This window comes from Vibrio sp. V38_P2S17PM301, from assembly GCF_009904845.1.
GTDB lineage: Bacteria > Pseudomonadota > Gammaproteobacteria > Enterobacterales > Vibrionaceae > Vibrio > Vibrio proteolyticus.
Genome location: NZ_WXWO01000108.1, coordinates 1 through 57671, shown reverse-complemented (window position 1 = coordinate 57671; position 57671 = coordinate 1). Strand labels below are relative to the sequence as shown.

Annotated in this window: 53 protein-coding genes and 1 pseudogene (1 of these 54 running past the window's edge); 26 read left to right on the top strand and 28 right to left on the bottom strand. The window is 51.6% G+C overall.

The genetic code is table 11. The features are described from left to right. Positions 1-769, bottom strand: a pseudogene (locus CAG64_RS22780) (DMT family transporter) (it extends 106 nt beyond the left edge of the window). A gap of 180 nt (positions 770-949) precedes the next feature. On the opposite strand from CAG64_RS22780, the gene CAG64_RS22775 reads away from it, so the two are divergent. After that, positions 950-1339, top strand: a complete 390-nt coding sequence (locus tag CAG64_RS22775) for a DUF3302 domain-containing protein (RefSeq protein ID WP_021706240.1) — start codon at positions 950-952, stop codon at positions 1337-1339. Beyond that, complete coding sequence (locus CAG64_RS22770) at positions 1339-2469, top strand: HlyD family secretion protein (protein ID WP_021706241.1); 1131 nt, start codon at positions 1339-1341, stop codon at positions 2467-2469. The genes CAG64_RS22775 and CAG64_RS22770 overlap by 1 nt, the downstream gene beginning before the upstream one ends. Positions 2470-2529: 60 nt before the next feature. Here CAG64_RS22770 and CAG64_RS22765 read toward each other — a convergent pair whose 3' ends face one another. Beyond that, positions 2530-3711, bottom strand: coding sequence for an MFS transporter (locus tag CAG64_RS22765; protein ID WP_161448095.1), 1182 nt, complete (start codon positions 3709-3711; stop codon positions 2530-2532). A gap of 102 nt (positions 3712-3813) precedes the next feature. Between CAG64_RS22765 and CAG64_RS22760 the strand changes: the two genes are divergently transcribed. Further along, positions 3814-4782, top strand: coding sequence for an endonuclease/exonuclease/phosphatase family protein (locus tag CAG64_RS22760; RefSeq protein WP_161448097.1), 969 nt, complete (start codon positions 3814-3816; stop codon positions 4780-4782). A gap of 63 nt (positions 4783-4845) precedes the next feature. Then, on the top strand, positions 4846-5337 hold the full coding sequence (locus CAG64_RS22755; protein WP_021706244.1) for a GNAT family N-acetyltransferase: 492 nt from the start codon (positions 4846-4848) through the stop codon (positions 5335-5337). A gap of 19 nt (positions 5338-5356) precedes the next feature. Here the strand turns inward: CAG64_RS22755 and CAG64_RS22750 are convergent, their stop codons facing one another. After that, a complete protein-coding gene (locus CAG64_RS22750) occupies positions 5357-6367 on the bottom strand; it encodes a phosphotransferase (RefSeq protein ID WP_161448099.1) in 1011 nt (336 codons plus the stop codon). Next, on the bottom strand, positions 6340-6621 hold the full coding sequence (locus tag CAG64_RS22745; protein WP_161448101.1) for a GNAT family N-acetyltransferase: 282 nt from the start codon (positions 6619-6621) through the stop codon (positions 6340-6342). The genes CAG64_RS22750 and CAG64_RS22745 overlap by 28 nt, the downstream gene beginning before the upstream one ends. 133 nt (positions 6622-6754) lie before the next feature. On the opposite strand from CAG64_RS22745, the gene CAG64_RS22740 reads away from it, so the two are divergent. Continuing rightward, positions 6755-7486 (top strand): flagellar brake protein, encoded by a 732-nt coding sequence (locus tag CAG64_RS22740; protein ID WP_161448102.1) that lies wholly within the window; start codon positions 6755-6757, stop codon positions 7484-7486. Positions 7487-7535: 49 nt separating this feature from the next. Here the strand turns inward: CAG64_RS22740 and gltS are convergent, their stop codons facing one another. Beyond that, positions 7536-8762 (bottom strand): sodium/glutamate symporter, encoded by a 1227-nt coding sequence (gltS, locus tag CAG64_RS22735; RefSeq protein ID WP_161448105.1) that lies wholly within the window; start codon positions 8760-8762, stop codon positions 7536-7538. A 692-nt stretch (positions 8763-9454) separates the two neighbouring features. On the opposite strand from gltS, the gene CAG64_RS22730 reads away from it, so the two are divergent. The 6 genes from CAG64_RS22730 (at position 9455) to sstT (ending at position 14809) form a co-directional block, all read left to right on the top strand. Further along, positions 9455-10375, top strand: a complete 921-nt coding sequence (locus CAG64_RS22730; RefSeq protein WP_021706249.1) for a DUF368 domain-containing protein — start codon at positions 9455-9457, stop codon at positions 10373-10375. 127 nt (positions 10376-10502) lie between these two features. Next, positions 10503-10931, top strand: a complete 429-nt coding sequence (locus CAG64_RS22725; protein ID WP_021706250.1) for a hypothetical protein — start codon at positions 10503-10505, stop codon at positions 10929-10931. Then, on the top strand, positions 10928-11542 hold the full coding sequence (locus tag CAG64_RS22720) for an SCO family protein (protein WP_021706251.1): 615 nt from the start codon (positions 10928-10930) through the stop codon (positions 11540-11542). The genes CAG64_RS22725 and CAG64_RS22720 overlap by 4 nt, the downstream gene beginning before the upstream one ends. Before the next feature lies 1 nt (position 11543). Further along, positions 11544-12002: a copper chaperone PCu(A)C gene (locus CAG64_RS22715; protein ID WP_021706252.1), complete on the top strand. Its 459-nt coding sequence runs from the start codon at positions 11544-11546 to the stop codon at positions 12000-12002. A 278-nt stretch (positions 12003-12280) separates the two neighbouring features. Further along, positions 12281-13324: a ribosome small subunit-dependent GTPase A gene (gene rsgA / locus CAG64_RS22710; protein ID WP_161448107.1), complete on the top strand. Its 1044-nt coding sequence runs from the start codon at positions 12281-12283 to the stop codon at positions 13322-13324. 249 nt (positions 13325-13573) lie between these two features. After that, a complete protein-coding gene (gene sstT / locus CAG64_RS22705) occupies positions 13574-14809 on the top strand; it encodes a serine/threonine transporter SstT (RefSeq protein WP_021706254.1) in 1236 nt (411 codons plus the stop codon). A 64-nt stretch (positions 14810-14873) separates the two neighbouring features. Here sstT and CAG64_RS22700 read toward each other — a convergent pair whose 3' ends face one another. From CAG64_RS22700 to CAG64_RS22690, 3 genes are all read right to left on the bottom strand, one after another. Further along, positions 14874-16043 (bottom strand): tetratricopeptide repeat protein, encoded by a 1170-nt coding sequence (locus CAG64_RS22700; RefSeq protein ID WP_021706255.1) that lies wholly within the window; start codon positions 16041-16043, stop codon positions 14874-14876. 331 nt (positions 16044-16374) lie between these two features. Beyond that, positions 16375-16683 carry a bactofilin family protein gene (locus CAG64_RS22695; protein ID WP_040902879.1) on the bottom strand — a complete coding sequence of 103 codons (309 nt, stop codon included), beginning with the start codon at positions 16681-16683 and terminating at the stop codon, positions 16375-16377. An 8-nt stretch (positions 16684-16691) separates the two neighbouring features. Beyond that, positions 16692-17639 (bottom strand): M23 family metallopeptidase, encoded by a 948-nt coding sequence (locus CAG64_RS22690; RefSeq protein WP_161448109.1) that lies wholly within the window; start codon positions 17637-17639, stop codon positions 16692-16694. 683 nt (positions 17640-18322) lie between these two features. Here CAG64_RS22690 and CAG64_RS22685 point away from each other — a divergent pair. From CAG64_RS22685 to CAG64_RS22675, 3 genes are all read left to right on the top strand, one after another. Continuing rightward, entirely contained in the window at positions 18323-20272 is a 1950-nt protein-coding gene (locus CAG64_RS22685; protein WP_161489071.1) for a PTS mannitol transporter subunit IICBA, read from the top strand. Between the two features lie 104 nt (positions 20273-20376). Then, positions 20377-21525 carry a mannitol-1-phosphate 5-dehydrogenase gene (locus CAG64_RS22680; RefSeq protein WP_021706259.1) on the top strand — a complete coding sequence of 383 codons (1149 nt, stop codon included), beginning with the start codon at positions 20377-20379 and terminating at the stop codon, positions 21523-21525. A gap of 48 nt (positions 21526-21573) precedes the next feature. After that, positions 21574-22104: an MltR family transcriptional regulator gene (locus tag CAG64_RS22675; protein ID WP_161489070.1), complete on the top strand. Its 531-nt coding sequence runs from the start codon at positions 21574-21576 to the stop codon at positions 22102-22104. A 6-nt stretch (positions 22105-22110) separates the two neighbouring features. Here the strand turns inward: CAG64_RS22675 and CAG64_RS24005 are convergent, their stop codons facing one another. Both CAG64_RS24005 and CAG64_RS22670 read right to left on the bottom strand, forming a co-directional pair. Continuing rightward, positions 22111-22236, bottom strand: coding sequence for a hypothetical protein (locus tag CAG64_RS24005; RefSeq protein WP_272924832.1), 126 nt, complete (start codon positions 22234-22236; stop codon positions 22111-22113). Between the two features lie 7 nt (positions 22237-22243). Then, positions 22244-22579: a hypothetical protein gene (locus tag CAG64_RS22670; RefSeq protein ID WP_161489069.1), complete on the bottom strand. Its 336-nt coding sequence runs from the start codon at positions 22577-22579 to the stop codon at positions 22244-22246. Positions 22580-22792: 213 nt separating this feature from the next. On the opposite strand from CAG64_RS22670, the gene speA reads away from it, so the two are divergent. Together speA and speB are read left to right on the top strand one after the other, a co-directional pair. After that, complete coding sequence (gene speA / locus CAG64_RS22665) at positions 22793-24703, top strand: arginine decarboxylase (protein WP_161489068.1); 1911 nt, start codon at positions 22793-22795, stop codon at positions 24701-24703. Beyond that, positions 24704-25639, top strand: a complete 936-nt coding sequence (speB, locus tag CAG64_RS22660; protein WP_161489067.1) for an agmatinase — start codon at positions 24704-24706, stop codon at positions 25637-25639. It begins immediately after the preceding gene. A 111-nt stretch (positions 25640-25750) separates the two neighbouring features. On the opposite strand, the gene CAG64_RS22655 is transcribed toward speB, so the two are convergent. Together CAG64_RS22655 and CAG64_RS22650 are read right to left on the bottom strand one after the other, a co-directional pair. After that, positions 25751-26587, bottom strand: coding sequence for a M15 family metallopeptidase (locus CAG64_RS22655; RefSeq protein WP_021706264.1), 837 nt, complete (start codon positions 26585-26587; stop codon positions 25751-25753). A gap of 193 nt (positions 26588-26780) precedes the next feature. Next, entirely contained in the window at positions 26781-27236 is a 456-nt protein-coding gene (locus tag CAG64_RS22650; RefSeq protein WP_021706265.1) for an Lrp/AsnC family transcriptional regulator, read from the bottom strand. A 149-nt stretch (positions 27237-27385) separates the two neighbouring features. Here CAG64_RS22650 and CAG64_RS22645 point away from each other — a divergent pair, with 149 nt between their 5' ends. Further along, on the top strand, positions 27386-28306 hold the full coding sequence (locus CAG64_RS22645) for a DMT family transporter (protein ID WP_161452278.1): 921 nt from the start codon (positions 27386-27388) through the stop codon (positions 28304-28306). Positions 28307-28419: 113 nt separating this feature from the next. Here the strand turns inward: CAG64_RS22645 and CAG64_RS22640 are convergent, their stop codons facing one another. Then, positions 28420-29397 carry an arginine deiminase-related protein gene (locus CAG64_RS22640; protein ID WP_161489066.1) on the bottom strand — a complete coding sequence of 326 codons (978 nt, stop codon included), beginning with the start codon at positions 29395-29397 and terminating at the stop codon, positions 28420-28422. A gap of 328 nt (positions 29398-29725) precedes the next feature. Here CAG64_RS22640 and CAG64_RS22635 point away from each other — a divergent pair, with 328 nt between their 5' ends. Beyond that, positions 29726-31579, top strand: coding sequence for an ABC transporter ATP-binding protein (locus tag CAG64_RS22635; protein ID WP_021706268.1), 1854 nt, complete (start codon positions 29726-29728; stop codon positions 31577-31579). Between the two features lie 40 nt (positions 31580-31619). Here CAG64_RS22635 and CAG64_RS22630 read toward each other — a convergent pair whose 3' ends face one another. Both CAG64_RS22630 and CAG64_RS22625 read right to left on the bottom strand, forming a co-directional pair. Continuing rightward, complete coding sequence (locus CAG64_RS22630; RefSeq protein ID WP_161489065.1) at positions 31620-32402, bottom strand: helix-turn-helix transcriptional regulator; 783 nt, start codon at positions 32400-32402, stop codon at positions 31620-31622. Positions 32403-32412: 10 nt separating this feature from the next. Then, a complete protein-coding gene (locus tag CAG64_RS22625) occupies positions 32413-32946 on the bottom strand; it encodes a YbhB/YbcL family Raf kinase inhibitor-like protein (protein WP_161489064.1) in 534 nt (177 codons plus the stop codon). A gap of 205 nt (positions 32947-33151) precedes the next feature. On the opposite strand from CAG64_RS22625, the gene CAG64_RS22620 reads away from it, so the two are divergent. Next, positions 33152-33856: a DUF445 domain-containing protein gene (locus CAG64_RS22620; protein WP_161452269.1), complete on the top strand. Its 705-nt coding sequence runs from the start codon at positions 33152-33154 to the stop codon at positions 33854-33856. A 54-nt stretch (positions 33857-33910) separates the two neighbouring features. Here the strand turns inward: CAG64_RS22620 and CAG64_RS24000 are convergent, their stop codons facing one another. From CAG64_RS24000 to CAG64_RS22600, 5 genes are all read right to left on the bottom strand, one after another. Next, positions 33911-34039: a hypothetical protein gene (locus CAG64_RS24000; RefSeq protein WP_040902863.1), complete on the bottom strand. Its 129-nt coding sequence runs from the start codon at positions 34037-34039 to the stop codon at positions 33911-33913. 24 nt (positions 34040-34063) lie between these two features. Further along, positions 34064-34999 carry a bile acid:sodium symporter family protein gene (locus CAG64_RS22615; protein WP_161489086.1) on the bottom strand — a complete coding sequence of 312 codons (936 nt, stop codon included), beginning with the start codon at positions 34997-34999 and terminating at the stop codon, positions 34064-34066. A 206-nt stretch (positions 35000-35205) separates the two neighbouring features. Then, entirely contained in the window at positions 35206-36105 is a 900-nt protein-coding gene (locus tag CAG64_RS22610) for a peroxiredoxin family protein (protein WP_161489036.1), read from the bottom strand. Continuing rightward, positions 36102-36617 (bottom strand): TlpA family protein disulfide reductase, encoded by a 516-nt coding sequence (locus CAG64_RS22605; RefSeq protein WP_161452262.1) that lies wholly within the window; start codon positions 36615-36617, stop codon positions 36102-36104. Before CAG64_RS22605 ends, CAG64_RS22610 begins: the two co-directional genes overlap by 4 nt. Positions 36618-36627: 10 nt before the next feature. After that, a complete protein-coding gene (locus tag CAG64_RS22600; RefSeq protein WP_161489035.1) occupies positions 36628-37320 on the bottom strand; it encodes a cytochrome c biogenesis protein CcdA in 693 nt (230 codons plus the stop codon). Between the two features lie 210 nt (positions 37321-37530). On the opposite strand from CAG64_RS22600, the gene CAG64_RS22595 reads away from it, so the two are divergent. Next, on the top strand, positions 37531-39855 hold the full coding sequence (locus CAG64_RS22595) for a winged helix-turn-helix domain-containing protein (RefSeq protein ID WP_161489034.1): 2325 nt from the start codon (positions 37531-37533) through the stop codon (positions 39853-39855). Positions 39856-39918: 63 nt separating this feature from the next. Here the strand turns inward: CAG64_RS22595 and CAG64_RS22590 are convergent, their stop codons facing one another. The 6 genes from CAG64_RS22590 to CAG64_RS22565 all read right to left on the bottom strand — a co-directional run bounded on the left by CAG64_RS22590 (position 39919) and on the right by CAG64_RS22565 (position 47495). Further along, the gene (locus CAG64_RS22590) at positions 39919-40395 is read right to left on the bottom strand and encodes an Lrp/AsnC family transcriptional regulator (RefSeq protein ID WP_021706277.1); all 477 of its coding nucleotides are present in this window, start codon (positions 40393-40395) and stop codon (positions 39919-39921) included. 124 nt (positions 40396-40519) lie between these two features. Further along, complete coding sequence (locus CAG64_RS22585) at positions 40520-40738, bottom strand: hypothetical protein (RefSeq protein WP_161452257.1); 219 nt, start codon at positions 40736-40738, stop codon at positions 40520-40522. 216 nt (positions 40739-40954) lie between these two features. Continuing rightward, positions 40955-42445, bottom strand: a complete 1491-nt coding sequence (gene putP, locus CAG64_RS22580) for a sodium/proline symporter PutP (protein WP_021706279.1) — start codon at positions 42443-42445, stop codon at positions 40955-40957. Positions 42446-42514: 69 nt separating this feature from the next. Further along, positions 42515-43213, bottom strand: coding sequence for a 1-pyrroline-5-carboxylate dehydrogenase (locus CAG64_RS22575; protein ID WP_161489033.1), 699 nt, complete (start codon positions 43211-43213; stop codon positions 42515-42517). 22 nt (positions 43214-43235) lie between these two features. Further along, positions 43236-46355, bottom strand: a complete 3120-nt coding sequence (putA, locus tag CAG64_RS22570) for a bifunctional proline dehydrogenase/L-glutamate gamma-semialdehyde dehydrogenase PutA (protein WP_021706281.1) — start codon at positions 46353-46355, stop codon at positions 43236-43238. A 309-nt stretch (positions 46356-46664) separates the two neighbouring features. Then, complete coding sequence (locus CAG64_RS22565; RefSeq protein WP_021706282.1) at positions 46665-47495, bottom strand: AraC family transcriptional regulator; 831 nt, start codon at positions 47493-47495, stop codon at positions 46665-46667. 431 nt (positions 47496-47926) lie between these two features. On the opposite strand from CAG64_RS22565, the gene CAG64_RS22560 reads away from it, so the two are divergent. Beyond that, on the top strand, positions 47927-49036 hold the full coding sequence (locus CAG64_RS22560; protein ID WP_161489032.1) for a PEGA domain-containing protein: 1110 nt from the start codon (positions 47927-47929) through the stop codon (positions 49034-49036). Between the two features lie 442 nt (positions 49037-49478). After that, positions 49479-50207, top strand: a complete 729-nt coding sequence (locus CAG64_RS22555) for a PAS domain-containing protein (protein ID WP_161489031.1) — start codon at positions 49479-49481, stop codon at positions 50205-50207. Positions 50208-50241: 34 nt separating this feature from the next. On the opposite strand, the gene pdxH is transcribed toward CAG64_RS22555, so the two are convergent. After that, positions 50242-50877: a pyridoxamine 5'-phosphate oxidase gene (pdxH, locus tag CAG64_RS22550; protein WP_021706285.1), complete on the bottom strand. Its 636-nt coding sequence runs from the start codon at positions 50875-50877 to the stop codon at positions 50242-50244. A 311-nt stretch (positions 50878-51188) separates the two neighbouring features. Between pdxH and CAG64_RS22545 the strand changes: the two genes are divergently transcribed. Genes CAG64_RS22545 through CAG64_RS22530 form a run of 4 tightly spaced genes read left to right on the top strand, consistent with a single transcriptional unit; the run spans position 51189 to position 57350 of the window. Next, positions 51189-52580 carry an HlyD family type I secretion periplasmic adaptor subunit gene (locus tag CAG64_RS22545; RefSeq protein ID WP_021706286.1) on the top strand — a complete coding sequence of 464 codons (1392 nt, stop codon included), beginning with the start codon at positions 51189-51191 and terminating at the stop codon, positions 52578-52580. A gap of 52 nt (positions 52581-52632) precedes the next feature. Beyond that, on the top strand, positions 52633-53298 hold the full coding sequence (locus CAG64_RS22540) for a transglutaminase-like cysteine peptidase (RefSeq protein ID WP_161489030.1): 666 nt from the start codon (positions 52633-52635) through the stop codon (positions 53296-53298). Between the two features lie 5 nt (positions 53299-53303). Beyond that, positions 53304-55214 carry a bifunctional diguanylate cyclase/phosphodiesterase gene (locus tag CAG64_RS22535; RefSeq protein ID WP_021706288.1) on the top strand — a complete coding sequence of 637 codons (1911 nt, stop codon included), beginning with the start codon at positions 53304-53306 and terminating at the stop codon, positions 55212-55214. An 18-nt stretch (positions 55215-55232) separates the two neighbouring features. Beyond that, positions 55233-57350, top strand: a complete 2118-nt coding sequence (locus CAG64_RS22530; RefSeq protein ID WP_021706289.1) for a type I secretion system permease/ATPase — start codon at positions 55233-55235, stop codon at positions 57348-57350. A gap of 123 nt (positions 57351-57473) precedes the next feature. On the opposite strand, the gene CAG64_RS22525 is transcribed toward CAG64_RS22530, so the two are convergent. Beyond that, positions 57474-57671: transposase (locus CAG64_RS22525; RefSeq protein ID WP_202602291.1), on the bottom strand; the 198-nt coding region annotated here is incomplete at its 5' end.

Sequence of the window (57671 nt, the reverse complement as noted above, 5' to 3'; positions counted from 1 at the left end):
AGTGGACTGGTGGCGATCAACGTCCGCGCGATGGCCGGATTGGCGTTTTTCAGTGCTATCTGCTGCAACCACAACGCGAGAAATATGCCGACAAAAATCGCCGCCAACAACCAGCCCAACGATGAACGGTTAAGCTGACTGAGATGACGCCGAATGGCACAAAATGGCTGAGATTCAAGTCGCCCAACCACCAGCATCACCGCCCCAACCCCGACACTGAGACGGATCAACGCTCCAATCAACGGTGGAATATTCCCTTCGACCAACGCGTAATGCGAGATCACTACGCCGGTCGCCTGACACACACTGGCAAGCACACCAAATGCAATTCCGCTGGACGACATGATCCGCCCGGTGTGCGGCTCGGCAATCACATACATCACTGCGGCGGTGGTCAGCAACACGCCAGACTCAGGCTGGCACCTAGCGCCAGCAAAGCCAATACGCCCGACAATGACGGAGCCAAAGACTCCAGTAAGAGCGTTTTATTAGCACCAATTCGCTTTAGCGCAGCGAAATAAGCGCTGTCACCGATCGCGATGCCAATCACACCGGACAGGCCCAGGATCCACAAATGAGACGCACTCAGTTGCCACTCTGGTTGTGGCATAAACGGCAACACCAGTAACATCATCGCCGCTGCAACCACACCTTTCACAATATTCAGTTGCAGTGCCGAAAACTGATGGCTGAACTGACTGTAAAGCCAAGTGGCGGCAGCCCAAACCGCAGCTGCAGAAATCGCTGCTGCTTCTCCATAGATTGACATTGTTGCTTTCCCTGTCTGATGGTCGCTAGATAAAAGGTTGCCATGAACCGAAAAACCACAACTCTGTTACACAATTGATATGTATAAATTGGCTTCGACACTATACTTTTTACAATCAATTACTTATTTTTATCAATAGTAGCAACTGCTATTTCTCAAAGACCGAACTAGGACACCAATATGCTTCTCGATTACATCGCGCTGGGCCTGTTGATATTTGTCGCTCTGGTGATTTTTTACGGCATCATTGTTATTCACGATATTCCGTATGAAATAGCCAAAGAGCGCGAACATCCGCACCAAGATGCCATTCATTATGCTGGCTGGGTCAGCTTATTCACACTGCATGCCCTGTGGCCATTTCTCTGGATCTGGGCCACGCTGTGGCGCAAAGAGCGTGGCTGGGGATTTCAAAAACTGGAAGCGGAGCAGCACGATCTGCATCACCGGGTCGAATCGTTGATTGATCAGGTCAGCCAATTACAACAAGAAGTCGCCACGCTGAAAGCTCAGCAATCGGCCGACGCGCCTAAGTCCTCTCAGGCTGACGATCACCAAGGAGCGCAGTAATGGATTTACTTTTAGTTCTGACCTACACCGCGCTGTGTATTGCCATTTTTAAAATCTTTAAAATCCCTCTCAATAAATGGACAGTACCCACCGCCGTACTCGGCGGCATTGCCTTGATCGGCACGTTAATTCTATTGATGAACTACAACCACCCATTCAGTCAGTTCGGCAACCAGGTTTACACCACCACACCGATAGTCTCCGGCGTCCGCGGGCGGGTGATCGAAGTGCCAGTGCAACCGAATGTACCGTTAGAACAGGGCGATGTGCTGTTTAAAATCGATCCAACACCTTTCCAGGCCGAGGTCGATAAACTCAAGGCTCAGGTGAAAGAAGCCAGCCAGGGTGCACTGAGCCTGCAATCTGACTTACTGGCCGCGGTCGCGGAAGAAGAACAAGCCATCGCTGAACGTGATAAAGCAGAACGTGAATTCATCCGTTATAGACGCGGTTATGCAAGAGGCGCGTTTACCGCGCAGGATCTCGACACTCGTCAGCAAGCCTACAAAGCCTCTGAAGCCAGCGTGAAGGCCGCCGCTCAGCGAGTGAAGCAAGCTCAGCTTGCTCTGGACTCCGAAATCGGAGGGGAAAACACCGCAGTCGCCAGTCTGCTCGCCCAACTGAGAAAAGCCGAGTTTAACCTGGAGCAAACCATCGTCCGGGCCCCTACGGGCGGTTTCGCGACTCAGGTCGCTCTGCGCCCCGGGTTAATGGCCGTCCCGCTGCCCCTTGCTCCAGCGATGACCTACGTCAACACAGAAGATCGCTATTACGCCGCTGCATTCCGGCAAAATTCTTTGCAACGAATCGAGCCCGGATTCAAAGCCGAGTTTTTGTTCCGTGCCATTCCTGGTCGGGTATTTCGGGGCGAAGTGATTGAAGTCATCCCGGCGATTGGTGAAGGCCAGATCCAGGCCCGTGGAGTATTGCTCGGCACTGAGGCGCTGCGCACCAACGGTCGTGTGATGGTCAAACTGAAAATGACGGATGACATCTCCGAATTCAATCTGCCGCTGGGGACCGCCTTCGAAGTAGCGGTGTATTCAGACCATTTTGAGCACGTGGCGATCATGCGTAAGGTGTTGATTCGAATGAAAAGCTGGCAGAACTATCTTTACTTAGACCACTGATACCCGCTCCCAAAACCACAAAGCAGCGCTAAGCGCTGCTTTGTTTGTTCAGGCCAAACGCTAGCTCCAGCGCAACACCCGCACTTCATTCCCTTCCTGTGGCTTACCGGGAATATTGAGCGATAACACCAGTGACACCAAAGCCATGCCCGCGCCAATATAGAACACAGCCGCCGGAGACACCAACCAGATCAAGCCAAAGGTTACCGGAATGACAACCGCCGCAATGTGGTTAATGGTGAACGATACGCCCGCGGTCGAGGCCATATCCGTCGGATCCGCAATTTTCTGGAAATAGGTTTTTATCGCCAGTGCCAACGCGAAGAACAGGTGATCGACCACGTACAATGCTGCCGCCCATTCCGCAGTGGTGACCATGGCATACCCCACAAACACCAGGATCAAACCTGTGTATTCAAACATCAGCGCTTTGCGCTCACCCACGACACCGATAAAACGGCCGATTCGCTTGGCAAACAAAAAGTTAAACAGGTAGTTAATCAAAAACAATAACGTGATGTCGGCCGCTGAGTAGCCGAACTTTTCCACCATCAGGAAACCGGCAAAAACGGTGAAGATTTGTCGTCTTGCCCCGCTCATGAAGGTCAGGGCGTAATACAACCAGTAACGCTTGCGCAGCACCAGTTTCTTGTTCTGCGGCGTTTCGGAGCGAAATTCCGGAAACGCCAGCGCTATCCAGAGAACCAGCGCCAGTCCAACCCCTCCGGAAATCATATACACCCAGGCAAAATCAAGCTGAACGACCTCCAGCATGATCCACAGTGCTCCGTAAGTCAGCAACGATGCAAGAGCACCAACCGAGATGAGTTTCCCCAACATCTCGGGCGCCTCATCTTTGTTCAACCACTGCAACGACAGCGATTGTTTAAGCGTTTCGAAGTAGTGGAACCCTGTCGACATTAACAAGGTCGTCATCAACAAACCAAACAGAGACGGAAACAACCCCGTGATGGCGGTGCCTATGGTCAACATCGCCAGTGCAAGCAGCATGAAACGCTGCTCTCGAATAAACAACAATACAAAGACAGCGGTGAAAGCAAGAAAGCCAGGAATTTCACGGACACTCTGCAATAAACCGATATCCGCGCCATCAAAATGCGCCTTTTCAACCACAAAGTTATTCAGTAGCGCCATCCAGCTAGAAAACGCGATCGGGACAATAATCGAGATAATTAACAAAAAGTTCTGGGGAGTTTTCCAACTGGCGGGAGCCTGATTCATAATAGTGTCTCTACACAACGTAAAATACGATCTTAAAGCGGAATTTAACCAAACCGCAATCATTTGCGTAAAAAATCTTAACATCACAATCCGGAACCCTGAATGTCAGAGCCTGTCACCACACTCACTTTTGCCACCATGAATTTGTTCAACTATGTTGAGCCGCCGAATGCGTTCTATGACTTTGGCAATATCTACACGCAGGTTCAGTGGCAGAAAAAGTGTGACTGGCTGGAGAGACAACTCAACCAGGTTAATGCAGATGTCGTCGGCTTTCAGGAGGTGTTCAGCCCCAAAGCCCTGCAAGCTCAATTGCGTCGCCTTGGTTATGCTTATTTTGCCACCGTTGACGGGCCACATATCGCCGACGACTACATTTACACGCACCCCGTCGTAGCAATCGCCTCTCGCTACCCAATTGAATCCGCAACCCGCATCCAACGTCTCCTGTCTCCCGACCGTTTTACGTTCAGCAGAGAGCCCTTGCACGCGGTCATTACGTTACCAGTGATTGGCCATACCGATGTGTACATCGTGCATTTTAAATCTCAACGGCCCATGGAAGGCGAGCTTTTATCGGACACGACATCTGAATGTGTGTGGCGGCAAGAGCTGGCTGGCCGCTGGCAGTCGAGTATCCAAAGAGGCTGGGAAGCGCACTGCCTGCATCAGTCTCTCGTCACTACAAAGCAACAATCGCAACGCCCGTGTCTGGTGATGGGGGATTTCAACGCCGATTACCACAGCGGCGAGTTTGCCGCTTTACGCTCGAACGGCCCGTACCGACAAGACCCACAACCTTACGCCCGCTACCATCTGCATGACGCTTGGCATTTGTTCAGCGATCAAGAGGTTACACGCCCTTTCACTCATTACGCTGGCCCTCAGGGCAGCGTACTCGATTACATCTTAGTCTCCGACGAATTTCGCTCCTCTTCGTCATTTTGTCTCGCCGATATCTTGCGCTATCAGGTAATAGACAAACATCTGGTTAACCCTGATTACGCGATCGATGGGGACAGCAGTGATCACGCTCTGGTTGCCCTGAGTGTGACGTGCCGCGCTGGATAAGAATCTGTTTGCATTTCATCTGGTTAACGTTACATTGGAGGTCAATAATAAAAGGAGCCTCTTATGGAAATACTCGTTCGTCCAACTCAGGTGAGTGACGCTGCTGCCCTATGCGAAATCTATTCACAGCCCAGCGCTCAGGCAGAAACCCTGCAACTGCCAAGCCCTTCGCTCGCGATGTGGACGAAACGACTCGAATCCATTCCTGAAGGCGTGTATTCCTTTGTTGCCGAGGTAGACGGTCAAGTCGTCGGAAATATCGGCTTTGAGCACAATCAACGACCACGACGTGCGCATTGCGCCAGCTTTGGCATTGGGGTGCATGATGAATTCCACGGGCTTGGCGTCGGCTCTAAACTGATCGAAACCGTGTTGGATCTGGCGGACAACTGGCTACAGGTAAAACGCGTCGAAATTGAAGTCAACAGCGATAATGAGAAAGCGATCGCCTGCTACAAAAAATTTGGTTTCGAAATTGAAGGGGAAGCCAAGGGCTCGGCGTTTCGACACGGCAGGTACATCAATACCTACTACATGGCGCGTTGCCGCTTTTGATTAAACGGCGCAAAGAGGCTTACCCACGGTGAGCCTCTACCACGTCTAATGCCCGTTCGGTCAACGCTTCAGTGTACGGGTTAATTTTCCAGTGTCCCGGACTCCACCCCTTAATAAAACGCTGAAAATCGGCCCATGCCAGCGCAAACAGTGGCCGCCAGGCACGTTCAACCTGATGTGCAGACAGTTCTGGACGACAATGTTGCAACGCCTGTGTGAGATAACGGAAATAACGGTCGAGCAAGGCACTTTCGAGTTCGGCACACTGCGCAGGTTCCACCGCACTGCTGATAAACAACGCCACGTCTTTCATCGCGCAACCACGGCCAACGTACTGAAAGTCAACCGCCGCCGCGCCTCTGTCGTCGGCCCGGAAGCAAAAGTTAGCCAGTTTGGCGTCGCCGTGAACCAGTGTCTGATACGGCGCTTCGCTTAAGAGGCGATCCAGTTTTACGGCTGCGCGCTTTAACCTACTGTCATCCAACGCAGCCAACTCATCTGGACGCGTCGCCAGATGCCAGTATGTGCCATTGTCCCACAATCCGTCCGCCGGAGACCCGATGTGACTGGCATGAAACCACGCCAGCCAACGCAACACAGACTGAATTTGCGTCGGCGTTGCCTGTTGACTGACCTTGGTGTACCCCAGAGTGCGCAGATCCTCTATGACCAGCAACATCTCCTGATCCTGCCATTCAATCTGCAGTGGACGCGGCACCGGCGTGTGTGACAGACATTGGCCGGCATAGTCCTGATACCAGCGGCACTCAACCTGATAGGAAGACAGCTTGCGTTGGTGGGCTCGATCAGTGTTCCAGCCTCGCGGATGGCATGTGGGTTTAGGCAAACGGATGTGTTTTACGATCACACTGGGCCCGTGCGCACCTCTGACCGATAGCCGCACCAGTTCGCCGTATCCGCCCCACAAAGTCTGCAGCACGCCGCACCGGGAAACCTGTTCGATACCCAGTGGTGCGAGTAAACTGGCATATTCGTCGAGTGTCACGGTTTCGCCACCAAGTGCGCCCATTGAGGATGGCGGTTGAGATAGTGCTCAACGTAACTGCAAACCGGACGTACGGTCAGGCCCATTTGTTCAATCTCAGGCAATACCGTTTCCATCATGACTTTACCGTATCCTTTCCCTTGCAGCTCATCCGGCACCCGGGTCGAAGTGATCGCCATGACATTCCCTTCCAACTGGTATCGAACCAGCGCCTCAAACCCCGGTTCCACACGGACCCGAAATTCGCCGCGCTCGGCATCATGAATTATTTCATTCATCGTATTCACCCTTCAATTTTTTGACAGAACGCTCAATTATTGACGGCTGACAAATTGAATATTCGCCGCGTCGGCAATAAAATCGTTAAACCAGCCTAACTATAACAAAAATGGCTGACGCAACGGAGGCTAGATGAACACACAGGCAGTGGCAAAAAACGAGATACAACGGGGAAACAAAACCGTTTCCACACTCAACAGCACAGACGCGCTGGCGATGTTGGAACATGGCAGTGAAATGACCATAGGCATCACCACACCTGTTGGCACAACCTTTCGCTGCAAAACCGCGTTTATCGGCACCCATTCCAGCAATCTGATCCTGATTGAGATCCCCAAGATCTCCGACGACGACATCAACTTTTTCTTTCAGGAAGGCTTCTGGCTGACCGTCCGGGCGATCTCTCCACGCGGGGAAGGGGCTCTGGTGCATTTTCGTAGCCAACTGACCCATTTCGTGCGTGAACCCGTCAGCATGGTGGCCATTTCCGTTCCCGGTACCATGCAAGTGACACAACTGCGCAAAGAGCCGCGCTACGAAGTAAACCTGCCGGGTAAAGTGATATTGGGAGATTATCGTTCGGAGTGTGAAATCCGCGATTTGTCAAAAAGCGGCTGCCGTTTTATCACCGCACCGTTAGGGCGTACTTTCCTGGTGGGGGATGAAATCGCGATTGAGTTGAACGCCAACAACAAAGAGCAAAACGTTTTTGCACCGCTGTACGGCAAAGTCTGCAATCTGCAACGCTCAAAGCACTACTCTCGCTATGGGTTGCAATTTGACGAGCAAGGCATGACCAATGCGCGCAACCTGCTCGCTCAGCTCAAGTTTGACGGCACGAAACTGACGCTTCGATCCAGTTAGTTCCACAAAAAAGCTCTGCACTGCAGAGCCTTTTTTGTGTCAGATTACGTTAACCAATAAACGAGATGTAACCCTGCAAAATGATCAGGTTGACGATATCGATAAAGAACGCGCCCACAATCGGTACCACCATAAAGGCCTGAGGCGACGGGCCAAATTTATTCACCAGCGACCCCATGTTCATTACCGCAGTGGGTGTAGCGCCCAAACCGAAGCCACAATGTCCTCCCGACATCACCGCCGCGTCATAGTTGCTGCCCATCACTTTAAACGTGACGAAATAGGCAAACAGGCCCAGCACCACCGACTGCACCGCGAGAATGATCAGAAACGGCACCGCCAAATCAAAAATATTCCACAGCTTGAGGCTCATCAGCGCCATCGCCAAAAACAGCGACAACGACACAGTGCCAAGAATATCGACCGTTTCTGCATTTATGGTGCGAACTTTGGACACTTCCAGAACGTTGGTGATGAACACCCCGATAAACAGAGCGTATACAAAATCTGGAATCATTAACCATTTGATGTCAAAGCTGCTGACCCATTGCTCCAGATACTTCGCCCCCGTCACACAAAGCAGCAAAATAAACAGCACTTCGATGACTTTCTTCGCCGTAACTTTGTCTTCTTCGTATTCGTTGTACGTGACGACCTCAGGAAAGCGCTCATGGGTACGGACACCGCGTCCATACTCAGACTCAAATTCATGTTTTTCAATCAGTTTCTGCGCCACCGGGCTACCGATGATGCCACCGATAATCAAACCAAACGTGGCCGACGCCATCGCAATTTCCAACGTGTTGGACAAACCATAGTTTTCGGTAAACGTTTGTGACCAGGCTGCGCCGGTGCCATGACCGCCCGATAAGGTGATAGACCCAGCAATCAGTCCCATCAACGGGTCCAAACCCAATGCCGTTGCCAAAGAGACACCGACACCATTCTGAATGATGATGTAGAACGACGCGACCCCCAGGAAAATGAAGACTTTCGCCCCACCTTTCATCAACTGGGTATAGTTGGCCGCTAGGCCGACCGTACTGAAGAACATCAACATAAAAGTGTTCTGCAACGGCAGAGAGAATTCCAGATCGACACCCTGAAAATGCAGGGCAGTGATCAGCACTGCAACGATCAATCCGCCGACAATCGGCTCGGGAATGTTAAATTTCTTTAAAACGGGAATTTTGGTGTTTATGAAATGACCCAGAAACAGCACGCTGATAGCGATTAAGAAAGATTCCAGTGGTCCCACCGACAATACGTGATTCATATAACCTCTTTATTGTTCTCACTCATCTTCCCTAACGAGCCAGAGCAAAATCAGTTGGTGCCTGACACCAAATTGACAGCTCTTGTTATTTCAATGATTGCCTATCGAATAATAACCTCTAAAAATAGCTCTATATCAAGAACTTACAACAGACAAGTTCCACTCTAAACCAATGTCAGAGCAAAGTGAAAGCGGACATTATTAAAGAAACCCGAGCGATTTGTCGAGTTTTACGCGAGATTTCAATCGAAGAGGAAGTGTAAACCGGGACAGTATCCCATTACTGAGAAAGAAAAAAAGCCAACCGCAATAACCGCGATTGGCTCAAATAAAGTGTGAACAAAATCATTCACTAACAACGTCAGTTGGCTAGGTAACCCCGGTCGCAACCGGGATTACGTTAAGTAATGCAGGTTGCATGCCATGTTTAAAACAGCCCAAATATGCAACGTTGTACTCATTATTTACCAGATTGGGTACCGCTTTGTTGCAATTTGCAAATGCATTATGCATGTGAACGCAATATGGAACAGCAATAAGCCGGATCGATCAAACGCTATGGTATTTAGTTACGTCTCGCTCCTCTTCCAGTTCAGCACCACAGAGTTAACCTGATTGAGACGGTGGGCGCTGGACAGAGTTGAGGGGTTTGAGGTTATACTCGGCACAATTCACTGAACCGAAGAGAAAGAATGAATTACATTACTACGTTCCTCAAAGGGCTTGCGATGGGCGCAGCCGATGTCGTTCCGGGCGTGTCCGGTGGTACGATCGCTTTTATTACCGGCATCTACGATACCTTGTTAGAGAGTATCCGGCGCGTTAACCCGAGCTTAATCGGGCTGTGGCGCCGCGAAGGATTTAAAGCTGCGTTTAATCATATTAACGGGCTGTTTTTGATTGCACTGTTTGGCGGTATCCTGACCAGCATTGCAACGCTGGCAAAGCTTATTTCCTGGCTGCTGGTCACTCATCCGATTCCAATCTGGTCCTTTTTCTTCGGCCTGATTCTGGTATCGGTGTACCACATGCTGCGTCAGATAGAGCATAAACGTCCGTCGCTGTTGCTATTTGCCTTGGCCGGGGTCGCATTTGCCTACTCGATTACCGTGCTCAATCCGCTCGAAATCGAGCCAACCAGCCTCAACGTGTTGATGGCAGGAGCGATCGCCATCTGTGCAATGATCCTTCCGGGTATTTCCGGTAGTTTCATCTTGCTGTTGATAGGCATGTACGCGCCCGTTTTAGGTGCAGTCAAAGCGGTTCAGATTGATATACTGGCGCTGTTTCTGGGGGGCTGTGTGATTGGCCTGCTCACTTTTTCTCATCTGTTGTCCTGGCTGCTAAAGCGCTTTCGTGACTTCACTCTGACGTTCCTGACTGGTTTGATGCTGGGCACGTTGCCAAAAATCTGGCCGTGGAAAGAAACCATCAGTTGGCGCATCAACTCCAAAGGGGAACAAGTCCCCTTACTTCAACACAACCTCACACCGTTTGAATTTGAACACATCACCTCTCAGCCGGCACAACTGGGGATCGCCATTGTTTTGATGCTGTGCGCTTTTGCTCTGGTACTGGGGCTGGAGAAATTCGCCGAAAACCGTGATGTCTAAGCACGCGGCATAGAACACGGGGCCTTCGGGCCCCACGTTTGATTATTGACATATTTTGTCTCTTTCACTCAACGACTTCCCCTCGCCTGTGCTAACATCTTCATTTTCAAGTAATCGGACCCTCGTCATGCACACGGTGATTAAACTGGCTGGAATTGCTCTGGCACTGGCTGTCGGCTTTTTCGCCTCAGACATTGCCCGCTGGTTTGACACGGGAGACAGTCGTCTCTCTCTCGACCAATATTGCGTGTTGTCTTCTCAGCCCTGCTCTCAATCCAATGTCACCATGACACTCAACCAGAATACGGCTCAGCCGCTGGTGCCGGTGCAGATCTCGGTGCAGTGGCCACAAGCCCAGTCTGAAACACTGCGCTTAGATTTGGAAGGGTTGGAAATGGAAATGGGGCGAGCACGCTTCGTGCTGAAAGCAGTTGGCAACCAGCGTTATGAAGGCGAAGTACTTCTGCCAGTCTGCACTCAAAATGAAATGACCTGGCTGGGCGAGTTGTCCGACGGTCATCAAACCGTTTACCCTGCAATAAGGATGAAAAGATGAGTAGAAACTGGTCTCTGATTTTGGTCGCGGCTTTTGCCTTAGGATATGGTGTCAAAACCTACCTCGATTCTCAGCCCGATAGCCCAGTTGCCACAGAGCAACAACCAGCCTCACCACAGGAAACCGTGCTGTTCGGCCAGAACGACCAACCGGTGCATCTTTTTGATACCAGCGATGAGCGTATCCGCATCGTGTATTTTGGTTTTACCCGCTGTCCAGATGTCTGTCCGACGTCGCTGGCCATGCTGGCCGGTGCCCTCAACCAGATCGACCCGGACACGCTGGCAAAACTGCGCCCAGTGTTCGTTTCACTGGATCCAGAACGCGATAAAGCGGATGACTCGTATCAATACGCTCAATACTTCCACAAGGCAATCGAAGGCCTGTCGGCGCCACTGGCGGTGACCAAACCACTGGCGCACAGCTATGGCGTCATTTTCCGTAAAACGGAACTGAAAGATTCGGAACTGAAGTACACGCTGGATCACAGCTCTTACTTCTACTTCCTCAAACCAGACGGCACACTGATTACAAAAGTGCCGCACACTCAGACACCGGCACCGATTGTGGCAGCTATCGAGTCGGTAACCAGCTCAGTACAAGGAAAATAATATGAAGCTTAAAGCTCTGCTATTGGCCTCTTTGGCTCTCAGCCCGTTGGCCTACGCAAACTCTGACATCATGGCTCACGATGCCTATGCGCGCGCGACGCCACCAAACGCCCCAACCAGTGCCATCTTCGCCCAGTTCATGAACCAAGGCGATGAGGACCGCTACATTGTTTCCGTTTCGACACCAGCGGCAGGCAAAGTAGAACTGCACGACGTGATCCACGACGGCGATGTGATGCAAATGCGTCAGATAGAAAAAATCAAACTGCCAGCCCACGGCATGGCCGAACTCAAGCCTGGCAGTTTACATATCATGTTGTTTGATCTTAAGCAGCCACTGGCAGAAGGTGAGAACATTGATGTTGAAGTTACCTTCGCCAACGGTGAAAAGCTAAGCTTCCAGGCGCCAGTGAAAAAAGTCATGAGCGGCATGAAAAAAATGCAGCACAGCCATCAATAATTGGCGAAAAAACAGCAAAACAGGTGAGACTCTTCCCGCCTGTTTTGTTATCATCGCGCCGCTAACTGATTAAACATAAGGAGAATCTGATGATTGTATTACGTATCCACCCGGCAAGTCAGGCGAAGTAAAGCGAACACTCACTTTCACTCTATTCCTTTCTTCCCCTCCTAAATTTGCCCGGTGTCCTTAGACCGGGGTCTGTTTTTGTTCATTCGACCCTAATATCTCTGCATATCAATGGCACAGAGACGTTACTCTGTGGCTAGGGAAAAGCAATGAAACATCATTTATCATTACGCCAACTGGGTTGGCAACCTGTCTTTCAACAACAACTGTTACTCGATGAACTCGAACACGCGACCGTTGCGCGCGTTACGGCTCATCAGCGAAGCGGCTACACACTGCTCAGCGAACTCGGCGAGCACCACTTGCCTATCCATCATTCGCAACCTGCAATGACGGTGGGCGACTGGTTACTGCTCGACCCAAATGAGCAGTTCCTGCGAACGTTAGAGCGTTCGTCGCTATTCAGTCGTAAGGCCGCTGGGAGTAAAATCGCCGAGCAACTTATTGCAGCCAATGTCGATAGCGTCTTTATTGTCTGTTCACTGAATCTTGATTTTAACCTCAGCCGGATCGAACGTTACCTGGCTTTGGCACACGAAGCAGGCAGTGAGCCCGTCATCGTTCTGAGTAAACTCGATTTATGCGATGACGCGGAAGAGAAAATCGCGCAAGTCAGAGCCTTGAGCCCCCTGCTGTGTGTCGAAGCCGTAAACGGCCTTGACGCAGACAGTTGTGCCCGACTGTCCCCTTGGTGTCAACCTGGGCAAACCGTGGCCTTTATGGGCTCTTCCGGGGTCGGAAAATCGACGCTGGTGAATACCTTGATGGGCACAACGGAACAGGACACCGGTTCGATCCGTGAAGACGACAACAAAGGGCGCCATACAACCACGTCACGTTCGTTGCACTTCATGCCATCGGGGGCGGTTCTGATTGACACCCCGGGAATGCGCGAATTGCAATTGGCAGACTGCGCCGCAGGCGTCAGTGAAGCGTTCGCAGATATCGAGCTGCTCGCTCAGCAGTGCCGGTTCAACGATTGCCACCACCAGGGGGAACCCGGCTGCGCTGTGACTCAGGCCGTCGATCGTGGTGAGCTGGAAGAGCGTCGCCTGAAGAATTATTTCAAGCTGCTGCGTGAACAAGCCCATAACAGCTCGAGCCTGGCTCAACAGCGAGCCAAGTTTAAACAACTGGGTAAAATGTATCGTTCCGTGCAGTCAGACAAACGCAAACTCAAGCAAAACCACTAACACGCTACGATTCACCCGGTAACCTGCCGGGTGAATAATTTCCTACAACAATCTCCCCACAACGCATCAATAACAAGCGCGAAACAATCAACAACATAAAATGTTACATATACAGCATTTTTGCAATTAGCTGTGCTAATTCTCAATTAATTCTAGACACATCATCTTGAGCCACTATTATTGTCATCCTCAGTTTTCAATAGCTGACATCACTATAATTTTAGAGATTGATTCATTGCAGGGATAACTATGCATCGCAACAATATTTTCGCCCGTTTTGCGCGTGGAAACCTGGTTCTCCAAATCCTGGCGGGTATCGTACTCGGCAGCGTGCTGGCGCTCCTGGCTCCGGAACGTGCACAAGAGGTGGGTTTACTCGGAAGCCTGTTCGTCGGAGCGCTGAAAGCCGTCGCTCCTATTCTGGTCTTTATTCTGGTGGCAGCTTCTATTGCCAACCAAAAGAAAAACCAACACACCTATATGCGCCCTATCGTGGTTTTGTACCTGTTCGGTACATTCACCGCCGCACTGACCGCTGTCGCCATGAGCTTTATGTTCCCTACCACACTGACTCTGGTGTCAGGCGCTGAAGGGACAACGCCACCACAAGGCATCGGTGAAGTTCTGAATACCCTGCTGTTCAAACTGGTCGATAACCCAGTGAATGCGCTGATGAGCGCCAACTATATCGGTATCCTGGCATGGGCGGTGGGTCTGGGCTTGGCTCTGCACCACGCATCAGCGACCACCAAAGCGGTATTTGAAGATCTGAGTCACGGCGTGTCTCAAATCGTTCGCTTCATTATCCGCTTGGCACCGTTTGGTATCTTTGGTCTGGTTGCGTCTACGCTGGCCACCACAGGTTTTGAAGCTCTGTCTGGCTACGCGCAGCTTCTGGGTGTATTGCTGGGTGCGATGCTGATCATCGCTCTGGTGGTAAACCCGATTATCGTTTTGGTGAAAACCGGTGAAAACCCTTACCCACTGGTACTGCAGTGTCTGCGCGAAAGTGGTGTTACGGCATTCTTTACCCGTTCAAGTGCCGCAAATATCCCGGTGAACATGGCACTGTGTGAAAAGCTGAAACTGGATGAAGACACCTACTCAGTGTCTATCCCGTTGGGTGCAACAATCAACATGGCTGGAGCCGCCATCACCATTACAGTGCTGACTCTGGCGGCTGTGCATACGCTGGGTATTGAAGTGGATATCCTGACCGCACTGCTGCTGAGCATTGTGGCTGCAGTTTCAGCTTGTGGCGCTTCAGGCGTTGCGGGTGGTTCTTTGTTACTGATTCCTCTGGCATGTGGCCTGTTTGGTATTCCAAACGAAGTGGCGATGCAAGTCGTGGCGGTAGGCTTTATCATTGGTGTTATCCAGGATTCAGCAGAAACCGCTTTGAACAGCTCCACTGACGTTGTGTTCACTGCCGCTGTGTGCAAAGCGCAACACAGAAAAGAGCAGAAGCGACTGGCAGCAGAATAAGCCGCCAAACATGCAAAAGCCCCGGTTTGATACCGGGGCTTTTTTGTGTCTATCCGATGCGAGTCTACAACTTAAAACCGGCGCTGAAGTCCATTTTAGGCGGTGGAGATTCTGGCTCAGGAGGCTGTGGTTCAGGTTGCGGCTGAGACTGCGTTGTGTCCGCTGCGCGACTGAGTAACTCTTCGTCCAGCTCATTGTCATCGCTCAGTAGCTCACTGTCAGTGGCATCTTGTGGCAACTGGATGCCACGTTTGTAGAGTTTGTTCAATACCCGGATCACAGAGTGCTTACTGACGGTTCCCGCCGCCATTTTCTTGATGATTGGCCGAACCAGAGATTGCAACCCGACTACAGAATCGACCCCTAAATTAGCACCCACCTGATCACGCAGTGCTTTTGCCGGCTCATAACCAAAATACGCCGACAGGAACAACCAGATATACGCGATTGCGTTGCCTTTGCTCCCTCTGTCCATCCAGGCTTCACCCGCGTGATACATCGCCTGAACATGTCCCTTTTCTGCCGCCCGTTCTAACCAGTAGCAACCTTTATTGTGATCCGCAGAAACGCCAACCCCATGCAGATAATTCAACCCAAGGCGCATACGCCCTTCCAGGCTGTTAAGCTGCGCCGCACGTTTGTACCAATAAGTCGAATCCTGAGGTTTACGTTGTGGGTTATTCGCGGAAACGCACCACTCGCCAAGAAAAAGTATTGCATCGATGTTTTTTTCTTCCGCCGCTTCTTGCATCACGGAAGTCGCTTTTAATACGTTTTGATCCGTTCCCCGCCCGTGAAACAGCGCCAACGCCATGTCATATTTGGCTGAGGCATTGCCCTCCAGTGCTGAGATGCAATTTTGCCAGAACTTAGCCTGTTCTTTCAGCACCAGATCTTCCCGCATTTTCTGGCTGAGACGAACAATGCCGTACATGCCATTAATGCTGTCGAGCTTCGCGGCTTTGGTGTACCAGTGCAGCGCTTCTTTGATGTTGGTGCGTTCAGCTTCTTTGGCCAAAAACAGAATGGTTGGGACATGCCCTTCTTCAGCCTTGAGAATGCGCTCCTGCCGCTCTCGCTGCTTGTTTTTTTCCAGCGCACGACGATACGCCAGCTCTCGCTGACGTTTCTCTTCTTCCAGACGCTTTTTGCGCAATGACAGCGACAACATCCAGAGGAACACTAATATCAGTGCCAGTCCTGTGGCGCCGATCGCTATTCCGATAATACTCATCTAATGACTTCTGCTCTATTGATACTTATTGTATCGGCCATGGACGAAAAATATTAAATGCTTTATATCCAAGCCGTTTCATTAGGTGAAAGAAACGTCGTTTGGCGAGGAAATAATGCCTACATCCTGTATTGATTGCGTCCGATTATACCGGTATGACCAGTTGGCTTGCTAAATTGCGCCACAAACATGACATGGGTTCCAAAGTCAGCCCCATATAAGGTCCACAATACGGGTCCTCTCTGTTCGTTGCACACGTGTTCAAACCGAGCGCCCCCAAATACAAAAGCCACGCAAGTGCGTGGCTTTTGTCGGTGCATCGTGGGTTCAATCAGGCTTCGGCAGCCGCTTTCGCATCGCACAAGTCCACCACCTGACGCTCAGACTGACTGTACTGCCCGGCATGGGTCACGCCATGGAACTTGCCTCCCGGCTCAATACTGAGGTTGTCACTGTAAATGGTGCCACTTACCCGGCCACGGCTCAGGATCTCGATTACGTCAGCATAACAGGTGCCTTCAAATTCGCCGTTGATGATCACACGTTCGGCACGGATTTCACCACTGACCAAACCGGATTCACTGATCACCAGACTTTTTTCCACTTCGACGGCCCCGTCGATAGAACCGTCTACCTGGATATCGCACTCTAACTGGAGCTGTCCGCTAATTGCACAGCCTTTTGCGATGACAGTTGTAGCTGACTGCTGACTCTTAACTCGACTTTGTCTACCAAAGATTCCCATCGAATACCTCTTACATTACTAAATAGTGTCTCGAAATTGTCTACCCCCCAGTCAACAAATGGTCGGGGGTTTAACGGCCGGCCAACAAAACGAACTTCATAGTGCAGGTGTGGGCCCGACGACAAACCACTGTTACCAGAGTAGCCAATCAGATCGCCTTTCTGCACAAAATCGCCACTTTGCACTTTGAACTTCTGTAAGTGCGAATACGAACTGGAGAAACCGTAAGCATGCTGCAGGCGGAGAAAGTTACCACTCCCCTTGTTGCTGGGTCGGACGACTTCTACCACCCCATCAGCCGGAGCATAGACAGGCGTACCAATGTTGACGGCAAAATCCTGACCGCGGTGAAATTTCATTTTCCCGGTCACGGGATGTTTACGCTTGCCATATCCTGACGAAATACGTGCATGCTGAACAGGCGATCCGCTGGGGATTTGGGTTAACATCACCATTCGAACCGACGACGTGATGGCTGCCGCGTCCAGACGGGTTTCTAGTGCACCGGCCCCCTCTTCGACTCCGAGAACTTTCTCTAAGTCGCCCAGACGATCAGCCACCAGATTGATGCGCTCTTCGCGCTCCATCAGGTCGCTTTCCAAGTTGTCCTTAAGCTCTTTGAGCGACGTCACTTCCTCACTCAAAGACATGGATTTTGTTTCGAGCTCCCGCTGTTTGATCTTGGCGAAATCCACTTCATTCTTCAGATAGTAGATCACCCCGCCAGTCACAATCAGGCTGACAGCCATACAATATCCCAAGCCCTTGAGCACATGGCGAAACCATTTTCCAAACTGGAAATGCTGCGTGCCATGAATAGACGATACCGAGATTGTTATCCTTTCTTTCATGGAATTTATTCGAAAATTTATTTGAGGCATGAATAAAAAACGCAGGCATTCTAACAAGAATAAAAATAACCCTGAACCTTGTCATGGCTCGCACTAAGACCTTATTGTTAACTTTGTGATTAAGGCATGAAAAATGCGGATCATCACAAACGGTCAAATATGCACCCAATGGATTACTCTTTATTATTGTTTGGTTGCCATCGCCCTCCGCAAGTCCTTTCGCTGACGAAAATTATGCCACCCACGACATATCGTTCGCCGTATCTTAATTACAAAAAAGCGACGGCAGATTGGACGGGATTTAATTCGATCAATTAAATAAATAATGACCTGTGAGAAAGATCACCTGTTGTGTGGAATTAATTTTTCAACCTTTCATTTGTGTGACAAAGATCACTCATGAAACACTTATTGACCAACTACGTTTTGTGATGGCGATCATTTAAAATTAATTGACAATTATAAAAACAACAAAATGTAGCTAAATTACATGTCAGAGATATGACAGTGGTCACTAAAAATTGTTTTGCAGTAGGGATTTTATGCGGAGCTGATCACGAAAAACCCGTTGTCAGTTCCAAATGAAGATTGTGTGGTAAATTGATTGGGTACTAAGCAATCAAGCGGTTTTGGCGAACCGTTACTACAACAATATTCATCAGAACATCGAACGGGGAATTCTTATGATATCACCAGATGCTAAGATCAAGATACAAAATTTTGGTCGCTTTCTGTCTAACATGGTAATGCCTAATATCGGCGCTTTCATCGCCTGGGGCTTTATTACCGCACTCTTTATTCCAACTGGCTGGCTGCCAAACGAAACGCTGGCGTCTATGGTTGGTCCAATGATCACTTATCTGCTGCCACTACTGATCGGTTACACCGGTGGTAAATTGGTCGGCGGTGATCGTGGTGCTGTGGTCGGTGCGATCACAACCATGGGTGTGATCGTCGGTACCGACATTCCAATGTTCATGGGCGCCATGATGGTAGGACCATTAGGCGGCTGGGCAATCAAGACCTTTGACAAAAAGATCGACGGAAAAGTGAAAAGCGGCTTCGAAATGCTGGTCAATAACTTCTCCGCCGGTATCATCGGCATGGCGTTGGCTATTCTGGCGTTCTTCTTCATCGGTCCGTTTGTGAAGATCCTGTCCGGCACGTTGGCGGCTGGCGTAAACTTCCTAGTAAACGCTCACCTTCTGCCACTGACTTCTATCTTTGTTGAACCAGCGAAAATTCTGTTCCTGAACAACGCCATCAACCACGGTATTTTCTCACCTCTGGGCATCCAGCAAGCATCTGAAGCCGGTCAGTCCATCTTCTTCCTGATCGAAGCAAACCCAGGGCCGGGTCTGGGTATCCTGCTGGCGTATATCGTCTTTGGTAAAGGCACAGCCAAACAGACTGCAGGTGGGGCGTCCATCATCCACTTCTTCGGTGGTATCCACGAAATCTACTTCCCCTACATTCTGATGAACCCGCGTCTGATCCTGGCCGCAATTGCAGGCGGTATGACAGGTGTCTTTGTCCTGACGGTATTTAACGCGGGTATTGTGTCTCCAGCTTCACCGGGTTCAATTTTCGCAGTACTGCTGATGACACCAAAAGCTTCTATGGTGGGCGTACTGAGCTCTATCTTCTCAGCGGCGGCCGTCTCTTTCGCAGTGGCTTCAGTTCTGATGAAAGCGCAACGTACCTCTGAAGAAGATGGCGATGAAGTCGCGCTGGAGAAGGCGACTTCACAAATGCAAGACATGAAAGCCACGTCAAAAGGCGCGGTAGCCAATCAGCAAAGCAAAGGCGATGTCGATATGGCGAGTGTGAAAAGCATCATTGTTGCGTGTGACGCGGGTATGGGTTCCAGCGCTATGGGCGCAGGCATGCTGCGCAAGAAAGTCCAGGATGCCGGATTAGACATCCACGTGACTAATTTAGCCATCAACAGCTTGCCAGAGGACGCAGACATCGTGATTACACACAAAGACTTAACGGATCGTGCCCGTAAGCACGCACCTGACGCACACCACATTTCCCTGACGAACTTCCTGGACAGCGAAATGTACAATCAGCTAGTGGTTAAATTGATGGCCGCACAAAACCAACCGGCTGCGAATGATGCCAATATGGTCAAACTGACCGTGCTGGCCGCGAACGACGATAGCTTTGAAGACCAGCAGCCATCGGTATTCCGTATTGAGCGAGAAAACATTCATCTGGGCCTCAAAGCCAGAAATAAAGACGAAGCCATTCGCTATGCGGGTAACAAGCTGGTTGAGATGGGTTACGCGGAGCCAGAATACGTCGACGCCATGTTCGAACGCGAAAAACTGGTCCCCACCTATCTGGGTGAATCCATTGCTGTACCTCACGGTACTGTAGAGGCCAAAGACCGAGTCATCAAAACAGGCATTGTTATCTGCCAGTACCCTGGCGGCGTACAGTTTGGCGAAGACGCGGATGACATTGCCAAGCTGGTTATCGGTATCGCGGCGAAAAACGATGAACATATTCAGGTCATTACCACCATTACTAACGCACTTGATGAGCCGGAGGCCATCGACATGCTGACCAGTACCGACAAGGTTGAGGACATTCTCAACATTCTGTCCGGTCACCAGGCAGCCTAACCTGTTTTGCTCCTGAGCAAAAACCGAGGTCTCGTCACGCCCCCCTATTGTGGCGGACCTCATCTTTAAGATTCGTTAGTCACTTTTTTGGTAGGTAACAGATTATGAAAAATGCAGTACATTTTGGTGCGGGTAACATCGGCCGAGGCTTTATCGGCAAACTGCTGGCCGATGCGGATGTGGAAGTGACCTTTGCAGACGTCGATGCCCCTCTGGTTGACCAACTCAGTCATAAACAAGAATACAAAGTAAAAGTCGTCGGTACGGAATGCACCATTGACACCGTTACACATGTCACCGCCGTGAATTCGACCAGTAATGATGTGATTGACCGCATCGCGAATACCGATCTGGTCACCACGGCCGTCGGCCCGAACGTACTTGACATCATTGCCAAAACCATCGCAACCGGCATCGCTAAGCGCTTTGAGTCCGGTAACGATAACCCTCTGAATATCATTGCCTGTGAAAACATGGTGCGTGGCACTACCCACCTGAAAGGCGAAGTCTACAAGCATCTTGATCCGGCGCTGCACACCAAAGCGGATGAGCTGGTAGGTTTTGTCGACTCAGCGGTTGACCGTATCGTTCCACCAGCCGAAGCCGCCAATGACGATCCTCTGGAAGTGACCGTCGAAAGCTTCAGCGAATGGATCGTCGATGAAAGCCAGTTCAAAGGCGAAGTGCCGGACATCAACGGCATGGAAAAAACCGATAATCTGATGGCGTTTGTTGAGCGTAAATTGTTCACTCTCAACACTGGCCACTGCATTACCGCGTATCTCGGTTGCCTGAAAGGTCACAAGACCATTCGTGAAGCAATTGAAGATCCTCAGATTCGCGCCGATGTAAAACAGGCAATGGAAGAGAGTGGCGAAGTGCTGATCCGTCGCTACGGTTTCGATCGGGCATTTCACGCCGCGTACATTGAGAAAATTCTCGGACGCTTTGCGAATCCGTATCTGGTGGATGAAGTGGATCGCGTTGGACGCCAGCCAATTCGCAAATTAGGGCCAAACGATAGATTAATCAAACCATTACTGGGTACAATCGAGTATGGCACGGATAATCACATGCTGCTCAGAGGCATCGCCGCAGCGTTGAAATACACCAACGACAGCGATCCACAAGCGGTCGAGCTGCAAACATCGCTACGTGAACATGGCTTGAGAGCCACTCTGGCTCACTACACCGGTCTGGATGAGAACGGTGCAGAAGCCACGCAGGTTGAAGCTATCTTCAACCAATTGTAAGTCTATGGGGCCATATGGCCCCTTTTGAATCACAACGTTAATCACTTTATGGCAGACCAGTTAAACGAAACCGAAATCTTAGAGCGTCTCAACAATACCCCCTCGGTACGCGGTTTTTTTATTGCGACGGTGGAGATATTCGAAGTCGCCATTGATGTGCTGATGCAACGAATTTTCCGCAAAGACAACTTCGCGGTTCAATCGGTGGTTGGCCCTTTGCTGCACGATTCCGGTCCATTGGGTGATCCGGCGGTTCGTCTCAAATTGTTGTATGGTTTAGGCGTTCTGCCCGACTCGATTTACCACGATATTGAAGATCTGATTAAGCTACGTAACAAGCTAAACAGCGATGGTGCTGAGTACGAATTTACCGACCCGACGATACTTGAGCCAATACGCAAACTGAATCTGGTGCAGAAAATGGGCATGGTTCAACTTGAAGTCATGGAACCGGATGGCGATATCGATCTGGATTTTTATCAGTTGCAACTACAGCGGCAACAACAAATCATTAAATCCGGGCTTTCGCTTGCCATTGTCGAAATGTGCAGTGAGCTGGATAAAGAAAGCCCATTTTAGATGCGTTTATTTTTGTGGCGCATACGCGGTCGGGACAATAAACAACGAGAAGAACGTACCCGCAATCAGTCCACTGACCAACACCAGACCGATATTCACCTGTCCGACTGAATCCGGCCCTGTGGCGAACACCGGGTGTTTATTCCGGCAGCTTCATGACAGCACTCCTGAGGTTGCGGCTCATCTGTTGCAGTGGCATCCGACATAATACCTGATGGTCGGGTTGGATCACCCGGACGCTGATGCCATCATGCAAGCTCTGTAAACTGGTTGTCACGACTGGTTCACCAACCTTCACCCCTTGCTCGACGATCACCATGCCGTTGGCAATGTTGTCGCCCAACTGCACGGTTTGGCGGGTAACACGCTGATCCTTGCCTATCAGCCATACATTGCGCTGCTGGTCAGCGGCCACAATCGCATTCTGAGTGAGAAAAACACGCTCATTTCGGCCGTCGATAGCAGAATTTTTCATAGATATACAGCAGTGATGATTCGTCAGCGAATCGCGCCGTTTTTCAATCGTGACGACAAATTTTAATCATTAGACTCACACCCGCTTTTGTCCGTTAATGCGCGCTGACGCGACACCGTGTCGGGTGTGACCTCCACCAGCGGCAGGTCACGGTTTTCTGTTTTATCTTGGTGGCCGACTCAGCCAGCAGATAACGATTGCTTGAGATGAAATGTGGAACAAGTATCCAAACTAGACAGCGTACGTGCTGATTACAACGTCCATTACTGGAGTCAGGGTTTTTACGGTATCGATAACAACGGTGAAGTTTACGTTTCGCCACGCAACGATAATGCGCATCCGATGCCGCTGAGCCAGATTGTACACCAGATCGAACAGCAAGGTCTCAGCTTGCCGGTGTTAGTGCGTTTTCCGCAAATTCTGCATCAGCGAGTACACAACATCTGTCAGGCATTTAATCAGGCAATTGAAGAGTACCAGTACCCGAACAATTATCTGTTGGTGTATCCGATTAAGGTAAACCAGCAGCGTGAAGTAGTCGATGAGATACTGGCCAGTCAGGCTCAGCTGGAAACCAAACAATTGGGTCTGGAAGCCGGCAGTAAACCTGAACTGCTCGCAGTACTGGCCCTGGCGCAGAAAGCCAGCTCAGTCATCGTCTGCAATGGTTACAAAGATCGTGAATACATGCGTCTGGCTCTGATCGGCGAAAAACTCGGTCATAAAGTCTTTATTGTGCTGGAGAAAATGTCTGAGCTCGACTTAGTGCTGAAAGAGGCCAAAAGCCTGGACGTAAAACCCCGGCTTGGGATCCGCATTCGTCTTGCATCGCAAGGCGCAGGCAAATGGCAGTCCAGCGGTGGTGAGAAATCTAAGTTCGGTCTTTCCGCATCGCAGGTACTCAATGTGATGGATCGGCTGCGCAGTGAAAATATGCTTGATGCGCTGCAACTGGTGCATTTTCATCTGGGTTCGCAAATGGCCAACATTCGTGACGTGCGCAACGGTGTCAATGAATCCGCCCGCTTCTACTGCGAACTGCGCAGCATGGGGGCACACATCGACTATTTCGACATCGGTGGCGGCTTGGCGGTGGACTACGACGGCACACGCAGCCAGTCGTCCAACTCGATGAACTACGGTCTGGCGGAATACGCACGCAACGTAGTGAATACCGTTGGTGACGTCTGCCTGCAGTACGGACAGCCAACGCCGGTGATCATTTCGGAATCAGGCCGTTCACTGACGGCACACCATGCGGTCCTGATCACAAACGTCATCGGCACCGAAGCGTACCATCCGGAGAGTGTCTCTGAACCGGAGTGGCACGACCCTCTTCTGCTGCAAAATATGTGGCGTAACTGGGAGTGCCTGCAAGATGGTATGGATGCTCGCGCACTGATTGAAATTTACAATGACACTCAGAGTGACCTGGCCGAAGTGCATTCTCAGTTCGCCACGGGCGTTCTCAACCTGCAGCAACGTGCTTGGGCAGAACAACTGTCGCTGAGAATATATCATCAGCTCAGTCACAAGATGAGCACAAAGAACCGTTTCCACCGGCCGATCCTCGACCAGCTTAGCGAACGTCTGGCAGACAAGTTCTTCGTCAACTTCTCGTTGTTCCAGTCGCTGCCGGATGCCTGGGGTATCGATCAGGTATTCCCGGTCCTGCCACTGTCAGGACTGGACCGTCTCGACGATCGCCGCGCCGTGATGCTCGACATCACCTGTGACTCTGACGGAGCAATCGAACAGTACGTGGAAGGCCAAGGCATTGAAACGACCCTACCCGTACCAGCGTGGACCAAAGATCAACCCTATTTGATGGGCTTTTTCCTGGTCGGTGCGTATCAGGAAATATTGGGTGACATGCACAACCTGTTCGGCGACACGCACAGCGTGGTAGTGAACATCCATGACAATGGCCAGGCTGAACTGACGTCGATCAACGAAGGCGATACGGTGGAAGATATGATGCGCTACGTCCATATTGATGTAGACAGCATCCGTGAACATTACCGCGAACTGGTGCGCCTGCGCGTATCCGGCCACGAACAGCAGACCATTCTGGATGAACTGGAACAGGGTCTGAGCGGGTATACTTACTTAGAGGACTTTTAAATGAATGATTTGTTTAGCAAAACCGATTATTCACTCTATTCCAATGCGATGACATTCCTGCGTCAGCCTTATCAGCGCAATCCATTGGAAAGCGATGCCGATTTGGTGGTGCTTGGGGTTCCGCTGGATATGGCGACATCAGGACGTCCCGGTGCCCGGATGGGCCCGGATGCGATTCGCCGTGCATCAGTGAATCTGGCCTGGGAGGGTAAAAAGTTTCCTTGGGAATTTAACGTCTTCAAACGCGCCAAAGTGATCGATGCTGGCGATCTGGTGTTTGATTGTGGCGACGCAGAAGATTTTACCTACCGGCTTGAAGCGGCCACCTCAGAGATTCTGAAAAGCGGCAAAACCATGCTGGCACTGGGAGGGGATCATTTCATTACCCTGCCCATCCTGCGTGCTTATGCCAAGCACCACGGTGAGATGGCGTTGATTCATTTTGACGCGCATACCGACACCTACGCCAATGGCAGCAGTTATGATCACGGCACCATGTTTTATCATGCGCCGAATGAAGGCCTGATCTCACCGAAACATTCGGTTCAGATCGGGATCCGAACCGAGTACGCTCAGGAGCGTCATGGCTTTAATGTCATCAACGCGATGCAAGCCAACGATCTACCCGTCGCTGACATCGTCACTCAGGTCCGCGACATCACCGGTGACAAACCGGTTTACGTTACGTTTGATATCGATTGTCTGGATCCGGCTTTTGCCCCGGGGACCGGTACACCGGTCTGTGGTGGACTCAACTCGGACAAAGTGCTGAAAATCATTCGCGGCCTGGCCGGGATGAACATTGTCGGCATGGATGTGGTGGAAGTATCGCCGCCCTACGATCAGAGTGACATTACCGCACTGGCTGGCGCCACCATTGCTCTGGAGCTGATGTACGCTTGGGCGTTCAACCGCGACAGCGAAAAAACCGCCTGATCATCGGTCCAAAAAATAGCCCGAATGGGGCTATTTTTGTTGCTATTCTCTGGGTTTACGTAAACGAAAAAAGGAGAATTACCAACAGCGTATCGTCCCAAATAGGTGGCATTATTTGCGCGAAGGGGCCCAATTAGAGAATTTTTTCGTTACCTTCTGAACACAAATCGCCCGGGCCTGTTCGTGTACCGCCTGAGTGGACGCTTTCATGCAGGTCAGGTAGTCAGCAATGTATTTTTCGAAAACCCCTCGCGCTTTGCCCGGTTCCGCTGCCAAACGGTTGACCAGCGCACGCGGTCCGACTTCAAAGTGCTGTGAATCAATGGGGTAGTTCCAGTAACCGCCCCAGGTCAAAAAACCGTTCTCAGCGAAAATATCGATCACGTCTTCTGCCATACCACTGCGAACCGGTTTGCCAGCCCGGTAGGTATATCGGTTCAGATACTGCTTGGTGGATTGTTCGGGCTGTACACTGACCCGATTATGATCATCAATGTCGATAAACGGGTTCTGCACCGGATTGATATCAATAGCCAGACCAAATGCGTGTTTCGACCACTCCGTGCCGCCGGTCATCGGCCGGGCATTGAAGCCGCTGGTGTTGTTGGCCGTCATCGACGCTTTGTCACTGCCGTTGAAGTGTTCAATGGGCAGTACGGATTGCATCGGCACCTTGCGTTGATAGAGTGCCTCAAAAATGCGCTCAACACGATGCGCAACCGAATTCATCACCACCACCGCGCCTTGTTTGACCTCGCCATTAAAATCATAGTGGCGCACGTGTACCGTCGACAGGCGATCGCATTGAATCGGAGATTCATTGCTTATCGCCCCTTTTTCCCGCATCACTTTGCATTGTTGCGGGGTGATTGGCTCAACACTCGCCAGTGCCGACGTACTCAGCAGCAGTGGCAGCACAACAATCGATGACAGAATTTTTTCAGGCATGGGGCAGCTATCCGAACATGTCGCAACATTGAGAAAAACACACCTTGCCCCATCCTGAAACGCTTTTCAAGCGCCTGCGCTACAAGCGTGACAGAGTCGTCGCTTACGACCCCGCTTCATGTACCGAATCCCAGCCACTCTCCGACAACGAGCACGAGTCCTCTCACCACCGGTGTGCGGCACTCGCTGCTGATCAGATAAAGACAGGCAATATGCCCTCACCTTTGACCTGGCGAATCGCAAGATGGGTGTGGATATCTTTGACGTTTTCATGTTGCTGGAGCTTACGGATGAAAGATTCATAACCCGCCAGCTCTTTGCTGACTACCTCAAGCAGATAATCGTAGGCACCTGAGACCACGTGGCAACTGATCACCTCTTCCATCGCCATCACGGCCTGTTCAAAATCATCAATCGAACTGGCCTGATGATTATTGAGACTGACTTCAACAAAGACCGTCATACCCACCCCGATTTTGCTCTTGTTCAGGCAGGCACGGTAACCGTCGATCACCCCGCACTCCTCAAGACGTTTCAGCCGCCTCGCACAGGGTGAGGCGGACAAACCAACCATGTCCGCCAGTTCAGCCGTCGAGAGCCGGCCGTGTTGCTGGATCAACCTGAGCAAGTGACGATCGATTCGGTCCATTTTCAATCCTTTGCATTTTTCTATCAAAAAATAATTAAAACTGAGTTGATTCAATCATAGATCACTTTATTTTTACCACAACTTGCCCGGTTAATGCGTTATTTCCTTTTCATAATGGTATCCAATGTGTCCAACCTCACGAGACGGTTATGATTTCTGGGTATCTGGCGATACTGGCCACACTGTTGCTCTGGTCCGGTTTTTTTCTTTCACTTAAAGGCGGGGCGAATTCCGCACTGACTCCTGCGGATATTGCGCTAGCGCGCTTTATCTTCCCAGCCCTGGTGCTGTTACCCTGGGTAATGAAAGCGCGTCAGCAATTGCTGGCCGTCCCACGTCGTTACCACGTCGGCATGCTAGTTGGCTGCGGCCTGCCTTATCTGCTGGTGGCCAGCACCGCCATGCAGTATGCGCCCGTGGCTCATGGCAGTGCCCTGATCCCCGGAACACTGCCACTGTTTGTGTCAGCGATTGCCGTGAGTTGCTATGCTCAGCCGCTCAGCCGTCACCGTCTGGCTGGCCTGACACTGGTGCTCAGCGGCATTGGATTGTTCCTTTATTCCAGCCTTTCCACGTATAACTATGCGCAACTGAATGGCCACATGCTATTCCTACTTGGCAGCCTGATGTGGGCAATGTTCACCATCAGTGCCCGGGTCGCCAATCTGCATCCTTTGGTCAGCGCGGGTTATATTTCTCTGGTCTCTGCTGGCGCATTACTCGTATTGATTGTCAGCGGACGCCTCGACAGCCATCTGGCACAAACCGCCTTGGTCAACTGGCCGTGGAAAGAGGTCAGCGGGCATATCCTGCTACAAGGCGTTGGGGCGGGTCTGTTGGCGGCGTTTACCTATCTGCATGCGATTACTAAATTGGGTGCGGAGCGATCTGCGGCATTCGCTTCTGCCACGCCAGCTGTCGCTACTTTGCTGGCCATTCCTGTGTTTGGCGAGGTTCCAACGCCAGAAACCTGGACCGCGCTCGGCCTGATATGCGGGGGCAGCGTGATCGCCAGTAATGTCTTTATGAGAAACGACACCTCACTCGCCTACCAGCCACCGGGGCGCTGATGATCCGCGTTTTTATCCGCCAATCCAGTGTCGAATGGTAGTGAGACCAATAAAGTGGCGCAAAAACAGCGACGCCGCCCAATCATGAGCGGCGCCGACGGCAAACGGATAGGTTACAGCGGATTTTTGCGACTTGGCAGGAACACTTCGCCCAACATACAACGCACGCTGCCGCCACCGATGTCTTCAATGGTTTTCACATTAAAGGGCAGCAGTTTACCGTGACTCGACAACTGTGCGCGCTGCGCGGGTGAGAACGCATCAAACGCCGACTGAGACATCGCAATCACTTTGTCACCATTGACCGTTTCCAACTGCAGAATATTGCCGCAGAATCGGTTCATTTGATCTATCGAAATCGAGATCACCTGCTTGTCTTTGGCCAGTGATTTGAGCACGAAACGGCGTTCAAACTCCGGGATCACTTCATCACAGATCACGCAGAATCCTTCGCCAATCGCCATCATCACATTGGTGTGATAAATCGGATGGCCAGACGGCAATGCAGTCTGGAACGACACCACGCGTGAATAACCGATGCGCTCAGCATAATCTTCCAGCACTTCGCGATCACAACGTTGAGACAACGCCGCGTAAATTGTCCGGTTAACGTGATCAATCACCATCACGCCGGTACTTTCCAGGTGCGCATTGCTGTTGAGATAATCGACCAGTGAGTCCTGATGACTGACCAAACGGCCTGCGTCACTTAATGCCTCAACTAACGCATCAAGGCGAACTTCCTGCTGACGGTTCTGACACGCCATTGGGAACGTATAAAAGCCGCCTTCCGCCGTGGTACTGAACCAGTTATTCGGAAAAACCGCATCAGGCGTTTCCACTGCCGAAAGCGGATAATCAAACTCAACAACCTGCACGCCTTCACGGCGTAACGTGGCCACCATCGCATCAAATTCAGCCATTGCTTGCTGGCGTACCTGGCTATCGCTCAGGTCAACCTGATGCTGGAATTCATTGTCCTGAGCCGTCTCTGCGTTATACTTGAACTCCTTCGGCGGCACCATCACCACACAGTTGGCGTTCTGGACGGTCTGGTAATCCGGACTTAATTTTTCTTGTTCCTGCAACATGTTCGGACACTCATCTCTTCACTAAATTTATTCAGATTGTAAACATATTGTTAAGCCTGATTTTGCTGAATTTCAGACTTTCATCATCCAAAACTTAACGATTTAACTGAACAATAACCATTTTACAGTAATTTTCACTACCACCAAGACGTAATATTTGCGTTGCTCGCATATTATGCAAGTGAATGAAGTGGGAAAACCTGCCTAAATGTGCACATTTCATATACAATTGCAGCACTCTGCCTGATCAATACACCCAATAACCCCCTTGACGGATACAAACACCATGAGGTGACAGGCTGATGACGTTGGCTTTTTAGGACGAATTATGTTTAAGAAATTTGAAGGATTCACCCAACCTTTCCCCGACAAAGAACCGGAACAACCGCCTGCAGGTATTTTCGCGTTTTGTCGTTATTACACGCGCGGCTTTGAAATTCCACTGCTGATCATGTCTTTAATGGCCACCGTGGTGGCGATCGTCGAAGTATCGCTGTTTGGCGCAATGGGCAATCTGGTTGACTGGTTGTCGAGCAGTAACCCTGAGACCTTTTGGCAAGACAATCGCAGTGACTTGATGTTTTACGGCGGCTTGCTGTTGGTGGTCATGCCGGTATTGGTTGTCGGCTACTCACTGCTGGTCCATCAGACATTGCTTGGTAACTATCCCATGTCGATTCGTTGGCTGGCGCATCGCTACCTGCTCAAGCAAAGCCTCAACTTCTACCAGGATGACTTTGCCGGCCGCGTCGCCACTAAAGTAATGCAGACGTCACTGGCGGTGCGGGAAACCGTTATGAAGAGCATGGACGTATTTGTGTACGTTTCCGTGTATTTCACCTCAATCATTGTTTTGCTGGCTCAGGCCGACTGGCGCCTGATGATCCCGATGATGATCTGGCTGTTGTGTTATGTCTCGATTCAGATCTACTTTGTTCCGAAGCTCAAACAGGTCGCCTCCGAACAGGCTGATGCCCGCTCGACCATGACCGGCCGCATCGTCGACAGTTACACCAACATCGCCACGGTAAAACTGTTTTCACACAGCAAACGGGAAACCCAGTACGCAGAAAAAGGCATGCAGGGTTTTCTGGATACGGTATACCGACAAATGCGTCTGGTCACCGGCTTTGACGTCGCAGTGGAAATCACCAACTACATTCTGGTGTTCTCGATAGCCGCATTGTCGATCTTCTTGTGGATGGACAACGCCATCTCCATAGGCGCGATTGCGATTGCCATCAGTCTGGCGCTGCGGATTAATGGGATGTCGATGTGGATCATGTGGGAAGTCGGGGCCTTGTTTGAAAACATGGGTACCGTCGTCGACGGCATGCGCACCATGGCCAAACCCATCGACATCAAAGACAAACCCGGAGCGAAAGATCTGCAGGTACATCAGGGCGGCATTGAGTTTGATGATGTGAGTTTTCACTACGGAGAGGAGGCGAAAGGCGTCATCAATCATCTTAACCTCCACATCAAACCGGGAGAAAAAGTCGGCCTGGTGGGCCGTTCTGGCGCGGGCAAATCGACCTTGGTGAATTTGTTGCTGCGTTTTCACGATGTGGAAGGTGGCCAGATTAAAATTGATGGCCAGGAAATTTCACACGTCACGCAGGACTCGCTGCGTCGCAACATCGGTATGGTGACTCAGGATACCTCGCTGTTGCACCGCTCAATTCGCGACAACGTGCTGTATGGAAACCCGGATGCGACCGAAGACGATCTGCTCCGCGCGACCAAACAGGCACATGCGCATGAGTTCATTGAGACGCTCAGCGATCCGTTCGGCAACACAGGCTACGACGCTCAGGTTGGCGAGCGCGGGGTGAAATTGTCCGGTGGCCAGCGTCAGCGTATCGCCATTTCCCGGGTATTGCTGAAAGACGCGCCCTTGCTGGTGCTGGACGAAGCAACCTCAGCACTCGACTCAGAAGTCGAGGCCGCCATTCAGGAAAGCCTTTACGAACTGATGGAAGGCAAAACCGTGATCGCGATTGCCCACCGTCTATCCACCATCGCCGCCATGGATCGCCTGATCGTGCTCGACAAAGGTCACATCGTCGAGCAAGGCACTCATCAGGAATTGCTGGCAGCCAATGGCATCTACGCGCAATTGTGGGCGCACCAGACCGGCGGTTTCCTTGGCGAACAAGAGCCGGAGCAGCAAAGCGCGTAACTCACACATCACTGATAACGGCGGCCTCAGGTCGCCGTTTTTATTGCGGCAGTGTTCTGAGATATTGTTTGGGCGAAATGCCAAACCAGTGGCTGAAACGCTGGCTGAATCGCTCCGGCGATTGATATCCGCAAGCCAGTGCCAGAGCGAGCTGTTGACGCTCCCCTCCTTGCATTAACGCCAGTGCATGGTTCATTCTGACCTGCAGCACAACATCCCGAAAGCGGGTATCGTGCTTTTTCAAACGGCGAATCAATGTCGCCCGGCTGATGGCAAAATACTGACATACCTGCTCCATCGAATGCGCTTCACCCGGCGCTCGACTCAAATAACGAATCAACCGCACCAGCAGCGAGTCCTCTTCTGCCGGGAACAGCAGATGTAAGCGGCCGTGTTCCGCCAACTGTTGATAAAGGGCGTTTAACCAATGGGTCTGTGTCGCGAGACTGTAGCGCGATATATCAAGCTGGCTCAGGTGACGCAGCGTCTCTTGCAGCGCTTTATCCGGTTTTAACAGCGCCCCGCTGCCATCCGAGGCGCAGCCACGGCTATACTCCAGCATGTCGCAAGCAGGCGCGATGTGAAAGCTCACTTGCAGAGAACAAAACCGGCCCTGCGCCGGCCGGTTTTCAAAACTGAGCCGCTCACGAGCAGACACCAGCAACATCATCCCCGCCTCAATATCAGCAGTCTGGTGCGCCTGAAACACACGCTTACTGCCCGCTTGAATCCAGAACAGCGAAGGCACCAGCACCGCGACATTACGCAAATGTTGCGGATGCAAACCCTGATAATAACTGACCGAAAATGCCCGCTCTGTCATCACGCCTCCTTTAACGAGAATAGGTGGCCGTCAACGTTGCCTGATCCAAAGCGATACTATTGAGCATGTACCCGGCCAACGCTGGCGAGGCATTCTCAGGCAGATCCAGACTTTCAACCGGCAACGCCCAGACGGTAAACTGGTAGCGATGCATACCATGGCCTTGTGGTGGACACACACCGCCAAACCCCGGATGACCGTAATCGTTGCGCAGCTCCACAGCACCTAACTTGCCCAAATCCGCCCCTTTGGCCAACGCGGTGACCTTCGCCGGAATATCCACCGCGCTCCAGTGCCACCAGCCGCTGCCTGTGGGCGCATCGGGATCGTAAGCCGTGACCGCAAAACTCTTAGTCCCCTTGGGCGCCCCGCTCCAGCTCAGTTGCGGCGAATGATTCTTACCCGCACAACCAAATCCCTGAAACTCGAATTCCGCCCGCATCGGCTGGCCTTCCTGGATGTCCTGACTGTGCAACTGCAAAGCGAAAGTCGGCAGCGACGTCAGAGATGAAGCGGCGACCAACGCCAATAAAGTGGATTTCATGATGTTCTCCTCAAATGAAAGTGGACCTACATCCTAACCACTCGCCAACAATAAATAGTGACTGTAAGTATCCAAATAGCCCATAGAATAAACATTTCTGATACTTTTCGTTGCATCCTGACTTATCTTGCTGCGAAGACCTTGTCACACCGCGGGGGCATTAATATACTCTTGCTCCATCTATTCCCCTTATCGATAAGTCCACATGAACAAGAGCTTACTGACGAATATTGTTGCTATCGCCGTTTTGGCCGGTGGTTATCAGTTTGACAACCAGATCGCATTTTACGCTGGTCTGTTCGCTTTCTCCGGCGCCATCACCAACTGGCTGGCTGTGCATATGCTGTTTGAAAAAGTGCCCGGCTTGTATGGCTCTGGCGTGATTCCCGCTCGATTCGAAGAGTTTAAAGCCGCAATTAAAACTCTGATGATGGAGCAATTTTTCACCGACACCAATATCGACCGGTTTCTGAACAAAGAGATGTCCGGCGATAAAACATTGGATCTGGAGCCCGTGATCGCTAACGTCGATTTTAATCCGACCTTCGATTCGCTGGTGGAAGTAATTGCTAACTCTCCGTTTGGTGGCATGCTGGCGATGTTTGGCGGCACCGAAGCACTGCAACCACTCAAAGAACCGTTTGTCGAAAAAATGCAGGCATCCGTCATTGAAATCAGTCAGAGCGACAATGTCAAAGCGGCGCTGAAAGAGCAGTTGGAATCGCCGGCGATGATGGATGAGATCAAGCACAATATCGAAAACATCATCGATCAGCGCCTCAATGAGCTGACACCTCAACTGGTCAAGGAGATCGTGCAGAAGATGATTAAGCAGCACTTAGGCTGGCTGGTGGTCTGGGGCGGCGTGTTCGGCGGCCTGATTGGAGTACTGACTGCTCTGGTTGCCTGATAACCGGATGAAAAAAGCCGCTCAACCGAGCGGCTTTTTTAAACCAACTTACCCTTAACGCCCACTGAGCGCCTGAATCAGCCTCAGGTGCCAGGTGATTTCACCGTACGACAGCAAGTCAAACAGGGTAAAAAACACCACACAGATGATCGCCAGTTTTATCAGTCTTTTTACTATTAACATCTTTCTCTCCGGGAGCACTGCTTTTCAGGACTCCGTCATCACCGCATCACAACCACTCTGACGTCGCGACCAATACCCGGCCAGCGCTGAACCACTGATATTATGCCAGATAGAAAATATCGATCCGGCGATCGCGGCACCGGGGGCAAAAAATTTCATCGCCAACGCCGTTGCCAGTCCGGAATTTTGTAACCCGACTTCAAATGCGATTGTCCGGCACACTCGTTTATCAAAGCCCAACATTAAGGTGACCCAATACCCGGCCGCCAAACCAATCGCATTATGCATCATGACAGCCACCAGCACCACGGGGCCAACTTCCCGGAGTTTACCGGCCGTCAGTGCCACGACAATCGCGATGATGAAGACAATCACGGCCATTGAAATAAGCGGCAGAAACAGCGCGACCCGCTCGACCAGCCGATGCAGATACGTGTTGACCACCACGCCCACCACCACCGGCAGCAGCACCACTTTGAGCAGGCTGACAAACATGCCCGCCACGGGAATATCCACGCTCTGCCCAGCGAGCAACTCCACCAGCAAAGGAGTCACCGCCACCCCGATCAAGGTGCTCAGTGCCGTCATGCTGATGGACAGCGCCACGTCACCTTTCGCCAGGAAGCACATCACGTTGCTGGCAGTGCCGCCCGCCACGCAACCGACCAGAATCATCCCCACCGTTAGAGTTGGGTCAAATTGCATAACGCGAGCAACCAGTAACGCCACCAGCGGCATCACGGTGAACTGCAGCGCGACACCAACGGTCACCGCGGCGCGATTCTTTAGTACATTGGCAAAATCTGCCGGCTTGAGCGTCAATCCCATCGACAGCATGATGACAGCCAGTAGCGGCACAATCAGAGGTTTAAAGTCGACAAACCAGTGAGGCTGAAACAACGCGGCCGCCGACAACAATACCGCCCAAAGCGGAAAGAGATTAGTGATCATCCTTAACATCAGAACCTTATCCTTGCAGATCGTTTCAAGCAATAGCGCCGCAGCGCCTTACCGTAGAACCGATAAATACCGAGCGCCTATCTAACCAAAATTGCTCTCTGCCGTCGATACTATTAACAAAAGGATAAGCGTCTGAGAGCAAACGGCGTCCGAATTAACCGCAGACGCCGTGCATAACAAAAGCCGTGAAAGACCTTGCCGAACCGTTAAGGTAACTCGCCCCGCGCTGTGATGCGCCCACGCGGATTGACCTCAATCTGATACGGTGTGGCATGCACGCCATAGGCGTGGAATATCGCGTTGCCGTGATCAAAGATCAACGGAATATCCAGTTTCATGCGCTTGGCAAAGTCGTTTGCCACAGACTCATCGACATAAAATGGGCTGATCACTCCCACCCAGGCCCGGTCAGACTCGGACGCCACTTTCTGGTTCAGGAGCGCTATTTTATTTTCGCAATCAGGATAGTGGGGCATCGGACACATGGAGTCCAAAAATACCAGCGAGACAGCCTGAGGCTGCAGGTCGAGCAACGATGCCAGAGAAACGGATTGACCGCTTAGCGTCTGACGATCAAACTTGGGCGCGTTGTCTCCCACATCAGGGCGGCGGTAGTCGGTGGCGAGTGTGTCAGCTTCGGACACGGCGGCACTGGATGCTGACGTGCTGGCCACTTTAAGATTGAGCGAACGGCTTAACTCATCATCGCTGCCAGAAAACACCACCCGCCCTTCTTCAATCAGCACGTGATGCGGCGTCTGCCAGATTTGCATCTGGTTCATCATGGCAAATCCACGGTCCAGTACCAACGGCGTGACCTGAGGAAAGAATCGTTGATAATCTTTCATTTGTGCCTGGGTAATGTTCAGATCCGGCTGGATCCAAACGGTCGGAAACTGGTCCGTAAAAGTATCTGGCAGCGAATCGACGTATTTCAGCGCACCGCTTTTGGCATCGTAATTGTCCCAGATATTGAAAAACACCAGATGCGTATTGTGCGTCAGTTCAATGGATTGGCCGGCGACACTCTCAACACGATGCGGCAAACTGGTTGCAGCCGCGGAGAAACACATCAAGCTCAGCGTGATTAGTGTTAGGTAGTTCATCGTTGTTCTCCTTGCGGCTTGTCTTCAGACCAATGTTCGATCATCTGGTCAAGTTGATCCGTGGCAAGAAACGTGCGATAAGCGATATGGCCGTCGCGGTCAATCAGAATGTGCTGCGGCGTACCCACCACGTTAAAACTACGGGTAATGGCGCCATCGGCATCAAACACCACTGGCAGGTCATAACCATTACGCTGCATATAAGCTTGTGCGCCTGCCGGCGTCTGGTTAAAGCCCACGTTAACGGAAATCACTTCCACCTCGTCCCCGTAATTGTCCTTAATAGACTGCAAATGCGGCATCTCCGCTTTGCAGTAGTTGCACCACGTCGCCCAGAATTTTAGGTATACCGGCTTTTCGCCACGAAACTGGCTGAGGTCGATACTACGACCAGTGAGTGTTTGAGCCGTGAGTTCCGGAGCTTGAGGCAGCGCCGCCGCATGGGTTGTGCTGACCAAGCCAAGTTGCAGGGCCGACACCAGCCCAAACGCGCTAAGAAGCGTTTTTTTCATAGTAAGTTCCTTATCGTAGGAGGGTAAAAATCTGCCAGAAGAAATAAAAAGACGCGGCAAACATCGGTAATGCCATCAACCATTTGACCACCAACATCCAGCGCCCCGAGCGTGGAATGGTCGTCAGCAGGCCCGTAAAAGAGCCGGCGGCGATCAGCAAGGCACTCATGCCAAAAGCGAATACGAACATCAGGCTCGCTCCCCAGGCCGGATTCCCGTCTGCCGCGACGTACATCAACATCATGCCGAGTACCGGGGAGGTACAGGGCGCCATCACCAGTCCAGATACCGCGCCTGCCAGTAATACATTCAGCCAGGCACTTCGCACCGAAATTGCCGTGCTTGTCATCAGGTTGGGCATTGCCACCCATCCCGACATCCAAAGCGCCATCAGCAGACACAGGCCAGCCACCAACAGCAAAGTCAGTGGATGCGTGGCCACGGTGCCAAACAGTTGCCCACTGCTGGCGGCCAGGTAGCCAAGCAGGCTGTAGACCAGCGCTAGGCCGAGGACATACAAGAGTGAAAAAGCCACGCTTTGTGATCGTGTGCGGGCCTGGCTGCCCACAACCGAAACCGTGATCGGCAGCATCGGATAAACACACGGAGTCAGGCTGGTCAGCAGACCGGCGGCAAACACCACAGCGAGTAAATAGAAGGAAGGTTGGCCTTGAAACAGCAACGTCTGAATGGTGGTTTCCATCGTTCGGGTCCTGAGAGCGTGAAGTTGCCTCAAGTTATATCCTGCCTAACTTCCGGCCATATCAGATCGGCCTAAAATCCAGCTAAAATCGAGATAAAATCATCTAAAATCCCACCGAAAACGGCCCATAACGATGACCAATACCATTGAGCCCAAACATGGAAGTGATTTACTATTCCGTCACGATTTTTTAAACAGCCGTGTCCGACTATGGTTCGATTTGCCCATTTTGAATTTGATGCACAAACCGGTTATCTGTATGACATGAGCAGCAATGACCAACGCCAGGAAATTAAACTGCGCCATAAAGTCGCCGAGCTACTGTGTTATCTGATCGAACATCGCGATCGTGTGGTCAGCAAAGACGAGCTTCTCGGCGCACTGTGGCAGCATGGTGAGTTCCGCGATACGTCTCTGACTCAAAGTATCCGCGATCTGCGCAAAGCACTGGGGGACAAAGCGCAGCAACCGCATTATGTACGTACCTATCCGCAACGCGGCTACCAATGGATTATGCCGCTTGCCACCGACGCAGCCGTGACGGTTGACGAGATACCAGCGAGCCAAGACATCATCATACCCAAAACGTCACCCAACTGGCTCAGGCTCAGCCGTGTCCATTGGGCAGCGCTTACGTTATGTCTGGTGGTTACCGCCGTGGCTGCCTGGCAACTGCTGCCATGGACAGCATCCAAGCCACCATCGGCCAGCGAGCATGTGGTTGTCATGCCGTTTCATAACCGCTCTGGCCTGGCAGAACTCAACTGGGTAGAACTGGGGCTGGCAGACATGCTGTCTATGGTGCTGCGCCAGAATGCGCAGGCAGACATCACCTCCCCCAGCCAGAGTCAGATGTGGCTGTTAAACGCCAACCTGACGCAACCGACCTCAGAGAGCGACATTCGTACGTTATTGAATGCACGTCAGGCCGATGTCGCCATCACCGCCGCTGTCCGGTTGTACAATCAACAGCAGGTGCTGGATTTCCGGCTGATCCACGCCGATGGACGCATACAGCAAGGCAGTATCAGCTATCCGTCGTTACCGGGGGAAATCTACGCCGTCGGGGAGCAAATCAACCTGCTGCTCAATCCGCAGGCAATGCCAAAGAAAAGCAGTGGTAAAACCTTCCTCAAACTCAGTTCTGAAAGCTTTGCCGAGGGGATCAGTGCACTTGAGCAGCAAGGGGCGTATCAGGCTCGGCGTTATTTCAGTGCAGCGGCGGTGTTGGACCCTAGTGATCTGTGGCCCCAGGCTTATCTGGGTCGCAGCCAAGTGTTGCTTGGAGAGTGGACAAGCGCGGAGCAAACTCTGGTTACCGTCGCCAAACAGCTCACCGACAGTGATCCGGTGCTGGCCGCGTTCGTTGCGGTCTGGCACGCTGAATTGGCCCGGCGGCGCGGCGACGAAGACCAGCAGCCACGAGTGGCTCAGGCAGTCGCGCTGGCCGAAAAAAGCGAAGACAAAGCCCTCAAGCTGCTCAGTTATCGCCTGGCGGCCAGAGCTGCCTGGGCCGCGATGCAATGGCGTGATCATCAGCAGTGGCTCACTCGCGCCCGGGCGCTGAGCGATAATCTGGTGGCGCTGGATGACCAGGCCGACATGTTGTTCTACCTGGGCAATCAGGCGAATGAAGGGCTGGAGCAGAGCCCTTGGTCAGACATCAGACAAAATGGCCTGCAACTGAGAAAGGCCCTGAATTACTATCAACAGCTGGATTACCGGCCACGCATAGCAGACACGCAACTGGCGATAGCTCGCAACTACAGCCTGCCGCTCAGTGAGCGGCAGCAGGCGCTGGATCAAGCCATCACCGCGTACCGTGAGCTGCATCAGCCTTACGAGTTGACAGAGGCACTGCTGTACGCGGGTTTTTTTCATCTCCAGCAGCATCAGGGCCGCCGCGCAGAAGCTTTATTCCGTGAAGCTCAGACATACGCTAAAACCTTAGGCAACCCGCACTTTCGTGAGATGGTTCGTTTTTATCTCGCGTTTGCCATGTTAGATCAGGGGCTGTTCGCTGCCGATCAGCTGAAGCTGCAGCAGGCAATCCAACGGATGACGGAATTGCTGCCTCAGTTGGATAATCCGCTGCTGGCACTGTCAACGCACATCTTCCTCGGTTGGGGGTACGCCGCGCAGGGTGACACGGCCAAGGCTGAACAGTATTTGCTTCAGGCCATCGAACTTGGGGACAACGGCAGCGCACCAACCACTCATCATTACGCGGTCTACTCGTTGATGAAACTCTATCTGGATCAAGGACAATACCAACGGGTGCTGGCGCTGCAACACTACCCGGTGACGACTCGGCTGCAGGCCCGTTATCTGGCGCGTGCTCACAGCGCGCTGGGAGAGCATCAAAGAGCGGTTGCCACTCTCGCACAATTTGCCCAACAGTTTCCGCACTACTGGGGAGAAACCGATCAACACCAGTTGGAAAACTACCAGCGCCTCGCCAGCGGTCAGACCATCCCATTGCAAATCGAACCGCAGGCGCATTCCGTGTATTGTGAAACCGAGTGGCAAAGCTGAGCACAAACCAAAAGGCCGTTCTGCGTCAGCAAACGGCCATAGATATCACAGGAATCGCACGAATTACAGAGTAGAAAGTAACTCTGGATTCACGCCGAATCCGGTTTTGTGTTCTTCGATCACCACTTCACTACGAGTCTGAATCACCCCGGGTAACGTCCCCAATTTGGACGACATAAAGTTCTGATACGCCTTCATGTCTTTGACCCGCACTTTGATCATGGTATCGAAATCTCCCGACAACGAATAACACTCTTCAATTTCGGGCATCATGGATACCGCAGCGGCAAACTTTTCGAAAATCGAAAAACTGGTCTGATCAAGGCGAATATGAATAAAGACCTGTACATCGAGGCCGAGCTTCTCGGGGTTTAACTCCGCATGATAGCCTTTGATGTAGCCTTCTTTTTCCAGACGTTTGACCCGATCGGAGCAAGGCGATGTCGTAAGGTTGACCTGACGAGCCAGTTCCACCATCGACAGACGGCCTTTCATATGCAGAGTACGGAGGATTTCGCGGTCAATGCGATCAAGTTCCATGATGGCTTCTCGTTGTTCTGTTAGCTAGCAAGATAATACTGGATCGGCTGGCAAGAAGGAATGCCGCGCGCAGAAACCAAAATGGCCGCATTTCGCGGCCATTTCAGCTAGTGTGTCAAACTTTTTAAGCAGCGTGAGCGTTCCCAATCGGGGTCGCCTTGCTCATCTCGGAGCGAGTGTTGCAAACCCGGCAGAACGCCTGTTGCTCCATCTTCACGTAATGCTCGCCCTGAAACAGCATGGCAAACCAGGTAAACACCGACTGCTCTTCGTTCTGACATCGCTTCATTACCATTTTGTGTGGGGTAATCTTACGACAGCAATGGCAGTACGCTTCCGGCATGATGTTTCTCCTTTTAACAAGTCCGAGGTGTCAGTTTTGTGGACACATTCTGCGCTTAATGGTTCCGGTTGCTCAAACTTTAGTATTAAATTCGTGACACTGTGCAAAAAAACGCGTCAGGGTATTGTCAAGAGCAAAGATATTACCCCGGTAACAGTTTGATCGAGATCAAAAACGCCCCGGCAAGCCGGGGCGCTGAAACGCAGAGATGGAGACTTAGTCTAGCTCTGCCAAGTGCTTTTCAAAGCTTGCATGCTGAGAAATGACCACTTTGTCAGGCGCGCCCGTTGCCAGGCTGACACCAACGATCGCCAGCGTCGAGAAGATGATGCCCGGTACGATTTCGTACACATCGAACCAACCACCGGTCAGCTGTTTCCAGACCACGATGGTAACACCACCAATGATGATGCCCGCCAGTGCGCCGTTACGGTTCATGCGAGACCAGTACAGGCTCAGTACGATAGCCGGACCAAATGCCGCACCAAAACCGGCCCAGGCGTAAGACACCAGACCCAGCACTGAGCTGTCCGGCGTCATCGCCAGCACCAGCGCAACGATAGAAATCGCGATTACAGCAATACGGCCTACCATTACGATCTCTTCTGAGCTCGCGTCTTTCTTGAACACTTGCTTGTAGAAGTCTTCCGCCAGTGCAGAAGAAGACACCAACAACTGTGAATCCGCCGTACTCATGATGGCCGCCAGAATCGCCGCCAGCAAGATACCCGCCACGACAGGGTGGAACATCGCGTTAACCAGCAGCATGAAGATTTTTTCACCATCGTCCAGAGACAGGTCACCTGTGCTGTTGACGTAAATCAGACCAACCAGACCAACCAGCATCGCGCCAATCATAGACAAGGCGGTCCAGATCACGGCAATGCGACGAGCAGTGGTCAGGTCTTTGTTTGAACGTGTCGCTTTGAAACGAGCCAGAATGTGAGGCTGACCAAAGTAACCCAGACCCCATGCAACCAGCGAGATGATCGCGACGGCAGTCAAAGGCTCACCTTTGGAATCTTGCCACAGTGTCAGCAGGTTCGGGTTGATGTTCGCCAGATCCGTCGACAGGTGACCAAATCCGTTTTCCATTGCCGCAATCGGTACGATCAGCAGTGCAGCCGCCATCAACAAACCTTGCACCAGGTCAGTCCAGGACACAGCCAGGAAACCACCAAACAGCGTGTAAGACACCACACACACTGTGCCGACGATCACCGCCGTGGTGTAGTCGAGACCGAAGACGGTTTCAAACAGCTTACCGCCTGCAACCAGACCAGAACTGGTGTAGAAAAGGAAGAACAGCAGAATGAAGAATGCAGAAATGGTCTGAATCAGTTTTGAGTTGTCATTAAAACGACGAGACAGATATTCAGGCAAGGTCAGCGAGTCAGTAGTGATACTGTAGGTACGCAGACGTTTAGCGCTGATCAGCCAGTTCAGCCAAGTACCCACCAGCAGGCCACCAGCCAGCCAGAATGCCTCAATACCCGCCGCATACGCGTAGCCAGGCAGACCCAGCAACAACCAGCCACTCATGTCGGATGCACCGGCAGACAACGCTGCTGGCCAAGGTCCCAGGGAACGACCGCCCAGGAAATAATCTGACGAGTTTTTCGTTCGTTGGTATGCGATCACACCGATAGCGAGCATCAGTATCAGATACACGATAAAGGTAGTTGTAATAGCGAAGCTATTTTCCATGTACAAAATCCTCTTAAAAAGATCGCCTTCAATATGGCCCCCTCTTGCGAAGGAGCCGACTCAGAAGGGCTAGTGGGTTTCGTTCCCTAGCTCAAGCAGGGTCGCGTTACCACCCACTGCTGTTATATTTATAGTTCGGGTGCGTTCGGTGATAAACCGAAGCGAGAGATGTGGATCGTGCGCCACAGGTGTTGCGTCCAGATCCGTTTCCGAAACCAGGCCAATAATTGCGCCTTCACGTTTCGCTAGTTGACGGTTAAGCGTACGCTCGACCGAGGTGGTTCCTACATACCCAACACTTCTTACGTCTGATTCCAGCAGCTGTTGATAAGCGTCGTAAGAGACAAACTGAATCAGGTTGGCAGGAATGGAAGACTGCTCAAAAGCAGCCTGCAAAGCCTGAGTTAACGGCAGATCATCACTGCATACCACGATGCCGTTTCCGGCAATCAGTGCAGCAGTCAGCTGTGCAACAAAGGCGTGTTGTGCTTTTTCACTCTGATCATTCTGGATGAGCAGAGCCACACCGCGGCCTGCGGTGTAGAGCTCGTTGGTTTCTCCCGTCGGCCCAACCAATTGATGCGGTTGAGCAAGCAGTGCCGAAGCCTGCTGAAGATGGTATGAGATCACGCCGGCAAGGCCTGGCATTCTCTCTTGCAGCGCATTTTTAAACGCCAGCAAACATTCACTTTTTGAATCGAAATCCGTCAGATTCCAGTTTTCCCATGCCGAGTAAGCATCAGAAAAGCGTGCAACTTGATGTACCATGTAGATTCTCCTTACTTACCGGTTAAGCGAACTGGGTCTGAGTGAAGCGGAACAGGTAGTGTGGGCCACCGGCTTTTGGTCCGGTCCCGGACAAGCCTTGTCCACCAAACGGCTGAACGCCGACCACCGCCCCAACCTGGTCACGGTTGATGTAGCAGTTCCCGACCCGGGCGTGTTTCTCAATCCAGCGGTAAGTCGTTTCATTGCGGCTGTGGATACCCATGGTCAAACCGTAGCCTGTGTTGTTGATTTCAGCCACTACGTTAGCCAGTTCGCTCGCCTTAAAGCGCACGATATGCAGAATCGGACCAAACTGCTCTTCTTTCAGGCAGGCAATCGAATCAATTTCAAACGCACTTGGCGCGACAAAATCGCCATGCTGACACGTTTCATCCAGTTCAACCTGAGCTACTTTATGCTGAGTCTGACTCATCAGTTCCAGGTGCGCCGTCAGCTTGGTTTTGGCCGTTTGATCAATCACCGGTCCGACGTCCGTACTGTGCAGATAAGGCGTGCCGACTTTGAGTTCACCCATCGCGCCCTGAATCAGTGCTACGATGCGATCCGCCACATCTTCCTGAACATACAGGACCCGCAGAGCCGAACAACGCTGGCCAGCCGATGCAAACGCCGAACGAATCACATCACGAACCACCTGTTCAGGCAGTGCGGTACTGTCCACGATCATGGCATTCTGACCACCGGTTTCCGCAATAAACGGCACCGGCGCGGCATCACGCTCTGCCAGAGACTGGTTGATGCGCTGTGCCGTCGCCGTCGAACCGGTAAACGCCACGCCCGCGATCGCCGCATGCGACGTTAATGCACTGCCGATTTCTGCGCCGCGGCCCGGCAGCAGTTGAATCGTCCCGGCCGGGAATCCAGCTTGCTGCATCAGCTCAACGGCACGTGCGGCAATCAGGCTGGTTTGTTCCGCCGGTTTGGCAACCACAGTGTTGCCCGCTACCAATGCAGCGGTGATCTGACCGAGGAAAATCGCCAGCGGGAAGTTCCACGGGCTGATACAGACGAACACACCGCGTCCCTGACGGGAAACGTTGCGCACCTGACCATCAAAGCTGGTCACGGCCAACTCACCCAATGCATCGACCTGCTTGGCGTAGTAGCGACAGAAATCGACGGCTTCACGCACTTCATCAATGCTGTCATGGATAGTTTTACCCGCTTCCTGGTGACAGATGGCAACCAGCTCAGCCAGATTGTCTTCCAGCAAGTCGGCCAGTTTCTCCAGGGCAGCGCTGCGTGTGGCTGTCGCTGTCTGGTTCCAGCTGGCAAAAGCGTGCTGAGCCCCTTCAATGGCAGCGGAAACATGATCAAGGTTCGCGTAAGCCACCTGACCCACTTCGATACGACGATCATAAGGCGCTTTGACGATTTCCATCGCCTGTTCAGCCTTGATCATGCTTTCGAACAAAGCTTCACCGTTGATCACTGGTCCTGCCGTCCAACGCTTGGTCAGCCAGGCTTGCACCTGCGCTTCAAACGGCGCATTTTCACTTTCAATATCAACGTTCACGCCATACGAGTTACGACGCTCCGGGAACACCTGCGGTGGCAACGGAATCTTGTTGTTGTTGAGTGTATCGAAGGCCAGCAACATATCGACAGGATGTTGAGTCAGGGTTTCAACCGGACAGCGCGCATCCACCAAACGGTGCACGAACGAGCTGTTGGCGCCATTCTCAAGCAGACGACGTACCAGATACGGCAGCAAATCTTTGTGGCTGCCGACCGGCGCGTAAATGCGCACCGATTGCTTATACGCGGCCATAGCGTGGTGATAGAGCGAATCCCCCATCCCATGCAGGCGCTGGAATTCAAAATCTTTGTGCGAAGCCATCACCGCAATCGAAGTCACGGTCTGAGCATTGTGGCTGGCAAACTGCGGGTAGATGTTGCCACGCACGTTGTCGCTCAGCAGAAAGCGCGCACAAGCCAGGTACGCGACGTCGGTGGCTTCTTTGCGCGTATACACCGGGTAGTTGCTGTAGCCAGCCTGTTGAGACCATTTGATTTCGCTGTCCCAGTAAGCGCCTTTCACCAGACGAAGCGGGATCAGATCTCCCTGCTCTTTCGCCAACGCGTTCAGCCATACCAGCACCGGCAATGCACGTTTGGAGTATGCCTGAATCACCAGACCGAACTTGCCCCAGCCTTTAACCTGCTCGCTGCGGTAGACTTTTTCAAACAGCTTGAGCGACAGCTCCAGACGATCGGCTTCTTCTGCGTCAATGGTGATGGCCACATCCAGCTCCATCGCCCGGCTCAGCAGTTGCATCAAGGTGTCGTACAGTTCCGTCATTACACGCGCTTCGTTAGCCACTTCATAACGTGGGTGCAGCGCAGACAGTTTGATCGAAACCGATGGCGCCGGGCTGGTGTCGAGACCGTATTTATCACGTCCTACCGCTTCAATCGCCATCAGGTAATCTTTGAAATATTTGTTGGCGTCCGCGGTGGTCAGGGCCGCTTCACCCAGCATGTCATACGAGTAGGTGTAACCTTTGTCACGCATCGTACGACCGTTTTTCTGTGCTTCTGCAATCGTGCGTCCCAGCACAAACTGATGCCCCATGATCTTCATGGCCTGATACATGGCTTTGCGGATCACCGGTTCAGACAGCTTGTTGACCAGGCGGTTGACCGCTTGCCCCGGGCTCTTGGCGTCATCTTCTGACACACCGACCACTTTACCGGTCAGCATCAGGCCCCAAGTTGAGGCATTCACAAACACGGAATCGGAATTCTTCAGGTGAGATTTCCAGTCCGCTACGCTCAATTTGTCACGGATCAGAGCATCCGCCGTCGTCGCGTCAGGAATGCGCATCAGCGCTTCTGCCAGACACATCAACAGGATACCTTCCTGAGTATCCAAGCTGTATTCCAGCAGCAGGGCATCGATCATCTGAATCGATTTTTTGTCCGCGCGAATGGCGTTGATCAGTTGCGTCGTTTTCTGGCTGACTTGTTGTTTTTCCGATTCACTCGGGGTTGCCAGCGGCAGCAACTCTTTCAGCCATTGAGATTCGTCCACCATGTAGAGTGGCGAGATCAGTGACCACAGCTGTTCAAGCGGTTGCTCAACAAACTCAGTCTTTAACACATCAGTAGCAGTAAACATGCGTTTTCCTCACTCTCACCCCGACGTTATCGCGGGATGTTCCTATCATGGCAGGCAGTGTATTTTGAGTCCGCGAAGAATACTTGTCAAAAACTCCGAGCTTTTTGCTAAAAACTACGATTATTAACAAAGCAAAAACAAAATCACACGAATTTAAGCAATATATTATTTGGTAAAATTTAGCCTACGTAACACATAAGGGGCAAAAAGATACATTTAATTAAATAAAAACTGGAGGAAGAACAAACACCTGACGGTTGTCAATAACGTCAGGCGGGAGCGATGGAGATGAATATCGAGCCACAATGCTCAGAAAGTCGGTGAGAAGCGCTTTTTGTACTGCGACGGAGAGACACCCTGCAAACGGGCGAAGGTATGAGTAAATGTGCTCTGACCAGAGAAGCCTGTCAGATCGGCAATTTGACCCAGGCTGAGATTGCCCTGTTCAATCAGTGCCTTGGCCATATCAATGCGTTTACCGAGCACATACTGATGTGGCGTGATCCCCATCTGCTCTTTGAACAACATATGAAACTGGCTTTCCCCGAGAAATACACTCCCGGCCAGTTGGGCTACGGTAATTCTGCGGTTAAGGTTCTGTTCGATGTAGCGGTCGATGGCTTCCAAATCAAAGCGGGAATCTTTGCGCGAAGAAGCCAGAACCGAGATATGGCGCTGCATCAGCGCAATGACGGTGTCATTACAGGCTCGGCTAAGTAATAAATCTTCCGGACTGGCCTGCATTTCATGCACCAGCATCTGAATCAAACGCTGGATCTGCGCATCCAACTGAAAATAGACATTGGACTGCGACAACTCATTCAGTTTTTGCAGCATCAGCGGATCATCGTTGGAAGGCAGCGGCATGTTCAGGACGAGAATGTCTGACTGACCAATCACTCCACCAAAAGCGTGATCCGACCCTGAAGTCACGACGCATCCCTGACCAGGGCCGATGTAATTGCCCCGTCCATTGACGTCAAATTCAGCCTGGCCCTTGAGCCCAATCACAACCTGAGTATAACTGTGCTCGTGGCAATCCATATAGGATGGCAACGTCACCAGCTCCGCCGGACGGGGTGACAAAAGTTTGGCTGTTGAGAGCTTCAGCTCACAATTTATAGGGTTTTGCTCTTTCATTCTGGAACGATTTTCCGGGCTTTCAGCAGGCATCTTATACCACAAAGACCGCCAGCCAAAACCTCATTTTTCATCAAATAACCACTTATGTGCATATCACAAATAAGGGCTGCACATGGTGAAAAATGCATCAATTTCTCACCCGGAACAATGATCAAGTGCACATAAATTACGGTCAATGTGTGTTCAATGATTCATCCTCAGATCATTCCTCGTCCCAGCTATTGCATATTTCCTTAATCGGATCAAAATGGAATGAGCATCAAACTAGAACTAATAAATCGCTCACTGTAACTCATGGATTTTAGTGATAGTTTTATGCTTCAGGATGAAGAATCACTAGATAAGTCAGCCGGGTATTCCAGGCTGTCAAAAGTTTGTCTATTCCACATTTTTTGTGGGTCAACCGATAAAAATTCTAGCAGGGACCTATGAGAACACGTCGCATTCCAGCGCTTTTGCTTGCGCTCAGCCCGTTATGGGTATCGCCGTCAATTCTGGCTCAGGACAGCGCCCCTAATGTGGACGCGGTGAGCGCCATCGATGGCCAATTGACCGATAAACAATCGCAGATTGACTCCGTCACCGCTGAGCTCAGCACACAAAGCAACCACCTACAGCAACTGAAAAATGAGCAATCGGCTCTGGCTCGGGAAGGGCAACAGTTGGCCTCTGAACTTACACTGGCCAAATCCACGTTAGATAAGCAATACGCCAAAATGCTTGAGGATCCAGAAACAGAACTGACGTCTTTCCAGAGTAAGTACAAACAAAGCTGGGCTGCCCTGAACGATAATCAGGCCGCCCAACAAGAGAAACAGCAGGCCATAGCGGACGCTGAGACACAGTTGTCACAAATTCAGCAAAAGCAAACCCGCCTGAAAGGGGAATTCTCCGTACTCAAAGAGCAACGCATTACCGCACGAGTGAACCGCCTTGCCCAAGAGTTGCGTCAACAGGAAGTCGTAACCACGGCGTACACCACAACCTGTTCAGTCAGCATGACCTTGGGCGAATGCGCTAATCAGGGCCAGTACCTGACCAAGCAGCAAGCGGTGAATTCGTTTAGCAGTAAACTGATCGAGCACCTGACAGAAGCGCCTCTGGCCAGGCAGAACCTCAAAGGCGTACAGCTCAACATTCACATTCAGGAAAGCCAGTTGCTCAGCAGCGGATTTAAAGGCAACGACCAGTACGCAACGGAAATGCAGGTGCAGTTGCAGGCCAAACCAGATCGCTCAGCGGCATGTACCTTACTTGGTGTTGACGAGCGTTACTGCGTGCAGCAGGGCAGCGTGCCAAGTGGTGTCGACAAGCAGGATAAAAAGTGGGCAAACGTCACCTTCCGCTCCAATCAGTTCAACGATCAAGTCACCATTAATGGCATTGGTTACGGCAGTACACCTATCGAAGTGGTACTGCCAAGCGGCCAGCACAAAGTCAGCGTGACCAAAGACGGCTACAAGCCCTACAACCGAGTGATCACCATTCATGGTAACGACACGGTATGGGTAACACTCGCTCCAAACACACCCAGCTAAACGCCGCACTTCGCACTCGCATAAACGCCCCCTTTTTTCGCCTTACAGCGAAAAAGGGGGCATTCACACAGCTTGATCATGCTTTCGACTTGTGTCCTCGTTCAACACAACTGGGCGGCATAAAACTCAATTCGGAACAACGGAAGTTCCCATTAGGGGGAAATCCCCCCTTTAACCCAATAAAACAAAGAATTACATTGTGTATGAACTCAGATGACAGTATCTGCGTTTGGTATCTATTGATACGTCTATTCTCAACGGAAACGTTGGGCATAGATCCTCTTCTACACGTCGACAAGATAAATCTTGTGTTTGCCAGTCTTTATGGCTGGCTTTTTTCTGTCTTATTTGTTCACCACACAACTCAATCCTCACTCATATGGGTTACAGAACACTGTGCACTTGCTATCATAAGCCGATCTTGTAACGTGCGAGTTAAACCGTGTTATCCACCCTTACGCCGCAACAGGCGTCGCTCTTTCACCAGTTACCCGGATACTGGGGCTGCAAAGACACTCAATCCGTTTTTGTCTACGCAAATGACGCGTATGCCAAACTGATTGGACATCAATGCGGCGCTGACTGCATCGGACTCACCGATTTTGATATGCCCGCCCCGACCACCAAATGCGCGGCGGATTTTCGCGAGCAGGATCGCTACGTGCTCGAAACGGGCCAGTCGCTGCGTGTGCTCGACATTCATCCGTTTCCTGACGGAAGTTGGCGAGCGCTGATCTTCAGCAAATCGCCTTGGCTCAATGCACAAGGCGACATTCAAGGCACGATTTTTTATGGTCAGGAACTGACGGACACCGCCATCATTGAAGTTGGCCATTGGGTTTACCGGGCGGTCGGGCTCAATCAGAGCGATGAACGGATTTCCCTCAATCATCCCCATGTGCGCACGATTGCTCCACTGACCAATCGCGAATCGGAGGCGCTGTTTTTGCTGCTGTACGGCAAAAAGCCAAAACAGATTTCAGCGGTGATGGGTATCTCGATTAAAACCTTCGAAGGCTATGTTGACCGCCTGAGGCAGAAGTTCGCGGCACACAGCAAAGACCAGTTGATTGATAAGGCGCTGGAGCTCGGTTATGGCTCCTATATTCCGCAAACATTGTTAAAGACCCAGCTGTCTGTGGTGCTCAATAACCAAAACACCGCTCAATGAGCGGTGTTTGATAGGCAGAGGAACGTGAGTGGGATTAAGGCGCCAGACGGTCGACGTGCCACTCACCGTTATCACGAGCGTAAAGGAAACGATCGTGCAGACGATGCTCGCCGCCTTGCCAGAATTCGATACTGACCGGCCGGATACGATATCCCCCCCAGAAACTCGGCACAGGTATCTCACCTTTCGCAAACTTCTCTTTGAGTTCCAGGTACTTTCCTTCCAGCACGCCACGAGCCGAAATGCGACTACTCTGTCGGCTGGCGATGGCGGCCAGTTGGCTCTCCTTTGGCCGGGAGGCGAAATATTTCATGTTTTCAACCGCGGTAAGTTTTTCGGCCACCCCAGTAATGTGCACCTGACGTTCGAGCGGGTGCCAGGGAAAGTGCAGACTCACTTTGTTGTTGTGCGCAATCTGCTGCGCTTTGCGGCTGCCCAGGTTGGTGTAAAACACAAACGCGTCTTTCTCAACATTTTTCAACAGCACAATGCGCTGGAAAGGTTGACCGGTTTCATCAACCGTCGCAACTGTCATGGCCGTCGGGTCCGTCAGACCCGCTTCGATGGCCTGTTGCAGCCACAAGTTAAACTGATCAATCGGATCCTGACTCAAATCCTTTCTGCGTAGTCCGCCTTTGTTGTACTCACGGCGAATATCTGCGATTTCCATTGCAACTCCTGCTGATTTTTTGCTGATTGTGCGCTTATACGTCAGAGAACTCAAGATCATGCCACCCATCCTTCTGATAAAGACACAGGAATGCCGCTGAACGTAATCCAGCTCACGTCAACGCGGCTCCAGATGAGGAAAAGTGCGGGCAAAAAGCACTTTATCATCTAAATTAAGTTCATATACCTGAGCAACGACAACGTGTAGGATTCACGTACCCAGAAATTAGTTTGGCATATCATGCCCTTAACTTTTATCGGGACAAAGAATAGAATCTGTTTTAACACCGACTTTCAACACAAGGACCACCGATGAGCAAGAGCAGTTACGACAAGCTCACCAGCACCGAACTCGACTATGTGGACGATAAAACCGCAGCGCTGCTGCTGAACACCCCAAACAGCGCCCGAATCATGCTGTGGGTTATGGTGGCCTTCTTCATCATTGCGGCAGTCTGGGCGTCATGGGCTGAGATTGATAAAGTCACAGTCGGTCAGGGCAAAGTGGTGCCCTCTTCTCAAATTCAGGTGGTACAAAACCTCGAAGGTGGACTGGTTAAAGAAATTCTGGTCAAAGAAGGTCAACTGGTTAAAAAGGGTCAGCAACTGCTACTGATCGATGACACTCGTTTTCGTTCTGACTATCGCGAGCGCGAACAGCAGGTGGCCAACCTGACCGCCAACGTATTGCAGCTGTCTGCCTCACTCAACAGCGTGGTGATCGACGACGACTTTGATGAAAAAGACTGGAAACAGAACGTACAACTGGATTACAGCAAACTGGAATTCCCGGACGATCTGAAAGATAAACAGCCGCAACTGGTCGCTCGCCAGCGTGCAGCATACCGTCAGGATCTGAATAATCTGCGCAACCAACTGTCGGTGATTGACGAACAGATCAGTCAGCGTCGCCAGGATTTGGTGGAGATTGAAGCCCGGGTGCGTAACCTGCGTGACAGCTATCACTTCGCCAAGAAAGAACTGGATATCACCAGACCACTGGCTGAAGAAGGTGTCGTACCTCGCGTCGAGCTACTGAAGCTGCAACGCCAGGTTAACGATACCCGTCGAGAGCTCACCTCCAGTGAACTGAAAATCCCGGTACTGAAAGCCGCTGTGCGCGAATCGATGCTCAGCCGCATCGACGCCGCGCAAAATTTCCGCTCCGAACAACAACAAAAACTCAATGACGCTCAGGATCGCCTGTCAGCCATGACCGAGTCTGCGGTCGGCCTGGAAGACCGCGTTAACCGTACCGTCATTATGTCACCGGTAACCGGGACGGTAAAAACCCTGTACGTCAACACCGTCGGTGGTGTTATTCAACCAGGTATGGACATCGTCGAAATCGTTCCGACCGAAGACACCTTACTGGTCGAGGCAAAAATCGCACCACAGGACATTGCCTTCCTGCGCCCGGATTTGCCCGCGATCGTCAAATTCAGCGCGTATGACTTCACCAAATACGGTGGTCTGGAAGGCACACTGGAGTACATCAGCGCGGATACGACTCAGGACGAAGAAGGCAACAGTTTCTACATGGTGCGCGTACGCACCAACCAGACCTCACTGGGTAAAGAGGAAGACTTGCCCATCATCCCGGGGATGACATCCACGGTGGATATCATCACAGGCAAACGCACCGTCATGAATTATCTGCTTAAACCTATTCTGGGCGCGAAAGACAACGCGCTGAAAGAGTAGCCGGGCAGATGGCGACGCGAAACACGAATCAGGCAACAGGAGCTAGCCCAAATTGAAGAAGTATTGGCTGCCAGCGTTGTTGCTGGTTGCAACCTCATTTACCACGGTTGCTCTGAATACCAAAGAGCAGCAGTGGGTAAATTCGGTGCGTAAAACCTACGGCGAAAGGGCAGCAACACGAGTACAGACCTGGCGGACAGAGCTCGCCGCTTATCGTAGTTTATCCGAGCGAGAACAACTCACGGAAGTTAATCGCTTTTTTAACCAACTGTACTTTGTGGACGACATCAAACTGTGGGGGAAAAAAGACTACTGGGCCACGCCGCTGGAATTTCTTGGCAGCAATGCCGGGGATTGCGAAGACTTCACCATCGCCAAGTACTTTTCCCTCCGAGAGCTGGGGGTCCCAGACCGCAGGCTGCGCCTGATCTACGTTAAGGCAATAGAACTGAATCAGTTTCACATGGTGCTGGCGTACTACGCGACGCCCAGCGCCGAACCGTTAATTTTGGACAACATCAACCCTGAGATTAAACCGGCGTCCACTCGCCGTGATCTGCTGCCTATCTACAGCTTTAATGGTCAAAACCTGTGGCTGATGAAATCCAACAGCGGCCAGTTGGCCGGTAAAGCATCGCGCCTCAGTCTGTGGAATGATCTGCGGGCCAGAGAACGTTCAATCAAATTAAACAAACCAATTGTAAGTTACGATGAGTAGGCAATATGACGTTATATAAACAACTTGTCGCCGGTATGATAGCAGTGTTCTTACTGTTGATGACTTCGGTGTTTATCATCGAATTTAATACCACGCGTAATAATCTAGAGCAGCAACAACGCTCAGAGGTCAACAACACCATCAACACGGTTGGCCTTGCTCTGGCGCCGTATCTGCAGGACAAAGATCAGGTCGCCGTGGAATCGGTGATCAACGCCCTGTTTGATGGCAGCAGCTACTCCATTGTTCGACTCACGTTTCTCGATAACGGTGAAGAAATTCTGCGTTCCTATCCGGTGCAGCCTAACGGGGTTCCAGAATGGTTCACCAACCTGCATTTGTTTGAAAAAATCCAAGACAGCCGGGTTGTCACCAGTGGTTGGATGCAATTGGCCGAAGTTGAAATTGTCAGCCACCCTGGGGACGCCTACGCCCAGTTGTGGAAAGCCTTTGAGCGACTGGTTGTCGCCTTTGGAACCATTTTCCTGATTGGGTTGGTGTCGATTGCCTTTATCCTCAAACGTGCACTGCGCCCACTGACACTGATAGTAAGAAAGATGGAACAGGTGGCGCGCAACCAGTTTGGGGATCCGCTACCACGTCCAAACACCAAGGATTTAACCTACGTTGTCGATGGCATCAACAGCATGTCGGCTCAGGTTGAAAAAGCCTTCAAAGCCCAGGCGAAAGAAGCTCAGCAACTGCGTGAACGGGCCTACATCGACCCTGTTTCTCAGTTAGGTAACCGCGCGTACTACATGAGTCAGTTGAACTCATGGTTAAGCGAGAGTGCCATTGGTGGCGTAGTGATCCTGGAAGCCAGTTTCATCAAAGAGTTGTATGAAGAAGACGGGTATGAAGCCGGCGACGGTATGGTGCGCGAACTGGCCGACCACCTCAAGGTGTCCATCAACGCCCAAGACGTCACCATAGCCCGTATCTCCAGCCACGAATTCGGCTTTATTTTCCCGAACATGGATGAGGAAGAACTGAAAGTCACTGCCGACGGTATCGTCAATTTTGTGCAGGACATCGACGCCGATCCAACCGGCACCGCCTCTGCGGAAGTCTCCCTCGGGGTAGTACACAACGAAACCCGCAAATCACCAAGCGAGATCCTGACGCTGCTCGACAATGCGCTGGCCAGTGCCAAAGCCAATCCGGATCTGCATTACGGTTACGTGTCGCATGAAAACAATCAGAACCTGATGGGTAAACAGCAGTGGAAAGCTCTGGTAGAAGAAGCGATTCACAACGACTGGATCACCTTCCGCCTGCAGTCAGCCAACAACAGCGCCGGTCAGACATATCATCGCGAAGTCTTTTCGGCCATCGAACACGATGGCGTACGCTACAGCGCCAACCAGTATCTGTACGCACTGGAGCAGCTTCAAACCAGCCATATTTTCGACCAGTACGTGATCGAGACTATGATCGAGAAACTCAGCAGCGGTGAGATCCAGGACTCCATCGCCATCAACATCGCTCAGAGCAGTATTTCGCAGCCAAGCTTTATCCGCTGGATCACTCAGATTCTTAACCGCCACAAATCTCTGGCCGAGAAACTGCACTTTGAGATTCCGGAAAGTTGCTTCATTAACACGCCGCACCACACCGCCCTGTTCTGTAATGCGGTCCGTGCTGCCGGCGCAGATTTTGGTGTCGATAACTACGGCCGTAACTTCCAGTCACTCGATTACGTGAATGAGTTCCGTCCTGCTTATGTGAAACTGGACTATCTGTTCACGCACCATTTGGATGATGAGAAACAGAAGTTTACCCTGACGTCGATTTCGCGGACGGCGCACAACCTGGGCATCACCACCATTGCGTCTCGGGTCGAAACGCAAACTCAGCTCGACTTCCTGTCGGAGCACTTTATTGATGTCTTCCAGGGCTTCATCGTCGATAAATAAACAAAAAGGTCGTTGTGCATGCAAGATCCGCTATTAACTTCGCTCATCTACGTCAGCCGTTACTACGGGTTAGCGAATTCACCAGAAGCGCTGATAAATGGCTTACCGCTCGCGGATGGCAAATTAACCCCGTTCCTCTTCCCCCGCTCCGCCGAGCGGGCGGGACTGGTGGCCAAAGAAAACCGCTCTGGCCTGACTGAGATCTCCCATTTGATTCTGCCGGCTGTCCTGTTGCTGAAAGGCGGCGATGCCTGCGTACTGAACAGCATCAACCGCGACACGCAAGAAGCGGAAATCGTGACCGGTGAATCCGGTTTAATGCCGGTGTCCATTCCTCTCAGTGAACTGGAAGAGCTATACATTGGTCGCTACTTTCTGGTCAAAAAGCAGTTTCGATACGACGAACGCTCCCCGGAAGTGCTCAAAACCCGTGATGGTCACTGGTTCTGGAGCACCATCTGGCAATCGAAAAACATTTACCGTGATGTGCTGATCGCTTCGATCCTGATCAACCTGTTTGCCATCGCAGCGCCCATGTTTACCCGTTTGGTGTACGACAAGGTGGTCCCGAATCTGGCCTTTGAGACCTTGTGGGTACTCGCCAGCGGTATTTTCGTTATCTTCTTATTTGACCTGTCCCTCAAGTTGCTGCGCAGCTACTTCATTGATGTGGCCGGTAAGAAGTCCGACATTTTGATCTCATCCAAACTGTTCAGCAAAGTGATGGGGATTAGAATGGAGTCCAAGCCCCCTTCGGTTGGCGCGTTTGCCCGTCATCTGCAAGAGTTTGAATCAATCCGTGAATTCTTCACCTCAGCGACCATTTCATCGCTGATCGACCTGCCATTTGCACTGTTGTTCCTGTTCTTGATTTGGATGATGGCCGGTAGCCTAGTCCTGGTGCCGATCGTCGGGGTCGCGATCCTGGTGATTTACTCCCTGCTGATCCAGGGCCCGCTGCGCCGGACCATCGAGGAAGGTTCACGCCTGGCATCACAGAAATACGCCAACTTGATTGAGAGTCTCGCCGGGCTGGAAACGGTGAAACTGTTTGGTGCGCAAAGCCAGTTCCAGTTCCGCTGGGAAGAAGCGGTAGCGCACATGGCAAACTGGAACATCAAAAGCCGCCGCATCACCGATGGTATTCAGAATACCGCAGGGTTTGTGCAGCAGGCGTCCAACGTCGGCATGATCATTCTCGGTGTGTATCTGATAGCGGAAGGCGACCTGACCATGGGCGGGCTCATTGCCGCGACCATGCTGAGCGGCCGGGCGATTGGCCCAATGGTCCAGTTGTCTCTGCTTTCGACACGTTACAATCAGGCCAAATCGTCCATGACCATCATTGAACAGGTCATGTCGATGCCGGATGAGCAGGAAGAAGGCAAACGCTACATTCACCGTCCGATTGTGCACGGCAAGATCGAACTGGATAAAGTCACTTTCCATTACCCAGATTCTCCGGTAGCGTCGATCCGCGATCTCAGTCTGACCATCAATCCAGGCGAAAAAGTCGCCATCATTGGTCGGATCGGTTCAGGAAAAACCACACTGGAGCGGTTGATCATGGGTCTGTACAAACCGACAGAAGGCCATGTTCGTATTGATGATACCGACATCGAACAGCTGCATCACATCGACATCCGCCGCAATATAGGTTGTGTTCCTCAGGACTCTAACCTGTTCTACGGTTCGATTCGCGACAACATTACTCTCGGCCGTCCACTGGCTGACGACCGCGACGTCATGGATGCAGCGAATCGCGCAGGTGTCACCGTATTCACGCAACAAGATCCCGCAGGTCTGGAGCGCCAGGTCGGTGAAGGGGGTCTGTTGCTCTCTGGTGGTCAGCGCCAGTCGGTAGCCATTGCTCGTGCTCTGCTGGGACGCCCGCCTGTACTGCTGATGGACGAGCCGACCAGTGCAATGGATAACCGCTCTGAAATGCACATCAAACATCAACTCAGTCAGCTTAGCTCAGACGAGACCCTGATTCTGATTACGCACAAAACCTCGATGCTGGACATTGTTGACCGAGTGATCGTGATGGAAAAAGGCTTCGTGATTGCCGACGGACCGAAGTCTCAGGTTCTGCATGACCTCAAGCAAGGCAAAGTCCGAGCAATAAACGGCTGATAACTTTTCTACCTTGAAAAAAAGTATCCACCGGCATAGCCGGTGGTTTTTCATATGCGCCTATAAGGCTCTCCTACTGGCAGCGCCCTAGCAGGCGCGTAGTGATCTGACATTTGCATATGACTATTTCCTGCGGCCCGTAAACGGGCTACCTGAATACGGGATCGACAATTGCTCTCCCATTTTATCCTGTTCTAGTTGGTGCTTTATGTAACTTTGTATCTTGCCGGTGTTTTTTCCTACCGTATCGACATAATACCCTCGACACCAAAATTCTCGATTCCTGTACTTGAACTTCAAATCCCCAAATCGCTCATAGAG

Coding starts and splice junctions, on each gene's coding strand:
- CAG64_RS22775 (WP_021706240.1), top strand. CDS start 950: ATGCTTCTCGATTACATCGCGCTGGGCCTGTTGATATTTGTCGCTCTG.
- CAG64_RS22770 (WP_021706241.1), top strand. CDS start 1,339: ATGGATTTACTTTTAGTTCTGACCTACACCGCGCTGTGTATTGCCATT.
- CAG64_RS22765 (WP_161448095.1), bottom strand. CDS start 3,711: ATGAATCAGGCTCCCGCCAGTTGGAAAACTCCCCAGAACTTTTTGTTA.
- CAG64_RS22760 (WP_161448097.1), top strand. CDS start 3,814: ATGTCAGAGCCTGTCACCACACTCACTTTTGCCACCATGAATTTGTTC.
- CAG64_RS22755 (WP_021706244.1), top strand. CDS start 4,846: ATGGAAATACTCGTTCGTCCAACTCAGGTGAGTGACGCTGCTGCCCTA.
- CAG64_RS22750 (WP_161448099.1), bottom strand. CDS start 6,367: ATGGGCGCACTTGGTGGCGAAACCGTGACACTCGACGAATATGCCAGT.
- CAG64_RS22745 (WP_161448101.1), bottom strand. CDS start 6,621: ATGAATGAAATAATTCATGATGCCGAGCGCGGCGAATTTCGGGTCCGT.
- CAG64_RS22740 (WP_161448102.1), top strand. CDS start 6,755: ATGAACACACAGGCAGTGGCAAAAAACGAGATACAACGGGGAAACAAA.
- gltS (WP_161448105.1), bottom strand. CDS start 8,762: ATGAATCACGTATTGTCGGTGGGACCACTGGAATCTTTCTTAATCGCT.
- CAG64_RS22730 (WP_021706249.1), top strand. CDS start 9,455: ATGAATTACATTACTACGTTCCTCAAAGGGCTTGCGATGGGCGCAGCC.
- CAG64_RS22725 (WP_021706250.1), top strand. CDS start 10,503: ATGCACACGGTGATTAAACTGGCTGGAATTGCTCTGGCACTGGCTGTC.
- CAG64_RS22720 (WP_021706251.1), top strand. CDS start 10,928: ATGAGTAGAAACTGGTCTCTGATTTTGGTCGCGGCTTTTGCCTTAGGA.
- CAG64_RS22715 (WP_021706252.1), top strand. CDS start 11,544: ATGAAGCTTAAAGCTCTGCTATTGGCCTCTTTGGCTCTCAGCCCGTTG.
- rsgA (WP_161448107.1), top strand. CDS start 12,281: ATGAAACATCATTTATCATTACGCCAACTGGGTTGGCAACCTGTCTTT.
- sstT (WP_021706254.1), top strand. CDS start 13,574: ATGCATCGCAACAATATTTTCGCCCGTTTTGCGCGTGGAAACCTGGTT.
- CAG64_RS22700 (WP_021706255.1), bottom strand. CDS start 16,043: ATGAGTATTATCGGAATAGCGATCGGCGCCACAGGACTGGCACTGATA.
- CAG64_RS22690 (WP_161448109.1), bottom strand. CDS start 17,639: ATGAAAGAAAGGATAACAATCTCGGTATCGTCTATTCATGGCACGCAG.
- CAG64_RS22685 (WP_161489071.1), top strand. CDS start 18,323: ATGATATCACCAGATGCTAAGATCAAGATACAAAATTTTGGTCGCTTT.
- CAG64_RS22680 (WP_021706259.1), top strand. CDS start 20,377: ATGAAAAATGCAGTACATTTTGGTGCGGGTAACATCGGCCGAGGCTTT.
- CAG64_RS22675 (WP_161489070.1), top strand. CDS start 21,574: ATGGCAGACCAGTTAAACGAAACCGAAATCTTAGAGCGTCTCAACAAT.
- CAG64_RS22670 (WP_161489069.1), bottom strand. CDS start 22,579: ATGAAAAATTCTGCTATCGACGGCCGAAATGAGCGTGTTTTTCTCACT.
- speB (WP_161489067.1), top strand. CDS start 24,704: ATGAATGATTTGTTTAGCAAAACCGATTATTCACTCTATTCCAATGCG.
- CAG64_RS22655 (WP_021706264.1), bottom strand. CDS start 26,587: ATGCCTGAAAAAATTCTGTCATCGATTGTTGTGCTGCCACTGCTGCTG.
- CAG64_RS22650 (WP_021706265.1), bottom strand. CDS start 27,236: ATGGACCGAATCGATCGTCACTTGCTCAGGTTGATCCAGCAACACGGC.
- CAG64_RS22645 (WP_161452278.1), top strand. CDS start 27,386: ATGATTTCTGGGTATCTGGCGATACTGGCCACACTGTTGCTCTGGTCC.
- CAG64_RS22640 (WP_161489066.1), bottom strand. CDS start 29,397: ATGTTGCAGGAACAAGAAAAATTAAGTCCGGATTACCAGACCGTCCAG.
- CAG64_RS22635 (WP_021706268.1), top strand. CDS start 29,726: ATGTTTAAGAAATTTGAAGGATTCACCCAACCTTTCCCCGACAAAGAA.
- CAG64_RS22630 (WP_161489065.1), bottom strand. CDS start 32,402: ATGACAGAGCGGGCATTTTCGGTCAGTTATTATCAGGGTTTGCATCCG.
- CAG64_RS22625 (WP_161489064.1), bottom strand. CDS start 32,946: ATGAAATCCACTTTATTGGCGTTGGTCGCCGCTTCATCTCTGACGTCG.
- CAG64_RS22620 (WP_161452269.1), top strand. CDS start 33,152: ATGAACAAGAGCTTACTGACGAATATTGTTGCTATCGCCGTTTTGGCC.
- CAG64_RS24000 (WP_040902863.1), bottom strand. CDS start 34,039: ATGTTAATAGTAAAAAGACTGATAAAACTGGCGATCATCTGTGTGGTG.
- CAG64_RS22615 (WP_161489086.1), bottom strand. CDS start 34,999: ATGTTAAGGATGATCACTAATCTCTTTCCGCTTTGGGCGGTATTGTTG.
- CAG64_RS22610 (WP_161489036.1), bottom strand. CDS start 36,105: ATGAACTACCTAACACTAATCACGCTGAGCTTGATGTGTTTCTCCGCG.
- CAG64_RS22605 (WP_161452262.1), bottom strand. CDS start 36,617: ATGAAAAAAACGCTTCTTAGCGCGTTTGGGCTGGTGTCGGCCCTGCAA.
- CAG64_RS22600 (WP_161489035.1), bottom strand. CDS start 37,320: ATGGAAACCACCATTCAGACGTTGCTGTTTCAAGGCCAACCTTCCTTC.
- CAG64_RS22595 (WP_161489034.1), top strand. CDS start 37,531: ATGGTTCGATTTGCCCATTTTGAATTTGATGCACAAACCGGTTATCTG.
- CAG64_RS22590 (WP_021706277.1), bottom strand. CDS start 40,395: ATGGAACTTGATCGCATTGACCGCGAAATCCTCCGTACTCTGCATATG.
- CAG64_RS22585 (WP_161452257.1), bottom strand. CDS start 40,738: ATGCCGGAAGCGTACTGCCATTGCTGTCGTAAGATTACCCCACACAAA.
- putP (WP_021706279.1), bottom strand. CDS start 42,445: ATGGAAAATAGCTTCGCTATTACAACTACCTTTATCGTGTATCTGATA.
- CAG64_RS22575 (WP_161489033.1), bottom strand. CDS start 43,213: ATGGTACATCAAGTTGCACGCTTTTCTGATGCTTACTCGGCATGGGAA.
- putA (WP_021706281.1), bottom strand. CDS start 46,355: ATGTTTACTGCTACTGATGTGTTAAAGACTGAGTTTGTTGAGCAACCG.
- CAG64_RS22565 (WP_021706282.1), bottom strand. CDS start 47,495: ATGAAAGAGCAAAACCCTATAAATTGTGAGCTGAAGCTCTCAACAGCC.
- CAG64_RS22560 (WP_161489032.1), top strand. CDS start 47,927: ATGAGAACACGTCGCATTCCAGCGCTTTTGCTTGCGCTCAGCCCGTTA.
- pdxH (WP_021706285.1), bottom strand. CDS start 50,877: ATGGAAATCGCAGATATTCGCCGTGAGTACAACAAAGGCGGACTACGC.
- CAG64_RS22545 (WP_021706286.1), top strand. CDS start 51,189: ATGAGCAAGAGCAGTTACGACAAGCTCACCAGCACCGAACTCGACTAT.
- CAG64_RS22535 (WP_021706288.1), top strand. CDS start 53,304: ATGACGTTATATAAACAACTTGTCGCCGGTATGATAGCAGTGTTCTTA.
- CAG64_RS22530 (WP_021706289.1), top strand. CDS start 55,233: ATGCAAGATCCGCTATTAACTTCGCTCATCTACGTCAGCCGTTACTAC.